At 49.1% G+C, this 47,178-nt stretch carries 41 protein-coding genes and 1 tRNA gene; 13 read left to right on the top strand and 29 right to left on the bottom strand.

Annotated elements, in window-relative coordinates:
* From AEST_RS04960 to AEST_RS04940, 5 genes are all read right to left on the bottom strand, one after another.
* A partial coding sequence (locus AEST_RS04960; protein WP_083840389.1) for a VPA1267 family protein occupies positions 1-450 on the bottom strand: 450 nt, incomplete at its 3' end.
* Positions 450-1,058, bottom strand: a complete 609-nt coding sequence (locus tag AEST_RS04955; RefSeq protein WP_008607478.1) for a hypothetical protein — start codon at positions 1,056-1,058, stop codon at positions 450-452. The genes AEST_RS04960 and AEST_RS04955, both read right to left, overlap by 1 nt.
* A gap of 2 nt (positions 1,059-1,060) precedes the next feature.
* The gene (locus AEST_RS04950; RefSeq protein WP_008607477.1) at positions 1,061-4,378 is read right to left on the bottom strand and encodes a hypothetical protein; all 3,318 of its coding nucleotides are present in this window, start codon (positions 4,376-4,378) and stop codon (positions 1,061-1,063) included.
* A gap of 1 nt (position 4,379) precedes the next feature.
* Positions 4,380-5,771 (bottom strand): tyrosine-type recombinase/integrase, encoded by a 1,392-nt coding sequence (locus AEST_RS04945; RefSeq protein ID WP_169313970.1) that lies wholly within the window; start codon positions 5,769-5,771, stop codon positions 4,380-4,382.
* Between the two features lie 702 nt (positions 5,772-6,473).
* Positions 6,474-6,550, bottom strand: a tRNA-Pro gene (locus AEST_RS04940).
* A 198-nt stretch (positions 6,551-6,748) separates the two neighbouring features.
* Here AEST_RS04940 and folD point away from each other — a divergent pair.
* Positions 6,749-7,609, top strand: a complete 861-nt coding sequence (gene folD, locus AEST_RS04935; RefSeq protein WP_008951449.1) for a bifunctional methylenetetrahydrofolate dehydrogenase/methenyltetrahydrofolate cyclohydrolase FolD — start codon at positions 6,749-6,751, stop codon at positions 7,607-7,609.
* 116 nt (positions 7,610-7,725) lie between these two features.
* Here folD and cysS read toward each other — a convergent pair whose 3' ends face one another.
* Positions 7,726-9,105: a cysteine--tRNA ligase gene (gene cysS, locus AEST_RS04930; protein WP_008607474.1), complete on the bottom strand. Its 1,380-nt coding sequence runs from the start codon at positions 9,103-9,105 to the stop codon at positions 7,726-7,728.
* 135 nt (positions 9,106-9,240) lie between these two features.
* Here cysS and AEST_RS04925 point away from each other — a divergent pair, with 135 nt between their 5' ends.
* Complete coding sequence (locus tag AEST_RS04925; protein WP_008607473.1) at positions 9,241-9,738, top strand: peptidylprolyl isomerase; 498 nt, start codon at positions 9,241-9,243, stop codon at positions 9,736-9,738.
* A 15-nt stretch (positions 9,739-9,753) separates the two neighbouring features.
* On the top strand, positions 9,754-10,500 hold the full coding sequence (locus tag AEST_RS04920) for a UDP-2,3-diacylglucosamine diphosphatase (RefSeq protein WP_008607472.1): 747 nt from the start codon (positions 9,754-9,756) through the stop codon (positions 10,498-10,500).
* 6 nt (positions 10,501-10,506) lie between these two features.
* Here the strand turns inward: AEST_RS04920 and miaE are convergent, their stop codons facing one another.
* Positions 10,507-11,292, bottom strand: a complete 786-nt coding sequence (gene miaE / locus AEST_RS04915; RefSeq protein ID WP_008607471.1) for a tRNA isopentenyl-2-thiomethyl-A-37 hydroxylase MiaE — start codon at positions 11,290-11,292, stop codon at positions 10,507-10,509.
* Between the two features lie 204 nt (positions 11,293-11,496).
* Between miaE and AEST_RS04910 the strand changes: the two genes are divergently transcribed.
* Entirely contained in the window at positions 11,497-12,096 is a 600-nt protein-coding gene (locus AEST_RS04910; RefSeq protein ID WP_008607470.1) for a Yip1 family protein, read from the top strand.
* 75 nt (positions 12,097-12,171) lie between these two features.
* Here the strand turns inward: AEST_RS04910 and purF are convergent, their stop codons facing one another.
* The 10 genes from purF to fabB form a co-directional block, all read right to left on the bottom strand.
* Positions 12,172-13,683 (bottom strand): amidophosphoribosyltransferase, encoded by a 1,512-nt coding sequence (gene purF, locus AEST_RS04905; protein WP_008607469.1) that lies wholly within the window; start codon positions 13,681-13,683, stop codon positions 12,172-12,174.
* A gap of 17 nt (positions 13,684-13,700) precedes the next feature.
* Positions 13,701-14,189 carry a CvpA family protein gene (locus tag AEST_RS04900; RefSeq protein WP_008607468.1) on the bottom strand — a complete coding sequence of 163 codons (489 nt, stop codon included), beginning with the start codon at positions 14,187-14,189 and terminating at the stop codon, positions 13,701-13,703.
* 59 nt (positions 14,190-14,248) lie between these two features.
* A complete protein-coding gene (locus AEST_RS04895) occupies positions 14,249-14,911 on the bottom strand; it encodes an SPOR domain-containing protein (protein WP_008607466.1) in 663 nt (220 codons plus the stop codon).
* Positions 14,908-16,188 (bottom strand): bifunctional tetrahydrofolate synthase/dihydrofolate synthase, encoded by a 1,281-nt coding sequence (gene folC / locus AEST_RS04890; protein WP_008607464.1) that lies wholly within the window; start codon positions 16,186-16,188, stop codon positions 14,908-14,910. Before folC ends, AEST_RS04895 begins: the two co-directional genes overlap by 4 nt.
* A 16-nt stretch (positions 16,189-16,204) precedes the next feature.
* On the bottom strand, positions 16,205-17,065 hold the full coding sequence (gene accD, locus AEST_RS04885) for an acetyl-CoA carboxylase, carboxyltransferase subunit beta (protein ID WP_008607463.1): 861 nt from the start codon (positions 17,063-17,065) through the stop codon (positions 16,205-16,207).
* Between the two features lie 150 nt (positions 17,066-17,215).
* The gene (truA, locus tag AEST_RS04880) at positions 17,216-18,004 is read right to left on the bottom strand and encodes a tRNA pseudouridine(38-40) synthase TruA (RefSeq protein ID WP_008607462.1); all 789 of its coding nucleotides are present in this window, start codon (positions 18,002-18,004) and stop codon (positions 17,216-17,218) included.
* Positions 18,005-18,056: 52 nt separating this feature from the next.
* Entirely contained in the window at positions 18,057-20,681 is a 2,625-nt protein-coding gene (locus tag AEST_RS04875) for a FimV/HubP family polar landmark protein (RefSeq protein ID WP_008607461.1), read from the bottom strand.
* 235 nt (positions 20,682-20,916) lie between these two features.
* On the bottom strand, positions 20,917-21,936 hold the full coding sequence (locus AEST_RS04870) for an aspartate-semialdehyde dehydrogenase (protein ID WP_008607460.1): 1,020 nt from the start codon (positions 21,934-21,936) through the stop codon (positions 20,917-20,919).
* Between the two features lie 16 nt (positions 21,937-21,952).
* Positions 21,953-23,065, bottom strand: coding sequence for a 4-phosphoerythronate dehydrogenase (locus AEST_RS04865; RefSeq protein WP_008607459.1), 1,113 nt, complete (start codon positions 23,063-23,065; stop codon positions 21,953-21,955).
* 176 nt (positions 23,066-23,241) lie between these two features.
* Positions 23,242-24,456 carry a beta-ketoacyl-ACP synthase I gene (gene fabB / locus AEST_RS04860; protein WP_008607458.1) on the bottom strand — a complete coding sequence of 405 codons (1,215 nt, stop codon included), beginning with the start codon at positions 24,454-24,456 and terminating at the stop codon, positions 23,242-23,244.
* A gap of 34 nt (positions 24,457-24,490) precedes the next feature.
* Between fabB and AEST_RS04855 the strand changes: the two genes are divergently transcribed.
* Genes AEST_RS04855 through AEST_RS04845 form a run of 3 tightly spaced genes read left to right on the top strand, consistent with a single transcriptional unit; the run spans position 24,491 to position 26,970 of the window.
* Positions 24,491-24,700 (top strand): hypothetical protein, encoded by a 210-nt coding sequence (locus AEST_RS04855; protein ID WP_008607457.1) that lies wholly within the window; start codon positions 24,491-24,493, stop codon positions 24,698-24,700.
* Positions 24,666-26,573, top strand: coding sequence for a bifunctional tRNA (5-methylaminomethyl-2-thiouridine)(34)-methyltransferase MnmC2/FAD-dependent 5-carboxymethylaminomethyl-2-thiouridine(34) oxidoreductase MnmC1 (gene mnmC, locus AEST_RS04850; protein WP_008607456.1), 1,908 nt, complete (start codon positions 24,666-24,668; stop codon positions 26,571-26,573). Before AEST_RS04855 ends, mnmC begins: the two co-directional genes overlap by 35 nt.
* 52 nt (positions 26,574-26,625) lie before the next feature.
* Positions 26,626-26,970 carry a hypothetical protein gene (locus AEST_RS04845; RefSeq protein ID WP_008607455.1) on the top strand — a complete coding sequence of 115 codons (345 nt, stop codon included), beginning with the start codon at positions 26,626-26,628 and terminating at the stop codon, positions 26,968-26,970.
* 77 nt (positions 26,971-27,047) lie between these two features.
* Here AEST_RS04845 and AEST_RS04840 read toward each other — a convergent pair whose 3' ends face one another.
* Positions 27,048-27,929 carry a flagellar protein MotY gene (locus AEST_RS04840; RefSeq protein ID WP_008607454.1) on the bottom strand — a complete coding sequence of 294 codons (882 nt, stop codon included), beginning with the start codon at positions 27,927-27,929 and terminating at the stop codon, positions 27,048-27,050.
* A gap of 125 nt (positions 27,930-28,054) precedes the next feature.
* Between AEST_RS04840 and rnt the strand changes: the two genes are divergently transcribed.
* The gene (rnt, locus tag AEST_RS04835) at positions 28,055-28,777 is read left to right on the top strand and encodes a ribonuclease T (RefSeq protein WP_008607453.1); all 723 of its coding nucleotides are present in this window, start codon (positions 28,055-28,057) and stop codon (positions 28,775-28,777) included.
* Between the two features lie 26 nt (positions 28,778-28,803).
* Here the strand turns inward: rnt and AEST_RS04830 are convergent, their stop codons facing one another.
* A complete protein-coding gene (locus AEST_RS04830; protein ID WP_008607452.1) occupies positions 28,804-29,148 on the bottom strand; it encodes a Grx4 family monothiol glutaredoxin in 345 nt (114 codons plus the stop codon).
* 227 nt (positions 29,149-29,375) lie between these two features.
* On the opposite strand from AEST_RS04830, the gene AEST_RS04825 reads away from it, so the two are divergent.
* From AEST_RS04825 to AEST_RS04810, 4 genes are all read left to right on the top strand, one after another.
* Positions 29,376-29,960 carry a Fe-Mn family superoxide dismutase gene (locus tag AEST_RS04825; protein ID WP_008607450.1) on the top strand — a complete coding sequence of 195 codons (585 nt, stop codon included), beginning with the start codon at positions 29,376-29,378 and terminating at the stop codon, positions 29,958-29,960.
* Between the two features lie 300 nt (positions 29,961-30,260).
* Entirely contained in the window at positions 30,261-32,183 is a 1,923-nt protein-coding gene (locus AEST_RS04820) for a PrkA family serine protein kinase (RefSeq protein WP_008951430.1), read from the top strand.
* A 13-nt stretch (positions 32,184-32,196) separates the two neighbouring features.
* The gene (locus tag AEST_RS04815; protein WP_008607446.1) at positions 32,197-33,462 is read left to right on the top strand and encodes a YeaH/YhbH family protein; all 1,266 of its coding nucleotides are present in this window, start codon (positions 32,197-32,199) and stop codon (positions 33,460-33,462) included.
* Positions 33,463-33,476: 14 nt separating this feature from the next.
* Positions 33,477-34,994 (top strand): SpoVR family protein, encoded by a 1,518-nt coding sequence (locus tag AEST_RS04810; protein WP_008607445.1) that lies wholly within the window; start codon positions 33,477-33,479, stop codon positions 34,992-34,994.
* Between the two features lie 19 nt (positions 34,995-35,013).
* On the opposite strand, the gene AEST_RS04805 is transcribed toward AEST_RS04810, so the two are convergent.
* Together AEST_RS04805 and AEST_RS04800 are read right to left on the bottom strand one after the other, a co-directional pair.
* Entirely contained in the window at positions 35,014-35,982 is a 969-nt protein-coding gene (locus AEST_RS04805; protein WP_008607444.1) for a sensor domain-containing diguanylate cyclase, read from the bottom strand.
* Positions 35,979-36,995 (bottom strand): response regulator, encoded by a 1,017-nt coding sequence (locus tag AEST_RS04800; protein ID WP_008607443.1) that lies wholly within the window; start codon positions 36,993-36,995, stop codon positions 35,979-35,981. Before AEST_RS04800 ends, AEST_RS04805 begins: the two co-directional genes overlap by 4 nt.
* Positions 36,996-37,058: 63 nt before the next feature.
* On the opposite strand from AEST_RS04800, the gene tpx reads away from it, so the two are divergent.
* A complete protein-coding gene (gene tpx / locus AEST_RS04795) occupies positions 37,059-37,676 on the top strand; it encodes a thiol peroxidase (RefSeq protein ID WP_008607442.1) in 618 nt (205 codons plus the stop codon).
* Positions 37,677-37,723: 47 nt separating this feature from the next.
* On the opposite strand, the gene adk is transcribed toward tpx, so the two are convergent.
* The 8 genes from adk to AEST_RS04755 all read right to left on the bottom strand — a co-directional run.
* Positions 37,724-38,368 (bottom strand): adenylate kinase, encoded by a 645-nt coding sequence (gene adk, locus AEST_RS04790; RefSeq protein ID WP_008607441.1) that lies wholly within the window; start codon positions 38,366-38,368, stop codon positions 37,724-37,726.
* A gap of 224 nt (positions 38,369-38,592) precedes the next feature.
* The gene (locus AEST_RS04785; RefSeq protein ID WP_008607440.1) at positions 38,593-40,521 is read right to left on the bottom strand and encodes a methyl-accepting chemotaxis protein; all 1,929 of its coding nucleotides are present in this window, start codon (positions 40,519-40,521) and stop codon (positions 38,593-38,595) included.
* A gap of 147 nt (positions 40,522-40,668) precedes the next feature.
* On the bottom strand, positions 40,669-42,600 hold the full coding sequence (htpG, locus tag AEST_RS04780) for a molecular chaperone HtpG (RefSeq protein WP_008607439.1): 1,932 nt from the start codon (positions 42,598-42,600) through the stop codon (positions 40,669-40,671).
* Positions 42,601-42,711: 111 nt separating this feature from the next.
* A complete protein-coding gene (recR, locus tag AEST_RS04775) occupies positions 42,712-43,314 on the bottom strand; it encodes a recombination mediator RecR (RefSeq protein ID WP_008607437.1) in 603 nt (200 codons plus the stop codon).
* 5 nt (positions 43,315-43,319) lie between these two features.
* Positions 43,320-43,646, bottom strand: a complete 327-nt coding sequence (locus AEST_RS04770; protein ID WP_008607436.1) for a YbaB/EbfC family nucleoid-associated protein — start codon at positions 43,644-43,646, stop codon at positions 43,320-43,322.
* 70 nt (positions 43,647-43,716) lie between these two features.
* A complete protein-coding gene (gene dnaX / locus AEST_RS04765) occupies positions 43,717-45,942 on the bottom strand; it encodes a DNA polymerase III subunit gamma/tau (RefSeq protein WP_008607435.1) in 2,226 nt (741 codons plus the stop codon).
* 41 nt (positions 45,943-45,983) lie between these two features.
* Entirely contained in the window at positions 45,984-46,532 is a 549-nt protein-coding gene (gene apt / locus AEST_RS04760) for an adenine phosphoribosyltransferase (RefSeq protein WP_008607434.1), read from the bottom strand.
* Between the two features lie 326 nt (positions 46,533-46,858).
* A partial coding sequence (locus tag AEST_RS04755) for a transposase (RefSeq protein WP_039925118.1) occupies positions 46,859-47,178 on the bottom strand: 320 nt, incomplete at its 5' end.

Raw genomic sequence — 47,178 nt, 5'->3', positions numbered from 1 at the left:
ATGTGTTCGCCGGACGCTTACTAAAAACCCCATTTCAGATAAGGTTTCTGACAATTCAGAAAAACGTTTTAGCCTAGACTCAAGCTCTTTAACTTTAGCTTTTAGCTCTACATTCTCTACTTCTAGCAGGGACAAACGCTTCAAATCAAGCGATCTATGATTGCCAGTATTATCGTAGGGCTTAGCTTTATCTAAATCGTTTTTAGCGCTTTCCGATAAGGGTGGAAGCACGCCTTTATCACGTAAGTTATTTTCCAAGCACAATAAATCATTACGTAATTCAGGATTTTGACTCAGAGCAGACTTACCACATCCGATCGCTTTAGCAATTTCTGTACGACTTAACTGCCCCCTAAACACGATTTGTTTAAAGTCGTCGTCCTGTTGCGTTGCCACCCATACTCTAAAAGCGTTGAGATTATGCTGTGCTTTCTGCTGCCCGCTTGACATTAGAATTTAAAGTCCTGTTTTACATAAAGGAAAAAATGAGGAAACTTATCTCGATTCATGATCTCCTTTTTATCGAGATCACTTACAACCTTTCCATTTTTTAAGTCAGATGAGAAACCGTGCGCCATTTTCATAAGGTCTATAATTAAATCTGCAGAACAACAAAGCTCATCTCTTAATTTATGGCTTGAGAAAGATTCGTAAGACTCAATTTTCGCTGATGGGGCAGAACTTACTTTGAACATTTCTTCGCTCATCATTAGATACTCTCGGTTAACTGCATCTAATTCAATTTCAAGTTGTTTTATTTTTTTCTTTGCTTGCCGCAACTCAATCGATGCATTCACTGAGTCTTGAAGTTCGATTTGCTTTGACTTACCTGAAGTAAAGAATTTTTCAAGTAAAAAGCGATATTCTTTATTCCTTCTCATTGTCCCAGGATGAATTTTTTCATTATTATTTGATTCTATATATTCACTTAGATATTCACTTAACTTAGTGATATTACCAAAAACCTTATTTTGACTTTGAAAAGTCTTTAATGCAGATTTAATAAATTCAATACGAGCTTCAACTGCTTTTGCTTGAATCTCAATTTGCCCTGCCATGACTACTGGACTCCTATTTTTTGAACTATCATATTTTGCATCGAGAATTTACTTTCTATAGTCTTGAGTGTGTTTTTCACATCTAAAGAGCTAACTTTACACAGTGTCTGAAAATGATTATAAGCTGCATCAATATCGCTATATTCAGGAACTGAATTCCAATCGACTTTGTCAATATTTATCTCAGCAAGACGCATAAATCGCGCACTTTGAATTTTCAAACTTTCAGTTTGAAGTAGATCGGAACCATTAACTTCATCTAATCTTCTTAAAAATGCTTGCAAAGAACTTGTATCTGTCGTGATTGGTGTGTCATGAGTAAGCCGCTTTTTCCCATCGGCTGACATAATAAAAAGGCCATCGGGATTGTTGCTGATTACTTTTAATCTTATATACCAATTAGTAACTTCACGAAGTAAGCTATTACGATTTCTTTCTAAGTTCGACCTATCTATATCATTTAAATTTCCTAGATCAAGCTTGTATTTAATTTCTTTTAGACGTTCTGATTTAGATCTTATCTCAGCCGCAATTGACGGGATGTGATTGGTAGTTGTAATTGTAAAAGGACACTCGGAGCATGAATGTTCACCAATCTCAGAAATAATAGATCTTGGACAATCATTATTAAAAGGACAAATATGGGTTCTATTGAACGCCAATGCGCTTGCAGCTGCGACCCTTAGCGCATCTAAACCAGATGATGGTAGTGTCTCGTCATCCAAAGTAGCATCAGGTGAAAAATTCATTGAGCTGGCTTGATAATCAAGCTCTACAGTACCTTCAATTAGCCTTCTTCTAAAATCTACCTCATCAATACTTGCTTCAGACACGATTTTTTTGCCACTGAGATTCATCAATGACGAAAGATGAGCTATCAAATCTGAAGAGGTGCTGTCTAATTCAGTAGTATAATACCCAACTGTCGCCTCAGTTTGTCCAGTCATCAACTTTGAAACAACATCTTCACCAAGAGCAGGTGAATACACACTACTAACCATAACCCTTAATGAGTGAGGTGTAATTAACGTCCCACTCTTTATCGGCGTAAATGGAACAGCCTCTTCATCGAAGTATTTTACAGATGCATTGATTTCATCGATATGTTTCTTGAAATGTGAAACACAGTATACGTGTTCTGTCGGCGATACATGCTTTGCTGGCATATAAAAAATCTGGCTCTCTTCTATTTTAATGCCAGAAGCCGTCAAGCAATTTTCATACTGAGCAAGAATTGATGCCATTGGTAAGGATGAGGAAGAGTGTTGTTCAGTTGTGCGAAAAAGAGGCGTTATTTTACCCCACTTTGAACCTTCCTCAGCTTGATAATCAATTTCACTCAGACTCCATTCATACTTATTAAGCCTTAACAAATTTTCAACTTTTTTCAACATATTGAATGTGAAAAGAGGTATGAAGATTGGAAACTCTTTAGTTAACGCTTTATCGGTATTTATTAAAACTTTAACAAGATCATGATCTAATCCATCCTCATATTCTCTATCATCGCTTTCCAGAATTTTATAGGTATTCACATCAAGCCAAAAAGTATTACTCAGGCGTTGACCGCTATAAGCCATAAAACTTAACATTGCAATAGGATTAGCATTTGGCAGTCTAATATTTTGACCTGATTGCAGGCGATGCCAATATGTTCCAACGTCTGTTAGATCAATCATACCAATCTCAACATCAGTACCAAAAAAACTGAATTTTGAATTGATAGGATAATTTGCTAAGTCTTTTGCTGTTTTATAGCTCGAAGTAATTATTGATAAGTTGTCATCAAGCAACTTATTAGCAACCACTTTTAAGAATACTCGCAAACCTGACCAATAAGTTAAACTCATAACTTCTTTTCGGCTTTTGATGTATTTTGTACCCTTTACTTTACTCTGGGCCAGCCTAAGAGGATTACTTTTGATATAGAACTCTGAACTGCTATCTGTTGAACAAATTGAGACGAGGTGATCGAAAAATAGTGAAATATCTCGCATTACCCCTTTTGCTGTATTCTCGTTACTAGTACCAACTTTTGCTCTGGTCTGCTCATAGGCATGAACAAAATCTTCAAGCGAAACAGGAAATTGAAAGTCATCAGGAAGCTTAGATTCATATTCGAAAATTGAGCTGCGCTGAACAAAAATGGTAGAAATAAAGTCTCTTGGCCTTTCAGGGTATTTAATGCTACCAGTTTTACAGTTCAAAAAATAAGCTGGCAAATAGCTGAACAAATAAATGTTTAACACACTCAAGCGTAGCTCGGCATTTTTTCTTGTACCAGCTTCTCTCTTAGTATTACAGTAATCGATTTGAGCTACTTTCCACACTTGAGATATTTTGGCGTCCAAATTACTGGGCATAAAATCACTTCGTTTTACATCACTGCTATCCCAGTAACCGTATGAAATAACTTTACGATTGTAAGATTTGAAATATTCAACGCGCTCAGAGACATTGTAACGGACACCATTTTTTAAATAGTTAACTTCACCTAATAGAGCTATTGCTTGTGCTCTAGACCCTGATACAAAATCTATCTCACTGTTGTTCTGGGTGTCATATTTTTTTGACTTATTAGAGTGAAATTCATTAGAAAATTGAGGGTCATTTTTATACTTACTAAGAACTCCTATTAAAGCAGAAATCGAAATTGCAGGACGCTCAGGAACGCTGATGTAGTCAGTATAAAAAGCGTTCCAATCGGAATACTTAAAATCAGATAAAGTCTCAACACCTTGGCAAAGACATGCTCTTGCAAGAGCTAGGCTTGCACCTGCGCGACTTTTATATGCTATTGACGATTCCTCTATAGCAATTATTAGTTGTCGGGGGAGTTCATTGCCATGTTTAATTGCTCTTTCAGGTGTGCCAATAGCCAGAGCTTCAAATACTGATGTTGGATATAATTTTCTGTAAGTCTGGACTGTCTTAAATTGATTCTGCGATTGGACTGTAATTTTAAATGAAGAATTAAGTTTTATAACCTTAATGCAAGCTAGCCGAATCAAAAGCAGTCTTACATAGTTCCCTATTAAAATTGATTTGTTAACTGTTAGTTGATCAGGCATTAATCTAGAATATAGATTTATAACTTCTCGACCTATATCGGAAGAAGATGCTTCCTCATCACATAAACCCTGCTCAATTAACTCAAGATGATCACGTAGTTTATTTCTTATATGTGCTTGGTAGATTGGCTCGAAGATAATAGAGGCCTTTACCGAGTTCTTAGCACCTGCCTGATATCGGGGCATACTATCAATGATAGATTGGCAATGCTTAAATAGATTATCTTCATTTTCCTCAATAAAAATCATTCTATTCTCCCAACAAATTTAACATTAATTTGCTAAGAGACTGCTGCTTTACATTTTTAAGATTAACAGGCGTGCTTTCCAATAGCTTATTTGCAATTTGTATATCATTTTTATGTTTTTCTACATCAGGCACAGCATACTTCTCAGTATTTGTGATTGAAGTATGCCGCATAAAATACCGTACTTTTTCAAGTGGATACCCATATGAAATTTCACCATCTGAATTGGCAACAGGACAGAAGTTCAACATATAAAAGCCAAAAAAGTGTCTGGTTGAGTGGGGTGTCAAATGCAGCAAATGATCAAGATTCAGTCTTTTCAGATTTTCTCTAAAAGCATCAACGAGTGATTGATGACTCATATTGAACATTGGTCTAGCACCAAACCTAGGTGCAGTCAAAAAAAAGAACTCACTTGTAGACTCTGGTCGTTCACTTTTCCAATACGCTTCTGCTGCGTCAAAAAAAAATGACTTAAATGGTTCTATCAGGAATATCTTGTAGTGGTCAACACCCTTATGTCGCATGCTTGTGTAATTTTTAATGAATTCTTGCGCTTCAGGGCATGATAAAGCTACTGTCTCATTGGAAAAGTTTATATCTGTAACTTTGATTTGAAGAGCTTCATGCATCCGCAACCCTCCCCCAAACAATAGTGCATATAAGCACTTGTCCCTTAGAGAATTTAATCCTTGGCAAAAATCTATAACGTGTTTGATGGGGAATGACTTCGGAGCTAGCTCAGAGTCGGATATTTTTTTAATTATACTAGGAACAGAAAACAGACGTGAACTAGTCATGCTAGCCCCGCCGCTAATACATCCTGCTAGAAAAGATTTTGATAGCAGGCGCTTTTTTTCGTGTTCAGACATTTTTGCTCTTGATAATAATTCCGAGCTAAAAGCACTGGTTGAACTGACGTTAAGCAAGTTATCAGAAGCATAACTATGAAGGCTTTCCTCTAAACGCGCCGACTCTAGTGTGAACTGCTTAACTGTGGACAATATTCGTCTGATACTTGTGGGTTTTAAGCAAGGACTGTTTAAAAGCTTTGCAACTCTTGATGCCAATTCATCAGGCGCATCCTCTCCAAACGCAAGGAAAATTGGAAATGAATTAAAAACACGAACTAAAGGTGAGTAAAGAGAGCTATTATCGTTTAGATCTACAATTACTTGACTAGCAGTATTAAAATAATCATAAAAACGCGATAAATCTTGTGCTTTTGCAGAAACGGTTTGATAAGGCACGCCCAGCCTAACAAGGCCATTGACATAATGGTCGTACTCTAGAACATATTCTTCCGTCAGTATATTAAATAACCTAAAACGAATATTGTTATCGCTAAGTTTTACCTCAGACTTTCTTACTGTAACTGATGCATACTTATTCACTATATCAAGCTTCCTTGTTTGGCTTATCGCCATACCTGCGATGCACCAAAACAATAGCCTTTATATAGTGTTATTGCAAATTAAGTTAGTGCACCGCTGGCAAAAAAAAACCACCTTGAAGGTGGGATATATATATGGCGCGCTCGGCAGGATTCGAACCTGCGACCATCCGCTTCGTCACACTACAGCTTTCACTGCCACCAATATAGGCTTCGTGCGCTGGACTATACCTTTGCCATAACTAAGTAAAATATGCTTAGCGTTAGGCAGATGCCGTCTAGTCTCTGCACCTTCCTCATGAGAGAGGCTTGGCTCAGGATTGCCATCAGCTTTACCTGGAAGGTTTCCCTGAATTTGACATCTTACAACTCAAAAGTTTCCAAATGAGTGCCCAAATTTTGACTTTAGAAGGCGGATGCTCTATCCAACTGAGCTACGAGCGCATTTGTAAATACAATAAAACATACAACAGTGATGCACTAAACTAAAAACAATGTACTTTTTTACGATGAACTAAAATCTAACCTGAAATAAGAACCTATGACCCACGGCTTAGAAGGCCGTTGCTCTATCCAACTGAGCTACGGGCGCATAATGTACGCCTATCTGGGATAGAGATAGTAGTTGCTTATGTGGGATTTGAACCTTCGACCCGTTAGATCGAGAGCACCCAAACCAAGTGCGCTTCCTACTATCTCAAAATGGTCGGTGATGCAGGATTTGAACCTGCGACCCCTTGGACCCAAACCAAGTGCGCTACCAAGCTGCGCCAATCACCGACTATGCTGCACTGCTGCAACGGGGCGGAATATTAACGCCCGCGACCTGTAGCGTCAAACTATTTTTTGCTAATTTCAGCCGATTGGCGATTATTTGAACCTAAAGCGAGAAAAAGCGGCGGTTGCCGATCAAGGATGGCAGAAAACTGGCTGCTGTGCGAAAATACTGCTTTCAAAACTGGCGGGAATTCAGCAGGCATGACAGCACAAATTATTGATGGTAAAGCCGTTGCCCAGGCAACAAAAGATAAGGTCGCAGCACAGGTTCGGGCACGGGTTGCCGCCGGTAAGCGTGCACCAGGTCTGGCAGTGGTGTTAGTCGGTCTGGATCCGGCGTCGCAGGTATACGTCGGCAGCAAGCGTAAAGCCTGCGAAGAAGTGGGTTTTCACTCGGTGTCCTATGATTTGCCGGCAGATACCAGCCAACAGCAATTATTCGATTTAATTGATCAGTTAAATCACGACCAAAGCGTCGATGGTATCTTGGTTCAGCTGCCCCTGCCCGCCGGTTTAGATGCCTCAGCCATTTTAGAGCGGATTGACCCCAGAAAAGATGTTGATGGTTTTCATCCTTACAATATCGGCCGCCTGGCACAGCGGATGCCGGCACTGCGTCCCTGCACGCCGAAAGGCATTATGACCCTGCTGCACAGCACCGGGGTCAATATCAAAGGTATGGATGCGGTGGTTGTTGGTGCCTCTAATATCGTGGGCCGGCCGATGGCGCTGGAGCTGTTACTGGCAGGCTGTACCACTACCGTATGCCATAAATTTACTAAAAATCTGGAGCAGCAGGTGCGGCGCGCCGATTTACTGGTGGTGGCGGTCGGCCGGCCGGAGTTTATTCCGGGTGACTGGGTTAAACCTGGTGCTTTAGTAGTCGACGTCGGTATCAACCGTCTGGATAGTGGTAAACTGGTCGGTGATGTCGACTATGCCAATGCGGTTAAGCATGCCCGCTATATCACGCCAGTACCGGGTGGTGTCGGCCCAATGACCGTCGCCAGCCTGATTGAAAATACCCTGGAAGCCTGCGAACTGTATCATGACGCCAGCTAAATCTGGCTCATTCGGGCTCTAAACCCAAGCAATAAAAAACCGCAATTAAGCGGTTTTTTTATTGCTTACTGTGCTTTGTATTTCGCACTTGGCATTTCGAACTTAAAACTTAGCGCTTAAGCTTTACGCCAACTGGTGACACCGTTTTTATCTTCCAGCACTATCCCCAGTGCTGTCAGCTCGGCGCGGGCCGCATCGGCTGCCGCCCAATCTTTCGCAGCACGGGCGGCGTTACGTTTCGCTATTAAGGCTTCAATTTGTCCCACTTCATCATCCGAAGCACCGGATTTTAAGAAGGCTTCGGCATCGCCCTGTAAAATCCCCAGCACGCCCGCCAAAGTTTGTAACACCGCAGCTAACTCAGCGGCTTTGGCCGGCTCAGTGGTTTTAAAACGGTTTACTTCGCGCGCCAGTTCAAATAACACCGGTAAGGCTTCCGGGGTATTAAAATCATCATCCATCGCCGCTTTAAAGCGCGCGACATAGTCATTATTTAAATCGACCTGTGTTGCCGGCGTAATATCCCGCAGCGCATTATATAACCGTCCCAACGCCGCATGTGCCTGCTCTAAATTCTCTTTTGAGTAATTCAGCTGACTACGGTACTGGCTGGATAATAAGAAGTAACGTACGGCTTCCGCATTGTACTGCGCCAGAACTTCTTTGACGGTAAAGAAATTACCCAAGGATTTGGACATCTTCTCTTTATCAACCTGCACCATACCAGTATGGATCCAGGTATTAACGTACTTATGGCCATGGGCACAGGTCGACTGGGCAATTTCATTTTCGTGATGCGGGAACTGTAAGTCTGAACCGCCGCCATGAATATCAAAATGCGCGCCTAAATGTTTGGCACTCATGGCCGAACATTCGATATGCCAGCCCGGCCGGCCATTGCCCCACGGTGATTGCCAGTAAGGCTCACCCGGCTTGGCCGTTTTCCACAGCACAAAGTCCAGTGGATCATCTTTGCTATCCGAGACTTCTACCCGGGCACCGGCTTGCAGCATCTCCAGGTTTTGCTGGCTCAGTGCGCCATAAGCTTGATACTTGCTGACATCAAACAGCACATCACCGTCTTTAGCGATATAGGCATAGCCTTTATCCAGCAGCTGCTGCACCATCAGGATAATCTCCTGCATATGGCCAGTTACCGTCGGTTCAATATCTGCCGGCAGCAAGCCCAGCGCCTTGAAATCGGCATGCATAGCCTGGGTAAAACGGGCTGTTAAGGCATCACAGCTTTCGCCATTTTCCGCCGCACGTTTAATGATTTTATCGTCAACATCAGTGATGTTGCGCACATAGGTCACATCATAGCCGCAAAACCTTAGATAACGGTTAATCACATCGAAAGCGACATAGGTACGGGCATGGCCAACATGACAGTAATCGTAGATGGTAATACCGCAGACATATAAGCCCACTTTGCCCGGCGTAATAGGGGTAAAGACTTCTTTTTGACGGCTTAAGGTGTTGTAAATCTGCAGCATGCTGTCCTCGTAATTGCTGGCCCGATAAAAAGGGAGCTAGTGTAACATTGCCGGACAAGGCCCGCTATCCTTGCTTTGTTTATCACGGCGGCTGCGCTAGAATAGACGCACTTTAACCTGACAGGACCCTATACTATGGTTAGCTTACATACCAATTTTGGCGTAATTAAACTGCAGCTGTTCGCCGACAAGGCCCCCGCTACTGTTGAGAACTTTTTAAGCTATGTAAAAGATGGCTTCTTCGACGGTACCATTTTTCACCGGGTCATTGACGGCTTTATGATCCAGGGCGGCGGCTTTACTCCGGATATGGATCAGAAAGACACCAAGAAACCCATTAAAAACGAAGCCAATAACAAGGTTTCGAATAAAAAAGGCACTATTGCGATGGCTCGCACCAGCGATCCGCACTCAGCCACCTGCCAGTTTTTTATCAACGTTGCCGATAACAACTTCCTGGATTTCAGCTCAGAGAGCATGCAAGGCTGGGGTTACTGTGTATTTGGTGAGGTGATCGAAGGCATGGACGTGATTGATAAGATCCGTAAAGTACGCACCGGTCGCTTTGCCGGCCATGCCGATGTACCAGTCGAGCCGGTCGTAATCGAGCGCGCTGAGCTGCATAGCGCCTAAGCGGTATTGGCGCAGATGGCGTATACGCTTTTTATTGCCGATCTTCATCTGGCAGCAGACAGGCCTGATATTACTCAGGCCTTTTTGCACTTCCTCGCTACTGAAACGCAGCAAGCCGATGCGCTCTATATTCTCGGTGATTTATTTGAAGTCTGGATTGGTGATGACAATCCGGAGCCATTACTGGCAAAAGTTGCAGCGGCACTGCAAGCGGTCAGTAAACAGCTGCCAATATTCTTTATTCACGGCAACCGTGATTTTCTGTTAAAAGCGCGTTACGCCAAACAAGCCGGCATCACCTTATTGCCGCAGCAGCAGGTGATTGATCTCTACGGCACTCCTACGCTGATAATGCATGGCGATAGCCTCTGTACGCTGGATCTGGCCTATCAGAAATTCCGCCGCTGGTGGGATCAGCCTTGGTGGCAGACACTGATGTTGTCTTTACCACTTAGCATACGACAGCGGATTGCCCGTAAAGCCCGCGAAAAAAGTGCTAAAGCGAAAGCGCAATATATGCGACAAGATGCCGCCAGTATTATGGACGTGACACCAGAAGAAGTGCCAAAAGTGATGGCGCAATTTGGTGTGCAGAAACTGATCCATGGCCATACCCACAGACCGGCAGTACATCAGCTACAAGTTAATGGTCAGGCAGCAGAGCGTTATGTGCTGGGTGACTGGTATACGCAAAGCAGCTATCTGAAAGTCACTGCCGAACAGTGGCAACTGGTATTTGATCCGCTGCCAGCGACATCCTGATTAGTATCAGGCCATCGCCTGCAGGCTCGCGGCCGGTACCCCGCTATGAAACTTAAAATCAGCATCCGGGCCTAAAATCAGCTCGGCTTCAACGCCGGAAAAAAACGCCACCCGCGCACTGATATCGCTACCGGCAATCTGCTGTGCCAAGCTCAGGTAATCCTGATAATGGCGCGCTTCCGAGCGCAGCAGTGAAATATAAAAATCACCAATTGCAGCTGGCAATAAAGGTGCCAGGCGGGCGAAACGCTCACAGGAGCGCGCTTCGATAAAGGCACCACAAATCAGTTTGTCGACCAGCGCGTTCGGCTCAAAAGTACTGACGTGCCTTAGCAAACCTTTGGCGTAACGGCTGGAGGTAATCTTGTCGTAAGGTACGCCGAACTGCTGCATTATTTCCAATACTTGATAAAAGTGGTGCAGCTCTTCTTTAATTAACAACACCATTTTGTCGATCAAATCCTGCCCATAGGCCGAGCTGGCTTTGGGTAGCATCGATTTTTTCAGCTTGTGCTCGGCCAGTTGCTGCCAATCGCCAAGCTGGCGGTAGGTAAAATCCTCGTATGGCTTTAACCATTGCAACAAAGCTTCAGCGCTTTGCTCATCTACCGCATAGCGACGAATTAAAAACATCGCAGATTGCGCCGCCTTTAACTCACAGATCAGGTGATCCGTCAGCAATACCGGCAAAGACTCAGGCTTCGCCGCTTGCGCTAACCAGGCATCAGGAGTAACACAGCCAAGAAACTGCTGGATCGGTGCCAACAGCTGTTGATATTCGCAACTTTGCATCAGATAACCGCTCTAAAAATCAGCGCTAAAGTATACCGAATCGGCTACAGCGCCGCCAGCAGCTTCCAATAGCTTACTTTGCTAGTGTTTAAAAATTCAACGCCAAGCTTGACGAAGTTCTGACCATCAGTCATAACTTAACTACGGGCAACTGCGTTATTGCCCGGACAAGGGTGCAGTTTTGCAGTAATAAGGATAATAATTATGATACTAAACCATTTATGGGGCTTGTATGCCCACCCGAAAGAAGAGTGGCATACCATTGATGCCAGACACGAAAGCTTCCGCTACAGCATGATTCACATTTTATTGATCGCGCTGATCCCCTCTTTGTGTGCCTATTATTCAGCGGTGCATCTGGGTTGGAGCATCGGTGTGGGTGAAAGAATCTTTTTAACCGCCGAAAGCGCACGCTTGATGGCGGTGGCAATGTATATCGCCCTGATTGCCGGTGTCTTTGCACTGGGCTTATTAGCACATTGGATGGCCCATACCTTTGGCGCTGAACCCACTTATACCCAAACGCTGGAGCTGGCATCCTATACCTCAACGCCACTGTTTATGGTGGGTTTAGCCGCGCTGTATCCTGAGCTGTGGTTTGTAATGATGGTTGGTCTGGCCGGGCTAGCCTACTCGGTGTATTTGCTCTATGTCGGGGTACCGATCCTGATGCATATCCCGGAAGAACGTGGTTTTATTTATGCCAGTTCAGTAGTAACTTGCGGTCTGGTGCTGCTAGTGGTGGTGCTGGCTGCCACAGCGATTCTATGGAGTTCGGGTTTTGGCCCGGCCTTTACCCACTAACCAATAAAGACACTTTAGCTAAATCAAACAAAACGGCTGCCACTGGCAGCCGTTTTTGTATGCTTAGAGCTGGACTCAACCTTCGTTATAGGTCTCCAGATGTGAGGCCATTGACATGACTGAAGCCGCTTTGGCATCGTCACTACGCATCTGATCCAGCCGGTTCAGGTAATCCTGATCAATATCGTTGGTGACGTAATGACCATCAAACACTGAGGTTTCAAAACGCTTGATTTCAGGGTTTTCACTACGCACCGCAGCAATAAGATCCGGCAGCGATTGGAAAATCAGGCCATCGGCACCGATGATCTGACAGATGCTTTCGACATCATGGCCATGCGCAATCAACTCATTAGCCGATGGCATATCAATACCATAGACGTTCGGAAAACGAATTTCCGGCGCGGCAGAGGCAAAGTATACTTTTTTGGCACCGGCTTCCCGCGCCATTTCGATGATCTGGCCAGAGGTAGTACCGCGGACGATCGAATCGTCAACCAATAATACATTCTTACCTTTAAACTCCTGCCAGATCGCATTCAGCTTGCGCTTTACCGATTTCTTGCGCTGCGTTTGTCCTGGCATAATAAAGGTACGGCCGATATAGCGATTTTTCACAAAGCCCTGGCGATACGGTAAACCGAGGACACTGGCAATTTCCAGCGCTGCGTCATTACTGGTTTCAGGGATAGGGATCACCACATCGATATCCAGATGCGACCACTCGCGTTTAATTTTCTCACCCAGATATTTCCCCATCGCCACGCGCGAGGCATACACCGAGATATTGTCCATCGTCGAGTCTGGCCGCGCAAAATACACATATTCAAAGATACAGGGGGTATAGCTTGGGTTTTCTGAACATTGCTGGCTGTGCAGCTCGCCCTGCTCGGTAATATACACCGCTTCACCCGGCGAAATATCACGCAGCACGGAGAAGCCATCCGCATCCAGCGCCACACTCTCTGATGCCACCATATATTCAGTGCCAGCCGGTGTTTCACGCTTACCCATTACCAGTGGCCGGATGCCGTTCGGGTCGCGGAAGGCAATAAGGCCATGACCGATCACCAGAGCGACTGCTGCATAGCCACCGCGTACCTTGCGGTGCACATTGGCAATGGCTTTAAAAATTTGCTCTGGCTCCAGCTGCATACTACTTTGCACTGCCAGTTCATGCGCCAGCACATTCAATAATACCTCGGAGTCAGAGGTGGTATTTACATGGCGGCGCGCCAGCCGGAAGATCTCGTCTTTCAGTTCATGCGCATTGGTCAGGTTGCCATTGTGCGCCAGAGCGATACCAAAAGGGCTATTGACGTAAAATGGCTGTGCTTCTGCGGTGCTGGAAGAGCCCGCGGTAGGATAGCGAACATGACCAATACCTATTTTACCGGCCAGGCGCTGCATATGGCGGGTTTCAAAAACATCTTTAACCAGGCCATTCGCCTTGCGTAAGCGCAAGGTATTATTATCCACCGTAACAATACCGGCCGCATCCTGCCCACGGTGCTGTAACACTGTCAGACCATCATATAAGGCCTGATTGACCGGATACTTACCTACGATACCAACAATACCACACATTGAAATTTCCTCGCCGGCTAGGGCTTTTGCATAAAACTGGAATGGCTTTGCAAATACTCGAAAAACCATTCAATGATAAAACCAAATTCGGGGATCAATACCGATTGTCGCCACCAGTCACTGCTGGCAGCCGGGGTAAAGGCATCAGCAAAAAACAACACCGCACTAACTACCAGCACGCCACGCAGCGCACCGAAAATCAGCCCGAGCAGCCGATCGGTGCCAGACAGTCCCGTCGATTGCACCAGCTTGCTAATCAGATAGTTAATTAAAGCACCAACAATCAGTGCGCTGATAAACAAAATGGCGATCGCTACAGCGTTTCTGATGGTGTCGTCGGTAAGGTTAGTGAAAAAGCTGGCAAGATGCGGATGGTAAGAGCTGGCAATAAAGAAGGCGGCGATCCAGACGGTCAACGAGATAGCCTCTTTTACGAAGCCCCGGACCAGACTTATCACGGCGGATAAGGCAATGATCGCCAGAATGGTGAAATCAATCCAACTCATTTGCTACCAAAGGATGCTTATTGACGGCGCGCATTCTACCAAATTGCGCCGTGCAATAGCTAATTATTTTCCGCTGGCTGGTAATTGCTAATCACCAACCGCTCTACGCCGGTAAGCTGGCGTAGCTTAGGTAATCCCTGCTCCAGCTTTTCACGGCGAATTTCCGGGCCAACGAAGACACTGGTTAACTGCTGGCCACTAGCATTGGTAATGTCGCGGGTAAAGGTGGTAAAACCTTCCTGGCGCAACTTGGTCACCAAAGCATTGGCGTTTTGACGGTTACTAAAGCTGCCTACTCTGACAACCCAGGCAGCCTGATTCAGCGCTGGCATGGAAGCTGATGGCGGGTTAGCCGCCGCCGGCTGACTTACCGTAGTAGGTGCCGGAGTTGTTGCAGTCTGGGTTTGCGCTTGCCCTGCAGCATCAACAGTCACAGTCGCAAATTGCTGTGATGGCAACTCCGGCCGACTGGCCGTTTGTTCGTCCAGCGGCACCTCACCCTGCTCTGGCTGTTGCTCGGAGACGACTTGCGCTTGCGTCAAGGCACTGTCATCAAAGGGTGCAACCTGCTGCACGCCTGCAAACTCCGGGCGCTCCGGAATGACCTGGAAATCGTCCTTCACCACCTGCTTTTGACCGTCCAGCAGATCCGGCAAAAATATAATCGCCAGCATCAGTAAAATACTGGTACCGAGCAAGCGATGTTTAAATTTTGCACTCATTCTTCCTCCCGCGACAGCGCCAATACGCCGGCAACAGTAACAAAAGATCCAAAAACAACCAGCAAATCCGTCGCGGCCATAGCATCACGAAGCTGGGTAAAGGCCTGGGCCACATCCTGATGTTGCGTCGCCTGCACGGTCGGTAATACCGTGTCTAGCGCCGCAGCAAGTTGCTCACTACTGGCTCCCCGATTACCGGGTAGGCTGACAAGATGCCACTCATCGATACAGGTCGTCAAGGGCAGTAGCGCCTGTGGCAAATCCTTATCTTTCAGCATACCCACCAGGCCAATCAGCCGCGGATAGCGTTGGCGCAGTTGTTGGAGTTGGCTCGCCAAATAAGCCACCGACTGCGGATTATGCGCCACATCAAGCAGTATTGCCGGTTGTCGTTGCAGCCACTGCATACGTCCGGGCAGGCTAAGCCTGGGTAACGCCTTTGCTAATAGTGCTGAATCAGGTAATACGCCCAGTTGCTCCAGTACCGTTAGCGCCGTCGCAACATTTTGTAGCGGCACCGCCGGTATCGGTAAACCACCACGCTGCTGTTGTCCCTGCCAGCTCCAGCTATCAGCCTGTTGTTGATAATAATAATCGCGATTGATCAGCAGCAACTTAGCCTGTGTCTGCAGTGCTACGGCACTGACGCTTTGCGGTAGCTGCGGGTCACCACAAACAGCAACTGTATCAGCGCGGAAAACACCGGCTTTTTCACGCCCGATACTTTCGCGGTCCGGCCCCAGAAATGCCTGATGATCCAAGTCGATGGTCGTAATAACACTGATATCAGGATTAACGATATTAGTGGCATCCAGGCGGCCGCCTAAGCCAACCTCAATCAAACAAAAATCCGGCTGCGTAGTACGCAGGATGGCAAAGGCCACTAAGGTGGTAAATTCAAAATAAGTTAACGGAATATCCTGGCGTAAGCTTTCAACCTGCTGAAAGGCACTCAGCCAGGCATCATCTGCCACATCCTGGCCATCGATACGTAAACGCTCATTAAAGCGCAGTAAATGCGGTGAGCTGTATACGCCTACCCGATAGCCCTGCGCCAGCAGCAATTGCTCCAGGGTGCGCGCTGTGGTGCCTTTGCCGTTGGTGCCGGCAATCAGGATAACCTTGCCAGGCAAAGCAGCTAAGTTACCGCGGCTGGCAACTTCGGTTACCCGCTGCAGACCCAGTTCAATTTTATCAATAGGATGGCTTTGTTCAATATAACAAAGCCAATCGGCCAGGCTATGGCACGATTGGCTGGTCAACGGCTGGACAGACATAACTCTCCGGAATGCATTACTCCGACTGTGGAGCAGGTAATTGCATAAACTTCGCTAAAAGTCGGGCAATTGTATCGCGCATTTTCCGCCGGTCAACGATCATATCAATAGCACCGTGCTCCAACAGGAATTCGCTGCGCTGGAAACCCTCCGGTAGTTTCTCGCGTACGGTTTGTTCGATCACGCGCGGACCGGCGAAGCCAATCAGTGCCTTGGGCTCACCGATATTGATATCACCCAGCATCGCCAGACTGGCCGAAACACCACCCATGGTAGGGTCAGTTAATACCGAAATATAAGGCAGCCCCTGCTCGCTCATCCGGGCCAGCGCAGCACTGGTTTTCGCCATTTGCATCAATGAGAACAAGGCCTCCTGCATCCGGGCACCACCACTGGCAGAAAAGCAGACAAAGGGGATTTTATGTTTTAGCGCATATTCAACGCCTGCGACAAACTTAGCACCGACGACAGAAGCCATCGAACCGCCCATAAATTCAAATTCAAAAGACGCCGCCACCACAGGCATACCGTGCAGGGTGCCGTGCATCACTACCATCGCATCTTTTTCATTGGTTTCTTTTTGGGCAGCGACAATCCTGTCTTTGTACTTCTTACTGTCTTTAAACTTTAATAAGTCTTGCGGCTCTAACTCAGCTGCCAGCTCGGTAGTTGAGTGCGTGTCAAAAAAATGCTGTAAACGGCTGCGGGCAGAGATCCGCATATGATGATCGCACTTTGGGCAAACCCCAAGATTACGATCCAGATCGGCTTTATACAGTACCGCATCGCAAGACGTGCACTTGGTCCACACCCCTTCCGGAATATTACGGCGATCTGACGATGACGTTCTGGGCAGAATCTTTTCTAACCAACTCATAACCTTTTCCTAATTTGGTAATTGCCGGCGGAAGCGGGCAAAAAATACGCTAAAACCATCGAAATGGCGAAAATGCGGCTATTAAAACACAAATCAAGCAGGGCAGAATACAGAAAACTGGTCTTAGTAGTGCGCGACGCTACCCTGCCCTCAGGTCGGTGGCAAAAATAACGGCCCCAGCTCAACCTGCGGTATCGCATAGTGCGCGGGATAATCGACCTCCACCAGATACAAGCCCCCTGCTTTCGCCGTTGCTGCCGCCTGGGTACGATCCCGGCTGGCCAGCAGTTGCGCCAACCACGCCGGTGGCTGCCGCCGCATGCCGATTTCTAATAAGCTACCGGTAATATTCCGTACCATATGATGTAAAAAGGCATTGGCCTTGATATCAAGGACAATATAGTCACCAAAGCGTTCAATGCGCAGATGATGCACATTGCGAAACGGCGTTTTTGATTGGCACTGGATGGCACGGAAAGCACTGAAATCCTGCTCCCCCAACAAGGCCGGCGCTGCTTGTTGCATCAGTGCAATATCCAGCTGCTGATGATAATGACTTAGCCCGGCGCGCAGAATAGCCGGACGATGTTTATGATTGTAAATTACGTAACGGTAACGGCGCGCTGTCGCGCTGAAGCGGGCGTGGAAATCGTCCGGTACAACCTTGGCCCAACGCACGGCAATTTGATCCGGCAGCTGGGCATTGGTGCCCATGACCCAGGCTTTTTCATCCCGCACTGCGTCGGTATCAAAGTGCACTACCTGACCGGTGGCATGCACACCCGCATCGGTTCTGCCGGCACAAAAGAGTTCTACTGGCTGATTGGCCACTTTGGCCAGTGCTGTTTCCAGTTCCTGCTGCACGCTATTAACTTCGCGCTGACGTTGCCAGCCATAAAAGCTGCTGCCGTCATATTCGATTCCTAAGGCTATCCGCATCTTGGCCCCTACTAAATTTCGGGGCTAGTATAACCCAGCGAGCGTCAGTTACCTACTCTGGCCGCAGCTGACGTGCTTCGTCTTTAACATGCTCAGGTGCCGCTGAGGTTAGGATTTCATCAATCAGCAGGGTCGCACTTTCAGGTTCATCCATCTCGATATAAGCCCGTACCAAATCTAACTTGGCGGCGAAGCCGTTATCTTCCTGATCAACATCCATCTTGGTATGCTCACCGATAATATCGGCAAATTCATCCAAGCCAACATCCACATTCAGCTGCTCAAAACGGCTTTCGTCGTTATCAGGTTGTTCCAGCGCCGATAATAAATTATCAATTTCAACAAAATCGGTATCAGCCAAAGCAATATCAGATGTCGACTCAATTTCCTCCTGCTGCTTATCCTGTTCAGCGCTAGCAAGATCGGATTGCAGTTCTGGCTCATCCTGCTCAGCCGCTGGCGGCGTTATGTGCTCCAGTTCATCCAATAATTGCTCAAACTGACTATCTTCCAAATCGGTCAGATTCAGCTCTTCTGGTGTTAGCTCATTTACCGCTGTATCAAGCTGCTCAGCGTCCGGATCCGTCGTCAGATTTTCCAACTGCTGCGATAACAAAGCCAGCTGTTGCTCATCTTCCGGATCAAAATCAGACAAATCCAGTTCCGGATAGGTATCCAGTACCGCGCTGGGATTCTCAACGGCCAGCATCGCTTCTGAAGGTTGTTGTACCGACAAATCTTCGGCTTCAGTCAAATCAACGCTTGGCACCTCTTCAGCGTCAGACTCGATCTCCGGCGCAGCCATGGTATCCAGTAAATCGGCTTCTGCTTCGCTGGTTGTGACGAGCGGTAATTCTTGCTCTGCTTCCTGTTCCGCCAGCCATTCCTCATCTAAGATAGCGGCGTCTGACAACTCGGTGCTGTGATCTTCCTCATCTGATGCACTATGCTGCCCGGCAATGGCAGTTTGCTCTGCAGCCTGAATCAGTATATCGTCCAGCTCGCTCTGCAACCGCTCTTCGTCTTCGGTTAACAACTCATCCAGACTTGTCGTGTCCTGTTGTGCACCTTCGGCGGCGAGTTGCTCGGCAAAGGCTTCTAACTCTGAGCTATCAAAGCGGGGCTCAGCACCGGCAATTTCCTCAATACTCTCCGACGCTAGGAGGTCAGCTTGCTGCAGACTGTCTTCTTCCAGCCCAGCATCAAACTCGTCTGGCGTGATCTCCGGTTCTGCGACAACGGCAAGCTCTGCTGCTTGCGTATCGGGATCTTGTGGCCAGTCCAGCTCAATTTCCTCAAGCAAATTATCAATATCATCCTGATCTGTGAACTCAGTTTGCTCTCGCTCCACCTGAGCCGGGGTAAGTTCCGGTGCGGCCGCCGCTTCCGGTTCGGCAAACTCGATGATTTCCTCTGCTTCTGGTTCGTCCTCGGCCGCTAACAGCGAGGCCAGGTCAGTATCAGATAAGATATTGTTGGCATCAAAATTAAAATCTGCGCTCTCCGGTAAAGTTGAATCATCACTGCTTGGCGTGACTTCGGCATCGGAGACATCGTCCAGTGAAAAATCTAATTGATCGTCCTGCGGCACATCTAAGACATCTGTCGATAACACATCGACATCCAAATCGTCCAGCAAGATATCGTCGCTAAAATCACTCAGTCCATCCTCTACGGCGGCACTGGTGCTGGCTTTTGCTACCGGGGTAGGCTCAAAGGCGTCGTCCAGTAAACTATCGTCTAGTGTAAAGAGGCTATCGTCAAAGTCCTGACTGCTATCCAGTGGCGGTACCGGTGATTGATAACCGGCTGGCGCAACCGGCTCTTTCGTCGCAGCACTGATCACTTCTTCGGTCTTCTGACTACGACGTTTAAACCAGAACAACAAACCGACTAATGCCAGAATTGCCGGGAAAGAGGCCGCCAAAGCCCAAATCAGCGGGTTATTCAGCCAGGAACCACTGGCTGCCTGTTGCTGCGCCTGGGCTGCTGCCAGCACTGCCAGACGACGGGCTTCCTGTTCAGCCAGTATTGCCTGCTGTTGCTCCAGTAACTGGTTCAGTTGCTGCTGTAACAGGCTATCTTCCGCCAACTGAGCCTTTAACCCCTCTAACTCTTGCTGCAGTCGACCAAGAGAACCACGTAACTGCTCATTTTCGCGGGCAATGCCTTCAATCAATAGCATTGAGCTTTGATAGTTATCTTTTAGCGTATTTAACTCGGTCAGTGCTTGTTGTTGCACCTGATTAGGTTTAGCGGCTTGCTCGCGCGCCCGGGCTCTGGCCTCTGCTTCACGGCGGGTACGCTCCGCCCAGGCCTGATCATCCAGTTCGGCTTTACGTCTGGCTTGCTCGGCATCGACACTGCGAATTTCCCGCAAATCTGGCAGGATTAAGATCGCGCCCGGCCGTAAATGATTAAAGTTAGCGTCATTAAAGGCACCAGGGTTTTTCAGAAACAGCGCGTACATCACCTGATAGGTGGTCACGCTATCGTTGGGCTTAACCTGCTCGGCAATCCGCCATAGGGTATCGCTGGCCGTCAGCGGGCCAAACTGTTGCTGGATAAAGGCATTATCGCTGCTTTTCGGGCCACGGATCTGCGTTGGCGTACTTTGCGAGAACGCAAACGTCGAAAAATTGACAAGCAACAATACTAATAAAATACGAACGGGCATCAGTTTTCCTTAGCCGAGCAACCAGACTCACGTCATTAAGCCAAACTTTATTTCAGAGCTATGCAAACAGCGTTCCATCATTCTCAAAGTCTGCCCGACAACTATAATGCAGATGCAGGAAACTGACCAGAGGCGAGCCTCTGTTACCAAGCACCGTTGCCGTTATCACCGCCAAAACAAAAACAGGCCGCAAATGCGGCCTGTAACAGTAATATACTACTTTACGATTATCTGACTACAGATAGTCACGGATCAGCACTTCGGCGATCTGAATACTGTTGGTGGCAGCACCTTTACGAATGTTATCGGCCACAACCCACATATTTATACCATTTTCATGTGATAAATCCTGACGGATGCGGCCAACAAAGACGTCATCCTTACCGGTAGCACTGCAAACCTGGGTTGGGAAGTCGGCATTGTTTTCCAGTAATACCACACCCGGCGCATTGGCCAGCAAGGCTTTCACCTGCTCTGGCGAAATCGGCATCCGCGTTTCGATATGCACCGCTTCGGCGTGACCATAGAATACCGGTACCCGCACTGCAGTGGCATTAACGGCGATGCTGCTGTCGCCCAGAATTTTCTGGGTTTCCCAGTGCATCTTCATTTCTTCTTTGGTGTAACCATTTTCCAGAAACACATCAATCTGCGGAATAGCATTAAAGGCAATTTGCCGGGCAAACTGCCCCTTCTCATCCAGTGGCCGGCCGTTCATCAGCTGTGCGGTTTCGCTGGCCAGGGCTTCTACTGCTGATTGTCCGGCACCACTGACCGACTGATAAGTTGCCACATTGACCCGACTGATACCAACGGCATCATGAATTGGCTTTAACGCCACCAACATCTGAATCGTCGAACAGTTGGGGTTGGCAATAATATTCCGGTTACGGTAATCGGCAATGGCCTCTGGGTTCACTTCCGGCACCACTAATGGAATATCCGCCTCGTAACGAAAATGCGAGGTGTTATCAATCACCACACAGCCAGCTTCCGCGGCTTTAGGGGCATAAATCGCCGAGACACTGCCGCCGGCGGAGAATAAACCAATCTGTGCCTGGCTCCAGTCAAAGGTTTCAGCATCCAGCACCGTCAGCTTTTTACCCTTAAAGGTCACAGTACCACCGGCCGAGCGGCTGCTAGCCAGCGGGAACAGTTGCGCAACCGGAAAATCACGCTGCTCCAGAATTTCGATTAAATGTTGGCCGACCAGACCGGTCGCGCCCAAGACTGCGACATTGTATTGCGACGCCATGCGGTGCATCCTCTTATTACTGACGACTAAAGCCTAAGGAGTCAAGCCAGGCCGGTAAGGCCGGGCCACTCAGTTGTAGCGCACTGTACTCGCGCCTCGCAGGATAAGACTTTCTGAGCCAGTCAAACCCGTTACCTGTTATATGATACCGGAACAAGGCATCATCCCGCCGCACATCATATAACATCCTGGCGAGATTTTGGACATCTGGAAGCCCAAAATTAGCGGAAAGTTGTAGTTTTTCCATTGCTGGCACCGGCAAGAGCGCGGCCAGACTCATCCGGGGCGGTTGTTGCAGCAGTTCACAGCAACGCCGATACAGCATTTCAGTACCTCGCGCCTTGCCTTCGACACTATGACCGGCAATATGCGCCGTGGCCAGATCGCAATAAGGCAGTAGCGGCAACAAGATATCCGGCTCCTGTTCCCACACATCCAGCACCAGCGGCCGACGCTGCTGTTGTTGCGCCGTTAGCAGCGCCTGATTATCGATCACGGCGCCACGCGAGGCGTTGATAATAGCGCAGTCTGGTTTTAACAGCGCCAGGTGCTCGGCATCCAATAAATGGTAGCTGGGATAAGGCCCGGTTTTTTCAAGCGGGGTATGAAAACTAATAATATCGGCCTGCTGGCACAAGGTCGTAAAATCAGTGTGCGGAAAATCCGGCTCTTGCGCAGCACGCAGCGGATCACAGAGCAGCAGCGGGATCCCCAGCGCCTTTGCCGCGGTTGCTAAACGCTGGCCGATACTACCGACCCCGACAATACCCAGCACTTTATGCGGCAATGACCACTGATAACGCTCAGCCAGAAACCATAAACTGCTAAGTACATATTCCAGCACCGACTGGGCATTGCAGCCGGGCGCCGAACTAAAGCTAATCTGCCGGGAAGCTAAATAGTCAGTATCAACATGTTCAGTACCGATAGTGGCCGTGCCGACAAAACGTAAGCGGTTGTTCTGTGACAGCAAACTGGCATTGACTGGCGTCACCGAACGCACCAGCAGGATATCGGCCTCGCGTAATGTTTCAGCCGTTACATTACGGCCATCAAAGGTCGTTACCTCGCCAAGGTCGGCGAAAAACTCGCGCACCAGCGGCATATTTTCATCAGCGTAAATGTTCATTATCGGCCCCGTTGTTCGGATGCGTGCATTCTAGCAAGAAAAGTCGTGTCGCAAGAACTGAACTTGAGCAAGAAAAAAGGCGCTGATGTAAGCGCCTTGAGTAATAACAGCTGCAGTTAGCCGTTATGGCATTGCATTGCGCTTAATAGCGCTGCATTACCCTTTGTGACGTTGCATTACCCTTTGTAGCGTTGCATGACTAAAGTGGCATTGGTGCCGCCAAAGCCAAAGCTGTTTGACATCACGGTATTTAAGACTGCGTCGCGGGTTTGGGTCACGATATCCAGACCTTTGGCCGCCTCATCCAGCTCACCGATATTGATCGACGGCGCAATAAAGTTATGCTTTAGCATCAGCAGCGAGTAAATGGCCTCATGCACACCGGCCGCGCCCAGCGCATGACCGGTCATCGCCTTAGTCGCACTGATGGCCGGGGTTTTTCCGGCAAAGACTTCCTGGATCGCGCCCAGCTCCTTGACATCACCCACCGGGGTACTGGTGCCGTGAGTATTCAGATAATCAATAGGTGCGTCAACGCCTTGCATCGCCATTTGCATACAACGTACGGCGCCTTCGCCGCTTGGTGCCACCATGTCATAACCATCTGAGGTCGCGCCATAGCCGACAATTTCAGCATAGATGGTCGCACCGCGCGCCAGCGCGTGCTCTAACTCTTCGACCACGACGATACCGCCACCGCCGCTGATCACAAAACCATCGCGATTGGCGTCATAGGTACGCGAGGCCAGCTCAGGGGTGTCGTTGTAACGGCTGGATAAGGCACCCATTGCGTCAAACTCCATCGCCAGTGTCCAGTGCACTTCTTCACCACCACCGGCAAACACGATATCCTGCTTACCCAGTTGGATCAGTTCCATCGCATGGCCGATACAGTGTGCGCTGGTGGCACAGGCTGAACTGATGGAATAGTTTACGCCTTTAATTTTAAATGGCGTGGCCAGACAGGCCGAGCAGGTGCTGGACATGGTCTTTGGCACTGCATAGGGGCCAACCCGTTTTACGCCTTTTTCACGCAGAATATCGGCCGCCTCAACCTGAGTTTTGGACGAAGCGCCGCCCGAGCCAACCACCAAGCCAACGCGCGGATGCGAAATCTGCTCATCGCTTAAACCGGCATCCTGCATCGCTTCCTGCATCGCCAGATAAGCATAGGCAGCAGCATCGCCCATAAAGCGCATCGCTTTACGATCAATCAGTTCGCTGGGGTCCAGTTTAATATTGCCCCATACCTGAGATCTTAAACCCAGCTCTGCGAATTCCTCGGCACGGCTAATACCGGACTTACCCGCTTTTAACGAGGCCAATACCTCAGCCTGATTATTACCGATACTAGATACAATGCCTAAACCGGTGATCACGGCTCTTTTCATGCTAACTCCCCATGCCTGTCGTTACAGGTGCTCAATGTTAAAAATTATCTTTGTCATGCTGCCGCCCAGTCAGGCCGCAGAATTAATACCGCAATTCTACGGACTTTCGCCGCAAAACTGGTCTGCTTTCAGCGCACAGCTGTACTCTGTTTTCAATTTTGCTTCAGGCTGCGGTAAACTACAAGATGAAATTTTGCCAAAGGTTTGTTATGTCTGTCCTATCGCACGCCCGGATCCACTTTAATGCTCAGGGTACACCTATTGCTACCGATTTTGATGACATCTATTTTTCCAATGACGGCGGTCTGGCTGAAACTGACTACGTGTTTTTGCAGCAAAACGGTTTACCAGAACGCTGGTACACCCACCCTCGCCCCTGGTTTCATGTGTTGGAAACCGGCTTTGGTACCGGTGCCAATTTCTTACTTTGCTGGCAACGCTTTCGGGAATATCGTCGGCAGTATCCGGATGCCCGCTGTCAGCGGCTATATTTTAGTAGCTTTGAAAAATACCCGTTAAGCCGCGCCGATCTGACGCAGGCATTAAGTGTGCATACTGAGTTAGCCCCACTTTGCCAACAGCTATTGGCCGCCTATCCGCCGGCCACCGCGGGCTGTCAGCGATTATTGCTGGATGGGGGCCAGGTGATGCTGGATCTGTGGCTGGGTGATGTTAATGCGCTCTTACCCACAGTTCCGGAGCAGAATCGGGTCGATGCGATCTTTCTTGATGGTTTTGCGCCAGCGAAAAACCCTGATATGTGGCAGCCGGGATTATTTCAGCAGCTATTTCGCTTAAGTTATCCCGGCACCCGCCTTGCCACCTTTACCTGTGCCGGCGTGGTAAAACGCGGCCTAAGCGCAGCGGGCTTTCAGCTTGCCAAGGTAAAAGGCTTTGGTAAAAAGCGCGAAATGCTGATTGCCTGGCATCCACAGCCGGCTGAGTCGTTATCCCCCGACAGGCAGCACAGCGATCCTGTTAGTGCTCCTGTCACCATTATCGGTGGTGGTCTGGCAGCCTTAACCACCGCCTGCGCCCTGCTGCGTCGGGGTATTGCTGTAACGCTACTCTGCGCCGATGCCGAAGTTGCTCAGGGTGCTTCACATAATCGCCAGGGTGCGCTTTATCCAAATCTGCCAGTTAAGCTAACGCCACAAGGGTTATTTCACTGTCAGGCCTTTTGGCAAGCGCGGCAGTTTTATCAGCACTGTCAGCAACTGGGCTTAGACTTTCCGCTGGATTACTGTGGTGTGCTGCATCTGGCCAGCACAGAGCAACTGGCTGAGCGGCAACAAAAAATGGCAGAGGCTGCGGTCTGGCCAGCTGAGTTACTACAGTTTGTCGATGCGGCAGCTGCCACTGAGCTCGCTGGTGTGAGTTTGCAGCAGGGCGGCATCTTTTTGCCGCTGGCCGGTTGGCTGGCACCGCAAGCCTTTTGCCACGCATTGTGGCGCTACCTTAGCACCCAGCCGGGCTTTAGCAGCCAGTTTAATTGCCGCGTAGAACAGTTAAGTGCCCATGCAGATGGCTGGCGACTGCATACCGCGACAACGACACTCACCGCACAACAGCTGCTGGTCGCTAACGGTGCCGATCTAACCCGCTTAGCCCCCTTTGCCGCTCTGCCGGTAAATCGGGTACGCGGTCAGGTTAGCCATGTCGAAGCGCCGGATCTGGCGCCATTGCGCACTGTAATTTGTCATAAAGGTTATCTGACGCCTGCCTGGCAAGGACTGCACTGTATTGGCGCCACCTTTGACCGGACAGCAGATACGGCACAGTTAATGGATACAGACGATACCCAAAATATTGCCGAGCTGCGGCAACAGTTACAGGCACCTGACTGGAGTCAGCGTTTAATGGTTAACTCGGCGAAAGCCGCTTTTCGGGCGACAGTACCGGATCATCTGCCACTCTGTGGGCGCTACCACCCGGAAAACACTGGCGAGCCGGCACCACTTTGGCTAAATGTCGGTCTGGGTGCCCGCGGCTTGTTATTTGCACCGTTATTGGCTGAGTACTTAGCCGCTGTAATCAGTGGTGAACCGCGGCCACTTAGCCAGAGCACAGCGAACTTACTGAGCCCGGCACGCTTTAATAAAAAAGCGGCGACTTAACCCCAATTATTTGCTAGAGTTTTTATTACAGGAAACTAATCAAGGAATTGCTATGTCTGGTCGTAAGTTAGGTTTAGCCGTGCTGGTATTGGCAAGCAGCCTGCTCAATATCGGAATGACGCAGGCAGCTGAGTTTCAGCGTATCCCACTACCAGCGGATGCCCGTGAACAGCTGAGACTGGAACAAAAGCTGCCGGCCGTGCTGCACTTTTACAGCCGCGCCAGTCAGCAAGAATTACTCAGCTTTTACCTGCAACATCTCGGGCAACCAAGCCAGCAAAAAGTCGTGGCGGGTCAGCTACAGCTAAATTTTCCGCGTAACGGTGAGCAAATCCGGGTGATTATCGCCGAGCGCAATGGCTGGCGCGATGTATCCTTGATGGTGGAGCGACGTTAAACAGACGGTAAGGTCTAAGCCTGCATCAGGGCTTATTGACGCTTGCAGCTTAATATTGTTGCCAAGGTTAACACGCCTTAGGGCTTTGCCATTTGCAATACTAAACGGCGGTTAACTGCCCGCCCCAGAGCACTGTCGTTCGGCGCGGCATGACGACGCTCGCCAAAGCCTTCAATCTGCACTTTTTCTGGCGCGACGCCGGCAGCAACTAAGAAATCTTTAATTTTCTGCGCCCGCTGTACCGATAACTGCTCGTTCATCCAACGTCCGCCAAAGCTGTCGGTATAGCCCTGCAGATCAATCGACTCAATTTCCTGATCGTACTTCAGATACTCCGCGATCTGGCTTAAACGACGACGTGATTCTCGGGTTAGTTGATCACCACCGCTCTCATAACTTAATACCGTAAACGCAATATCTTCAAAGTTATAGGGTAACAAACCGGCGATACAGTGGCTAAAGGCCTGATACTGAGTTGGAAATTGCACCGGATTCAGAGCCGCCACCACCTTATCATAGGGGCTGTACCAATCACTATAATAAAAGGTCGGACTAAAACCCTGCTCCAGTTCGGTCAGCAAGGTCCAGGCGGTTTTCTTCGGTAAATCACCATTAAACTGCTTTAACAGTCGCATACTGGCCAGGGTTTTGGTTTTTTCGCCGGCACGCCACTGCGGGGGTACTGACAGTACCTCCGCTAAGCCATAACTATCAGGCCGGCGCAGCATTTGTAATTCAAAGTCCATATTCAGACTTTTACCGGCAGCACTGCGAAACACCGCCTTACCAAAATTCGGGATCTCATGCTCCAACTGGCATTGCAGAGGCGTATTACTACTTAGTTGCCAACGCGATTGCTCAATAGTGGCAGAATATTGACGCCACTGGCTGGGAGTTGCTGCCAGCTGGCCTGCCGTCAAAACTGCACTGATACTAAAGATTAGCGTTATCGCCCGCATGTACTGCCCCATTGTTTGCAAAAAAACTCCAGCGTCCTAACGACCATAGCAAGCATTATGCCCAAAACAAGACCTGTCGCATTTTTTTTGGCATAATGCCGGCCTCTGACTGCTACGGTGACTCTATGACCTCAACACCTTCTGCTGCAACAAAGGCTACGGCTGCAGGCGCAACTAAAAGCGCTTCCCTGTTAGCCCGGCGTTTTCGCGGCTACTACCCTGTTGTTATCGACGTCGAAACGGCAGGCTTTAATCCAAAAACCGATGCCTTGCTCGAAATTGCGGTAAATCTGCTGGAAATGGACGCCGAGGGCCAGTTAAAGCCCGGCAAAACCCTGCATTTTCATGTTGACCCTTTTGCCGGCGCCAATCTGGACGCCAGCTCACTGGCATTTAACGGCATCGATCCCTTTAACCCGCTGCGCGGTGCCGTGCCTGAGCGCGAGGCCATTACTGAAATTTGTAAGGCCGTGCGCAAAGCCCAAAAAGACGCCGGCTGTCAGCGCTCTGTGCTGGTCGCGCATAATTCGGCTTTTGACCAAGGCTTTTTTAATGCCGCCATCAGCCGCTTAAATTATAAACGCTCGCCGTTTCATGCTTTTGTTTCGTTTGATACCACCAGCCTGGCGGCGCTGGCGCTGGGGCAAACGGTCCTGGCCAAAGCCTGCCAACAGGCGGGAATTGCCTTTAATGCCAAAGAAGCCCATAGCGCTCTGTATGACACCGAGCGTACCGCGGAGCTGTTCTGTTACATCGTGAATAAATGGCAGCAACTGGGAGGCTGGCCACTAAGCAATGCGCTACCGGCCGATGAGGAACAGGACGAAGAGACTGAAGACACGGCATAAAGGATCTGCCGTGTCTTACTGAAGGTTTATTCCGCCGCTGGCTGTTCGGTTTTAAACTTTTCAGCCGTGGCTTTGATCAGCGGTTGTAACTCACCGCGCTGAAACATTTCCAGCACGATATCACAACCACCAATCAGCTCGCCTTCTACCCACAGCTGCGGGAAAGTCGGCCAATTGGCGTATTTTGGCAGCTCGGCCCGGATATCCGGATGCTGCAGAATGTCGACAAAGGCAAACTGCTCACCACAGGCAATCAGCGCTTGTGACGCCTGAGCCGAAAAGCCACAACTGGGGAATTTTGGCGAACCCTTCATATACAACAGGATCGGGTTGTCGGCGATTTGTTGTTTGATTTTGTCTAACGTTTCCATTACTACCTCTCGGATTAAGATGAAAGTTGGCCTATTTTACTCCTTCTGCCCCTCGCCCGCACTTGAGATTTGCAGAAAGTGCCCAATATTGTCTGAACCAACAACAGCGCCTGCGGCTATAATGATTGCAGGCAAACGCAGGCCGGCAGGTATAAAACTTGAGTATTTTAGTCAGGTTTTGTAGTCTACGCCATGCAGACACTTTAAACAACGAACGGAGAGCTACAATGGCCTTTGAATTACCCGCCTTACCATACGCAAAAGATGCTTTAGTGCCGCATATTTCTGCTGAAACCCTGGAATATCACCACGGTAAGCACCACAACACCTACGTCGTTAAGCTGAATGGTCTGATTGAAGGCACGCCTTTTGCCAGCCAGTCATTAGAAGAAATTATCCGTAACAGCGAAGGTGGCGTATTTAACAACGCAGCTCAGGTGTGGAACCATACGTTCTATTGGCACTGCTTATCACCAAATGGTGGCGGACAACCAACTGGCGCCCTGGCCGATGCCATCAACGCCAAGTGGGGCTCTTTCGATGCCTTTAAAGCTGCCTTTAATGACAAAGCGGTCAATAACTTCGGTTCCAGCTGGACCTGGTTAGTGAAAAAGGCTGATGGCAGCCTGGATATTGTCAATACCAGCAACGCCGGCACACCAATTCAGGACGCTGCAGTAACGCCAATTATCACAGTTGACCTGTGGGAACACGCTTACTACATCGACTACCGCAATGCCCGCCCAACTTACCTGGATGCATTCTGGGCCCTGGCGAACTGGGAATTTGCTGCAGCGAACTTCGCTAAGTAACGCTGCAATTCCTGCCTCTGATACCCGGCCACTGCCGGGTATTTTTTTATCTGCGCTCCTGCCCCGTTCGGGCTGAACCTTTTACCAACACTTTAGCTCAAAAAAGCAACTGAACCCTTTATCGAGACAAAGCGTACCATTACCCAGTAACGATTTTTTACTGAAACATTGGGCAAAACAGCGCTTTAGTGTCTACCTTTAAAGTGAGTAGCTTGGGCGTTAGCTGCCAATACGGGTAACTAATACGGCTGCCCAACTAGCGTAAAAGTTGTCATGCCGGACGATGGGCTGGAGGTATTTATGGGGATCTTTGAGCATTTCAGAACCAGGTACGAAACCACCAAAGAAGAGGAAATGAGCCTGCAGGAGTTTCTGCAGCTGTGTAAAAAAGACAAAAGCTGCTACAGCAGTGCCGCTGAACGTCTGCTGCAGGCGATTGGCGAACCCGAGCTGATTGATACTTCGCAGGACTCTAAGCTCAGCCGCCTGTTTTCAAACCGCCTGATCGCCCGCTACCCTGCCTTCCATGAATTTTACGGTATGGAAGAGGCCATCGAACAAATCGTTTCCTATCTCAAGCATGCGGCGCAAGGACTGGAAGAGCGCAAACAAATCCTCTATTTACTGGGGCCTGTGGGTGGCGGTAAATCGTCGCTGGCCGAAAAGCTGAAAGCCCTGATGCAGCAAGTCCCGATTTATTACCTGAAGGGCTCGCCGGTACAGGACCACCCGCTGTGTCTGTTCGATGCAGCGGAGGATGGCGCCCTGCTGGAGCAGGAATATGGCATCCCCAAACGCTATCTGCGCGCCATTATGTCACCCTGGGCCAGTAAAAGATTGCATGAATTCAATGGCGATATCAGTCAATTCCGGGTGGTGAAACGCAACCCCTCTATTCTGGATCAACTCGCCATCGCCAAAACTGAACCGGGAGATGAAAACAATCAGGATATTGCCGCCCTGGTGGGTAAGGTCGATATCCGTAAGCTGGAGCACTTTGCCCAAAACGATCCCGATGCCTACAGCTATTCCGGTGCGCTTTGCCGTGCCAATCAGGGCCTGATGGAATTTGTGGAGATGTTCAAAGCGCCAATTAAGGTGCTGCATCCACTGCTGACCGCGACCCAGGAAGGTAACTACAATGGCACCGAAGGGCTGGCAGCCCTGCCGTTTGATGGCATTATTCTGGCACACAGTAACGAATCCGAATGGCAGACCTTCCGCAACAATAAGAACAACGAAGCCTTCCTGGACCGGGTCTATATTGTCAAAGTGCCTTATTGTTTGCGCGCCAGTGAAGAAATGAAAATTTACCAGAAACTGCTGGAGCATAGCGAACTCAGTCAGGCGCCTTGTGCCCCCGGTACCCTGAGCTCGCTGGCGCAGTTTGCGGTATTATCCAGACTGAAAACGCCGGAAAACTCCAGTATCTACTCCAAAATGCGGGTGTATGACGGCGAAAGCTTGAAAGATACCGATCCTAAAGCCAAGTCCTATCAGGAGTACCGCGACTTTGCCGGTGTCGATGAGGGTATGACCGGTTTATCGACCCGCTTCGCCTTTAAGATCCTGTCACGGGTTTTTAATTTTGACTCGACCGAAGTTGCCGCCAACCCGGTACACCTGTTTTATGTGTTGGAACAGCAAATTGAACGGGAGCAATTTCCGGCAGACACCGCAGAACGCTATCTGGAGCACCTGAAAGGCTATCTGATCCCGAAATATGTCGAATTTATTGGTAAAGAAATTCAAACCGCTTATCTGGAATCCTATTCGGAGTATGGGCAAAACATCTTTGATCGCTATGTTATCTATGCCGATTTCTGGATCCAGGATCAGGAATACCGGGATCCGGAAACCGGTCAACTGTTTGACCGTGCCGCGCTGAATGCCGAACTGGAGAAAATTGAAAAGCCAGCCGGCATCAGCAATCCAAAAGATTTCCGCAACGAAATAGTCAATTTTGTGCTGCGGGCCAAGGCCAAAAACAATGGCAAGAATCCGCTGTGGACCAGTTACGAAAAACTACGCACGGTGATAGAGAAAAAAATGTTTTCCAGCACCGAAGAACTGTTACCTGTCATTTCCTTTAATGCCAAAACCAGTACCGAGGATCAGAAAAAACACGACGACTTTGTTAACCGGATGATGGAGAAAGGCTATACCCGTAAACAAGTCCGGCTGCTGTCGGAATGGTATTTACGGGTACGTAAATCACAGTAGCTCCGGAGGGTGTATGGCGCATTTTATCGATCGCCGTTTAAATGGTAAGAATAAAAGCGCGGTAAATCGCCAGCGCTTTATCCGGCGCTATAAACAGCAGATTAAACAGGCCGTATCGGACGCCATCAGTAAGCGCAGCGTAACGGACTTGAGCAGCGGCGAGAGCATCAGTATTCCGGCACGTGATATTACTGAGCCGTTTTTTCATCAGGGCCAGGGCGGTGTAAAGCAACGGGTGCATCCGGGCAACGACCAGTTTAGCCCCGGCGATCGCATTCCAAGACCACAAGGCGGTGCGGGTGGCAGTGGCAAAGGTGATGCCAGCGCCGATGGTGAAGGTAGCGATGACTTTGTGTTTGCCATTTCCAAGGACGAATATCTCGACCTGTTGTTTGAAGATCTGGCACTACCGGATTTAAAACATAATCAACTGGATAAACTGGTGCAGTATAAAACGGTTCGCGCAGGTTACCGGGCCGAGGGGGTACCCGCCAATATTGATATCGTGCGCTCGTTACGTGGTTCGCTAGCGCGCCGCATCGCCATGTCAGCGGATAAAAAGCAACAGTTAAGGCAAGCCGAGGCTGAATTGGCCGAGCTGGAACTGGCCGCAGTGCCAGATGAACTGGCACGACGCGCGCTATTGGAGCGGATCAGTGAACTAAAACAGCGACTTGCGGCAGTACCTTTTATTGATAGCTTTGACCTGCGCTTTCGTAACTATCAGAAAAAACCAGAGCCAACCAGTAAGGCGGTGATGTTTTGTCTGATGGATGTCTCTGGCTCAATGGACCAGGCTACCAAAGAGATGGCTAAACGCTTTTATATTCTGCTGTACCTGTTCTTAAGCCGCAGCTATAAAAATGTTGAAGTGGTCTATATCCGTCACCACACGCAAGCTAAGGAAGTGGATGAGCAGGAGTTTTTTTACTCCCAGGAAACCGGCGGTACCATTGTTTCCTCGGCCTTAAAATTGATGCAGGAAATCATTGCCAAGCGCTTTAATCCGCAAGAGTGGAATATTTACGCCGCCCAGGCTTCAGATGGCGATAACTGGGCAGAAGACAGTCCGCTTTGTGCCGAATTGCTAAGTAAACAGATCCTGCCAGCGGTACGTTATTACGCCTATATCGAAATTACACCACGGGCACATCAGTCACTGTGGGAGCAATATGAACGCCTGCGGGCAAGTCAGCCCAAGCTGGCGCTGCAGCATATCCGTGAGGTGAGCGATATCTACCCGGTATTCCGGGAGCTATTTAAAAAACAGGCAGCCTGATCAAGGGAGGCAAAATGCGTAGTGTCGCCTTAAGCAAAGGGCCTTGTCTGCCAGACGGGCCAGACTGGAGTTTCGAACTGTTAACCCAGTATCAGCAGGAGATTGCCCGGGTCGCGGCCTATTATCAGCTGGACACCTACCCCAATCAAATCGAGGTAATCAGCGCCGAGCAGATGCTGGATGCCTATTCCAGTATCGGCATGCCGATTGGTTATCATCACTGGTCTTTTGGTAAGAAATTTATCCAAAGTGAGCAACAATACAAAAGAGGCTATATGGGGCTGGCCTATGAAATCGTTATTAACTCCGATCCCTGCATTGCCTACCTGATGGAAGAAAACACCTTGCCAATGCAGGCACTGGTGATGGCCCATGCCTGTTATGGTCATAATTCGTTTTTCAAAAACAACTATTTATTCCGCACCTGGACCGATGCCAGCTCCATTATCGATTATCTGGTGTTCGCGAAAAACTATGTCAGCCAGTGTGAGGAAAAATATGGTATTGGCGAGGTAGAGGATTTTCTCGACTCCTGCCATGCGCTGATGAACTATGGTGTAGATCGCTACAAAAGACCACAGAAGATCTCGATGGCCGAAGAGCAGCGCCGACAGCAGGAACGGGAAGCTTTTTTGCAATCCCAGGTCAATGAACTCTGGCGCACGCTACCGGCAAAGGCCAACAGTAATCCGACCGAAGCGCGTTTTCCAGCCGAACCACAGGAAAATATCCTGTACTTTATCGAAAAGAACGCCCCGCTATTAAAACCCTGGCAGCGTGAACTGGTGCGTATCGTACGCAAGATTTCGCAGTACTTTTACCCGCAAAAACAAACCCAGGTGATGAACGAAGGCTGGGCAACGTTTTGGCATTATACCTTGCTGCAACATTTGTATGATGAAGGCCGGGTCAGTGATCGCTTTATGCTGGAAGTGTTACACAGCCACACCAGCGTAGTATTGCAACCGCCTTACAACAGTAAACACTATTCCGGCATTAACCCCTATGCACTGGGTTTTGCTATCTTTACTGATCTGCGGCGCATCTGTGAACAGCCCACAGCCGAGGATCGTGAATGGTTTCCGCAACTGGCCGGCAGCGACTGGCTGGAAAGCCTGCATTTTGCAATGCAAAACTTTAAAGATGAGAGCTTTATCAGCCAGTATCTGTCACCTAAGGTGATCCGGGATTTTCATCTGTTTGCCATTACTGACGATAGCCAGGACAGCAGCCTGGAAGTCAGTGCGATCCATAATGCCGAAGGTTATCAACAGATCCGGCAAATGCTGTCGGCGCAATATAATCTGAGCCAGCTGGAGCCAAATATTCAGGTGCAGCAAGTGAATATCAGCAGTGATCGGGCTTTAACGCTGCGCTATACCCCGCACAATAAGATCCCATTGGGCGGTGCTATTGAACAGTTGATGCGGCATTTACACCGGCTGTGGGGCTTTGAAGTCGTACTTGAGCAACTCGATCATAATAACCAACTCAGTGTGCTGGCACGCTGTCCGACACCACATCACCCCTGACGGAACAGTGCGTTTTCGGCTATAAGATGTCATGGAAGCGAGTAACCTGATTCCGACCTGCTGCTTTTGAGTGGTACAGCGCTTTATCCGCAGCATCTAGCCACTGCAAATAATCCTGCATAGTTATCGCGCGCTCCGCTAAACCAAAACTCATTGTTAATTTGATCGTGTGAGATTGAAAACTGAGTTCTAATTGCTCCACTTTGCGTCTAATTCGTTCAGCCAAGTAGCTTGCTTGATCCGCTGTGGTATCCAGCAATAGAAGCGCAAACTCTTCACCACCATAACGACCAGGTAAATCAGTGCTGCGTAAACTCTTGCGAATCACTTCGGCTACAGCTTTGATTACTATATCGCCTGCAGCATGGCCATAGGTATCATTAATCCGCTTAAAGTGATCAATATCACACATGATCAGGCTACTGGTGTGCTGCGAATAGCGCTGCAAACGGTTAAATTCTAATTTCAAACTTTCTTCCCAATTTCCACGATTTCGCATCTGGGTCAGATAGTCCGTCGTCGACAACTGGCGCAATTGGCCATTCATTGACTGTAATTCCAGTTTACTCACGGCGGCATCGGTCACATCATAGATAATGAAACATAGGTGACTGACCTGACCACGACTATCTGTTAATGGAAAGATGGTGCTGTTTTGATACATATAGTCCGCGTGCCCGGTGATTGAGCGATAGTTCTTAAAGCGGAAAATATAGGGTCGTTGCTCCCAAATGGTAAAAGCACGGTTCTTCAGCAGAAAAACTGGCTCACATTTGCGGCGCAGCCAGTCTTCATCAATTTCAGAGAATAAATCAAACAACTGTCTGTTGCGGACTTGCCGTGGAAGTAAACCACTGTGGTTTTCCATAAAACCATTCCAGAGTTGGATCCGATATGAGGTATCTACCACGACCAGACCGACGTCGACGGTTTGCAACATATCCATTAGCCAATGAAGTTCGGAAGCGCCAAGCTCTTCTATGGTCATTCTGCATCATCCATTAAAAATGCCAGTTTATAACGAAAAGTTTTTAAACTGTCTTCGGTAAACAACAAGAGCAAATCACAATGAATATGAAAACCTTCAATCCCATAACTTAACTCTATCGTTAGAGTCCGCCGCCAGCGTTTAGCATTAGCTTTAATCAGTTCGGTAACGGGTGCATGTTGCCCTAATACCACAGGGTGTCCCTGGCTGAAGCTTATATCCAGTTGTTCCGCTATACCTTTTAACACTGCACCAATCAAAATATTAGCGACATCCATCAGCAATTCTAATTCAGCTGCAGTATCCAGCTCACCCTGATAATTTAACAAACGTGCTATATCGGCAAAACTGGAGTCTGTCAAAATCAATAATGCTTCGCCAGCAATACCGCTACCGATAAAGCCCTGACAAATCCCCGACGTTTGACTATCGGGTGCAACTGAAGCCAATGCCATCGTCAATTCACTAACTTCGATTAAATTGACATTCGGGATCGGTAATTTGACAAACACATTCAACAAACGCGCTAATAAATCTCCGGCTTGACCCATGGCAACGTTAGCAACTTCCTGAAAGACATCGCGTAATTCTGCATCCAGTTGCGTTAACTCTTCGATAACAGGCGGAGTCGGTACTGCAACTTTTGGGTTGACAGCGACCGTTGTCTGCAATAATGCTGCAAGCTGTGCACTATCTACTGGCTTTTTTAGAAACGCCTTAGCACCCAGAGCCATCACCCTGTCATAAGCCTCAGGCTGGATATCGCCTGAAACCACAACAATTTGTAGCGGTAACTTGAGTTTTTGCAGCTCAGCCAGCACCTGATAACCGTCCATTACGGGCATATTCAAATCAAGAAATAACCAGTCAAATGCGTACTTCTTCAGTGTTGCCAAGGCCTCCGCACCATGTCCGGCGAAGCGAATGGTGCTCTGCCAATCATGTGGTAAAATCCGGGCCAGTTGTTTTCTGGCCAGGTTGGAGTCATCGCAAATTAATACAGCAGGGATCATAACTTTCTTGCCTTAATGCGGTCTGACCCTATCATAACGTTGATTGACTTTTGGAGCAGCAAAATGTTTAAAAAAAGAAAAAATAATACCAAGATACTATTTACGCTGATACTGGCAGCTGCGGCCTTTACCTCGCAAGCTATTGATATTACAGCAAACCTACCAGCGAGGATCAGTGATGTTAAAGCGGGTGGCCAACAAATTGTCTTGCTTGGCGATGAATTGAAAGTGGGTCAACAGGCCCCAGATTTCAAAGTTGTGGACAATAGTTTTAAGCCAGTCCGCTTATCTGACTTTCAGGGTAAAACCTTAATGCTTAGCATAGTGCCAAGTATTGATACTGGCATTTGCTCATTACAGACAAAACGTTTTAATGAAGAAGTCGCTAAGTTACCCGACTCCGTCCAGTTGTTGACCATCAGTACGGATTTACCCTTTGCACAGAAGCGCTTCTGCGAGCAAGAGCAGGTAAATAACATGGCAGTCCTGTCGGACGCAGTGTGGCGAGACTTTGGCAGCAGTTATGGTTTGTTAATTAAAGATATGGGCCTATTAACCCGGGCAATCATTATCATTAATCAGCAAGGTAAGGTCGCTTACCTGCAGCTGGTACCAGAACTGGCGCAAGAACCGGATTACGACACCGCATTACAGGTCTTACGCCAGACTATTGGCAGTTAAACGAAAAAACCCGGTCAGAACCGGGTTTTTTCATCGCATACCGTCACTTAGCCCAGTAATGAGATAAGCTGCTGACTGACACGCTCAACCGGCTGGGTACCATCCAGGTGATGGTAACGGGTTTCACCCCGCTCAGCCGCCTTACGATAGTAACCAACCAATAATTCGGTTTGTTCATGGTAAATGGCCAGCCGTTTGCGTACCGTTTCTTCGACATCGTCCGCCCGGATCACTAAGTCTTCACCGGTTTCGTCGTCTTTACCGGCTACCTTTGGCGGGTTATAAACCAGGTGATACACCCGACCCGATGCCGGATGCACCCGACGACCACTCATCCGCTCTACAATCACATCATCCGGTACATCAAACTCAATCACATGATCAACCTTGATCCCAGCTTCCTGCATCGCATCAGCCTGCGGAATAGTGCGTGGGAATCCGTCTAATAAGAAACCTTTGGCACAATCGGCTTTGGCTACACGTTCTTTTACCAGACCAATAATAAGCTCATCCGATACCAACTGGCCGGCATCCATAATCTTTTTCGCGGCAACCCCCAGCTCCGAGCCTTCTTTAATCGCGGCCCGTAACATATCACCAGTGGAAATTTGTGGGATACCGTATTTGTTCATCAAAAACTGTGCCTGAGTTCCCTTACCGGCACCCGGGGCGCCCAACAAAATTATGCGCATAGCCTCTACCCTCTTATCCTGGGATTAATCTGTAAATTTTACCGGGTCTAATCTTTGCATAATGCGCGGGGTGAAACAAGAAATTTGTCAACTGGTGCTACCTGACACTGCGCCAATCCTCGCCTTTAGTCGATAGCCTTGGCGCAGCAGCCAACTCGGACCTGAAACGGCGGCAAAGGGGAAAAAGCAGCTATTTTCCTCCGGAAACCGCCGTCTTACTGCGACTAAAGTCTGAACCGGCGTACCAGCTCCTGCAGTTGTTCCGCCAGGGTAGACAGTGAATCACTGGCTTGAGCGGATTGACTGACATTATCATTGGTTTGATAAGCCACATCACTGATTCGATGGAAGTTTTGATTAATATCTCTTGATACTACCGTTTGCTGTTCGGTTGCAGTGGCAATCTGGTGAGTAGTACTACTAATCAGTTCCACCGCTTCATAAATGGCTGCCAAAGCCTGATCAGCTGCCGCGGCACGCTCGGCGGTCGATTTCGCCGCTTGTTCGCTATTATCAGTGGCTTTTACTGCATTATCAGTACCGTGCTGCAACTTATCGATCATCTGCTTAATTTCAGTGGTTGAATCTTTAGTGCGACTGGCCAGCGTCCTTACTTCATCTGCCACCACCGCAAAACCACGGCCACTCTCACCGGCACGCGCCGCTTCAATAGCAGCATTGAGCGCCAGCAAGTTGGTTTGCTCAGCGATACCCTCAATCACTTGTAAAATATTGCCAATTTGATCGCTGTCTTTTTTCAGCAGCCGGATAATCGTGGCGGCAGAGCTGACTTCTTTCGATAAATTGGCTAGTTCACGAATTGTTGTGCTGACAATTTGCCGGCCATTTTTGCTTTCCTGCTCGGCCTGGGCTGCCGCTTCTGCGGCCTGCTGGGTATTGCGCGACACTTCCTCCAGAGTGCTGGTCATCTCATTCATCGCTACAGCGGCACTGCTGATTTCGGTATTTTGTTGCTGCATCCCGGCACTGGTTTGCTGGTTAATCTGCGATAACTCAGTCGATGCGGCAGCGACCTGATCAGAATAATTACTGACCTCCCCCAACATCTGCCGCAAGCGCTGCTGCATCTGAGCAATGGCGGCTAATAAACTACTGCTGTCGTCTGGACGTAGATTAATACTGCCACTCAGATCACCCTCGGCAACGCGTTGTACTACCGCAGCGGCATATTCCGGCTCGCCGCCCAGGGTACGGGTAACCTTTTTCACCAACAGCAAACAGACGACTGTCGCCAGCACTAGCACCACCACCGCTGCGATCAGTAAGGTCCAGAACATTTCCCGTACTTCGGCCAACGCCTCCTGTTGCCGGCTTTCCAGCACCAGGCTCCAGCCTAACATCGGCATAAACTGATAACTGCCAATCACCGGCGTCGCTGCAGCGTTTTGATAGAGCCCAACGCCGCTTTGTTGTTGTTTAATGGCTTCTGCCGCCTGAGTCGTCAGCTTAGCATCCTTAGCGACAGACGGCGCTGTGGTAATGGCTTTACCTTCGGTGTCCAGCAAATAAATTTCGGTATAGTCATTACGGCTTAATTCATTCACTTTGCGAAAAATCGTCTCCAGCTGCACGGCACCACGCATCACCGCCACTATCTGATTATTTTGCCGGATCGGGATCGCTACTGTACTGACAGTTTGGCCGGTAGCGCGGGAAACCACCGGCTGCGAAAAGGTATCCTGACCAGCGATTGCCTGCTTAAACCAGGCGCGGTCTGCCACATTAAAGACGTTGGCTTCCGCTTCACTCAGCACTTTGGCCTGGCCATTAACGAAGCTGACACCGGCCATACCTAAGCCGTCGGGGCCGACGACAAAAATCGTGTCATAAAAACCACTATTCTGTGCCAACTGCTGCATCAGCTCGGACGCCAGCGGTAAATTCAGTTGCTGTACTGAGGGTAAGGTTGCCAGAAGCCGCATTTCATCCTGCCGCACCAGTAACCAATCGGTGAACGCATCGGCATTCAGCTCGGCGGCACTGCGTAACGAACTGACCACGCCATCAGTTTGCGAGTCCTGATAGCGAACAAAGAGTAGGCTGGTCAACAGTAGAATCGCTGCCAGAAACAAAGAAATCATACTAAGGGTTAAACGACCGCCAAAACCTAGGCGTTGCCAGAACTGCTGCATAGCTCACCTGTCTGTTATTGTTATCGCCGTCATAACAAGTATAGTGAGAATTTGCAGTAATTGGATGATACAGAATAATTTTTTGGCTGAAAGATCAAAAAAAAGAGGCTGGTAATACCAGCCCCTCTATCAATAGCCAGTTTATGGTTACTTTGCCAGTGACAGTAACAGGCTATTTAAGCGGGTCACAAAGCTGGCCGGATTTTTCAGGCTGCCGCGTTCAGCCAGTAGCGCCTGCTCAAATAACACCTCTGCCCACTGCTGGAAGCGATTTTCATCCGGCTCATCTGCCACATGTTTAACTAGCTGATGCTCCGGGTTAAGTTCGAAAATTGGCTTCACGTCCGGCACCTTCTGCCCAACTGACTCCATCAGTTTGATCATTTGCGTGCTCATATCAAACTCATCGGTCACCACACAGGCCGGACTGTCGGTTAAACGATGGCTAACCTTAACATCTTTAACCTGCTCACCCAGCGCCTTTTTAAAGCGCTCTAACACTGAGGCAAAGGCTTCTTCGGTTTTCTTCTGCTCTTCTTTGGTTTGCTCGTCATCCAGTTTCGACAAGTCCAAACCACCTTTGGCAACAGAGCGGAACTTCTTACCGTCGAATTCCGGCAGATGCTGCATCAGCCACTCGTCGATGCGATCGGATAACAGTAACACTTCCAGCCCCTTCTTGCGGAACACCTCCAGATGCGGGCTGTGTTTCGCCGCTTCATGGCTATCCGCGACCAGGAAATAAATCTCGTCCTGGCCTTCTTTCATCCGGCTGACATAGTCGGCCAGTGCTACGTTTTGCGCACTGCTGTCATTATGGGTAGAGGCGAAACGCAGCAAGGCGGCAATTTGCTCTTTATTGGCGAAATCTTCTGCCGGGCCCTCTTTTAGCACCTGACCAAACTCATTCCAGAACAGCTGATACTGCTCGCTGTCTTTCGCCAGCTTCTCCAGCATTTTCAGCGCGCGGCTGCTACAGCCTTTGCGCAGGCTCTGGCTGACTTTGGTATCCTGCAGAATTTCACGCGATACGTTCAGCGGCAGATCGCTGGAATCCAACACCCCCTTGATAAAGCGCAGGTAGCTTGGCATAAACTGCTCGGCATCATCCATAATAAAGACGCGCTGAACATAGAGCTTCAAGCCATGCTTGGCTTCACGGTTCCACATATCAAAGGGCGCTTTCTTCGGCACATACAACAGGCTGGTGTAGTTGTTGTTCCCCTCAACCTTGTTATGGCTCCAGCTTAACGGCTCGCTCCAGTCGTGGGAAATATGCTTATAGAACTCTTTGTATTCGTCATCAGTGATTTCTGACTTATCACGGGTCCACAGTGCTGTGGCCTTATTCACTGCCTGCCAGTGACCTTCGGTCGCCGGGATTTTTTCGCCGTCTTCTTCACGCTCCGGCGTGCCTTCCTGCCACATTTCCACCGGAATCGAGATATGATCTGAATACTTAGTGACGATACTTTCGACTTTCCAGCGACTTAAGAACTCATCCTCGCCATCACGCAGGTGCAGCACGATCTCGGTACCGCGACTGGCTTTATTGATCTTGCTAATGGTGTAATCACCCTCACCTGCCGACTCCCACTCTACTGCGCTGTCTGCTGGCAGACCGGCTTTGCGGGTACGTACCGTGACTTTATCGGCCACGATAAAAGCAGAATAGAAGCCAACACCAAACTGACCGATTAATTTGGAGTCTTTGCTTTGATCGCCGGACAATTGTGAAAAGAACTCTTTAGTACCAGACTTGGCGATAGTACCCAGGTGTGCAATAACATCGGCTTCATCCATACCAATACCGTTATCGCTGATAGTCAGGGTACGCGCCTGCTCATCCAGGCTGATCCTTACCCGCAACTCGCCATCATCACCGTATAAGCTACTGTCTGATAACGCTAAAAAGCGCAGTTTGTCGGCAGCATCCGAGGCATTGGATACCAATTCACGCAGGAAGATTTCTTTGTTGGAATACAGCGAATGGATCATCAGCTGCAAAAGTTGTTTTACTTCTGCCTGAAAGCCATGAGTTTGCTTCTGGCCAGCAGCGTTGGCAGTGGTCTCACTCATCTTGGGGTCCTCTATAGGTATAACGAGACAAAAAGACGGCGCGGCGCGCCGATAACAGCACCAGATATGGGGGTATTCAGGATGATTTCAAGAGTGGATTAAAAGCGCTGATTAAAAACGTTTACGCCCGGATAAGGCATGCGCCAGGGTCGAACCGTCGATATATTCCAGCTCACCGCCGACCGGCAAGCCTTGCGCCAGGCGGGTGACGGTACACTGATATTGCTGACACAGCTCAGCAATATAAAATGCCGTGGCTTCCCCTTCGACCGTCGGATTGGTGGCTAGAATCACCTCAGTGATGCCGCCACTGGCCAGTTGCTTGGCCAGTAAATCAAGGCCGAGTTGCTCCGGGCCTATGCCATCGAGCGGCGATAAATAGCCCATTAGCACAAAGTAGCGCCCCTGAAACTGGCCGGTTTGCTCGATGGCCAATTGGTCGGCTGCTGACCCGACAATACACAGGGTTTCTGCCTCAGCACGGCGCGGATCGCTGCAAATAGCACACAGCGCCTGTTCACTAAAGGTGCGGCATTGCTGACATTGACCAATGCCGTTCATCGCAGCGGTTAAAGCCGCCCCAAGCCTGGCCCCGCCACTGCGATTGCGCTCCAGCAGTTGTAATGCCATGCGTTGGGCCGATTTCGGGCCCACCCCCGGCAACACGCGTAGTGCATCAATCAACTGCTGTAACAGCGGCGGGAGCTTAGCCATAATGCTTAGAAAGGTAACTTCATACCTGGCGGCAATTGTAACCCACCGGTGATTTTTGCCATTTGTTCTTTATTGTTTTCTTCAACCCGACGCACCGCATCATTTAATGCCGCGGCTATCAGATCTTCCAGCATTTCTTTGTCATCACTCATCAGACTGTCATCAATGCTCACCCGGCGAACATTGTGATTACCGGTCATGGTGACTTTAACCAGGCCGGCGCCGGCTTCACCGGTCACTTCCATATTGGCAATTTCGGCCTGCATCTTTTGCATCTTTTCCTGCATGGCCTGTGCTTGTTTGAGCATATTGCCCATACCGCCTTTAAACATAATTTTCTCTCTCTGTTAGGAACTGACAAAGCTGGCGACAAGATAATGATTCAGCGCCAAAATTACAAGGTTAATTCACCTGCAGCGTGTCCAGCTGCAACTCGGCGGCAAAGCGCTGTTGGATCTCTTGCAGTTTGGGATCCTGCTGCAGCAACCGGCTAACGTAATCCTTACGCTCCTGCTCAATCTGCTGTTGGATCGCCAGTGGTGTGTTTAGCACCTGCTCCTGATACTGAATCGCCAGCTCGAAACCCGCCGGAAATACCGGCGCAATCGCCTGGTACAATTTAGTACGAAAAGCCGGGTTATCCAGATGTTGCTGATGCCGTGCGACGGTGAGCAATACCTGCTGCCCTTGCTGGCTGAGCGCACTATTTAACAGATACAGACGTAATAAACCACCCAGCTCTAATTGCTCAATCAATCTGGCCCAGGCGTCCACCTGCGCCGCAAACCGAATCGAAAAGCGTTGCTCATCCGGCAACTCGGTATCCGCTGCTGGCAGAGGTTCGAAGCTTTGCTGTTGCCACCAGGCTTCTGACAGCTGCGCTTGCTCACTCAGCTCGTCGTTGCTGAGCTCAGCGAGCTGCTCGTTAAACGCCTCGCTAACATCAACTTCGGCCTGGCTGGCGGTATAACCAGCATATTCCGCTGCGGCGACAGCGTCTGTTGCGATCACGACGGGAGGCGAAGCAAGCTCTGCCGATTCAGGCTTTACCGCGGCGGCTGTCGGCACCGCAACAGTCGTGGCTTCCAATCTCACCGGCGCAGAGGAGGCTGCAACTGAGGCTGAGAGTGATGGGACTGTCTGCTGCGGCGCCGGTTGGCGCTCAAACTTTTTTGTTGCCGTTTCCTGCGCTGCATTGGTTGTTGGCAGTGCCAAACCACGTCGGGCCATAATCCGCGCCGTTACGGCATCAATCTGCGTCGCCGGCTCTGCTGTAATGTTGGCCTGAACATTGCCAGTATGCCCGGCTGGCGGCGTCTCAGGCGTTATTGCTGTTGCTGCTGCAGATGTCGCTGTGGTCCCGGCTGCAGGCTGCGGCAGCGCCCCGGCAGCCTGTGCCAAGGTCGGGCCTTCCTGAGGCATGGCAGCTGTTACAGCAACGGCTGGCGCTACTGCTGCCGGACCCGGCGTTGATACTACCGGTTGATTTGCTGGTAGTACCGCGCCTGACTTGGCAGCTGGCATCTTTTGCGGTGGCGTGGTCTGTGTCGCCGGCACAAAGGCTAAAGCACGAAGCAGCGCCATCTCCAGGCCAATAGCGGGCTCTGGTGCATAGGGTAAATCTCTTTTCCCACTCACCAACAGCTGATAATACAGCTGCAGCGCTTCCGGGGTCTGACTGGCCGCAAACTGGCGAATGGCGTCGGCATAGTCACTATGTTCGGCAGCAGCAGGTTCAAATTGCGTTAAGGCCGTTAGATGCAGCAGCGCCAGTAGATCATCCAGCACCTGCAGATAGTCAGCTTGCTGGCTTACTAACTGTTGCAGGCTATGCTGTAATGCTGCCAGATCAGCAGCGAATAAACTCTGTAATAACTGCAGTGCCCAACTGGTATCCAGTAAACCGAGCATCTCCCGCACCGACTGTAACTTCACCTCACCATTGCCAAGGGCAATCGCCTGATCGGTCAGGCTGAGGGAGTCCCGCAAACTGCCTTTGGCCGCTTTGGCAAGCAGGGCTAAAGCGGCATCATCGAATGGCAGTTGCTCGGCCTGCAGTACTGTGGCCAGATGCTGCTGAATTTGTGCTACCGTTAAGGCCTTTAAACTAAACTGCAAACAACGTGACAGTACAGTAACCGGCAGCTTTTGTGGATCGGTGGTCGCCAGTAAGAACTTCACATGCGGTGGCGGCTCTTCCAGCGTCTTTAACAAGGCGTTAAAGCTGTGCCGCGACAGCATATGCACTTCGTCTATCAGGTATACCTTGTAACGGCCCCGGCTTGGTGCATATTGCACATTGTCCAGCAAGTCGCGGGTATCTTCGACCTTAGTCCGCGATGCGGCGTCGATTTCCATTAAATCAACATAGTTACCGCCATCTATCTCTAAGCAGGTGCTACATTGACCACAGGGCGTTGCGGTAATACCGGTCTCACAGTTCAGACTTTTGGCGAAAATGCGGGCGATGGTGGTTTTACCGACACCTCGGGTGCCGGTAAATAAATAGGCATGATGTAAACGGGCGCTATTGAGTGCATTGGCCAGCGCTGTTTTCACATGCTGCTGTCCCACCAGTTCACTAAATTGGCGTGGCCGCCATTTCCTGGCCAGAACCTGATAACTCATGCCGGCATCCTGTCTTGTTGCGAAGTAACGCTAGCCTAACCCTATTCGCCGTGATACTCAACCAGACTACACAGGGTTAAACCAAGCTTTTCTAAGCGTGCAACGCCACCCAGTTCTGGTAAGGCGATCACAAAGGCGGCATCAGCTACAGTGCCACCTAAGCGACGTACCAGTTTTACCGTGGCGTCAATGGTGCCGCCGGTGGCCAGTAAATCGTCGACCAATAGCACTTTATCGCCGGCAACGATAGCATCAGCGTGTAATTCCAGCGCATCTTCGCCATATTCCAAAGAATAGGCCTGTGAAATACGCTCGCGTGGTAACTTGCCCGGTTTACGTACCGGTACAAAGGCTACTCCCAACGCATAAGCTAAAGGGGCACCAAAAATAAAGCCGCGCGATTCAGTACCAATAATTTTGGTAATGCCGGCATCCTGATAACGGGCGACAAAGGCATCAATCACTTTTTTAAAGCTGGGGCCATCCTGCATCAGACTGGTCACATCGCGAAAAGTAATGCCCGGCTTTGGATAATTCTCAACCGTTTTAATGACCTGCTGCAATTCGATAGCAAGCTGTTGGTAGTCCATCTCTATACCCTTAAATCAATACCGACAAAAAAGCCGCCCCGGTGGCGGCTCATACCCGATGTAACCTTACTTTCAGGAAAGTAACTGGATCCAGCGGAGGATCGGGGCCAGACATAACAGGCCAGCGAAACAAATAACGAATAATATTAACTGCTTCAGGTCGAAGCTGTCTTTAAAGTTTTCATCAGCCATACTGCTTTACCGCCTAAATGTTGATCTACATCAAAACCGGCGCCTATGGTAATGAATTTTGGCAGCATTGAAAAGCCTAGTAGCATACATAAGCTTTCTACTTGACAACATAGCATGCAACTAAATAGCTGATCCTAATTGTGATACACCCGTTTTAATCCATGTTTGCCGCCCGGAAACGGTGCGGCAGTGTCCATAAAGTAGTAAACCTGCTCCAGTAAATCATCCATGTTTTTGCACTGATGATTCCGGGTTATCGTCTCGTGCAGTGCATGCCACAGTTTTTCAATTTTGTTATGCCATGGGCTATAAACCGGCAAGAACAGTAACTTGAACTTTGGGTTGTCACTCAGCCACTTCTGCGTTTTTTTGCTCTTGTGGATGATGTAATTATCCACGATTAACCGAATGCTCTTAGCCCGACGATACTGACCTTTAAGCTTTTCCAGCAATT

Origin of the sequence: Alishewanella aestuarii B11 (assembly GCF_000280055.1) — a bacterium.
In the GTDB taxonomy this organism is placed as follows: Bacteria; Pseudomonadota; Gammaproteobacteria; order Enterobacterales; family Alteromonadaceae; genus Alishewanella; species Alishewanella aestuarii.
Note: the sequence above shows the minus strand (reverse complement) of the source record. Positions and strands in the feature narration are given on the sequence as shown.

Bases quoted from the DNA above. Each gene is read 5' to 3' on its own strand.
- folD (WP_008951449.1), top strand. From the start codon at position 6,749: ATGACAGCACAAATTATTGATGGTAAAGCCGTTGCCCAGGCAACAAAA.
- AEST_RS04845 (WP_008607455.1), top strand. From the start codon at position 26,626: ATGTCTGGTCGTAAGTTAGGTTTAGCCGTGCTGGTATTGGCAAGCAGC.
- AEST_RS04785 (WP_008607440.1), bottom strand. From the start codon at position 40,521: ATGCAGCAGTTCTGGCAACGCCTAGGTTTTGGCGGTCGTTTAACCCTT.
- AEST_RS04830 (WP_008607452.1), bottom strand. From the start codon at position 29,148: ATGGAAACGTTAGACAAAATCAAACAACAAATCGCCGACAACCCGATC.
- fabB (WP_008607458.1), bottom strand. From the start codon at position 24,456: ATGAAAAGAGCCGTGATCACCGGTTTAGGCATTGTATCTAGTATCGGT.
- AEST_RS04820 (WP_008951430.1), top strand. From the start codon at position 30,261: ATGGGGATCTTTGAGCATTTCAGAACCAGGTACGAAACCACCAAAGAA.
- AEST_RS04770 (WP_008607436.1), bottom strand. From the start codon at position 43,646: ATGTTTAAAGGCGGTATGGGCAATATGCTCAAACAAGCACAGGCCATG.
- AEST_RS04840 (WP_008607454.1), bottom strand. From the start codon at position 27,929: ATGCGGGCGATAACGCTAATCTTTAGTATCAGTGCAGTTTTGACGGCA.
- AEST_RS04855 (WP_008607457.1), top strand. From the start codon at position 24,491: ATGTTAAAAATTATCTTTGTCATGCTGCCGCCCAGTCAGGCCGCAGAA.
- htpG (WP_008607439.1), bottom strand. From the start codon at position 42,600: ATGAGTGAGACCACTGCCAACGCTGCTGGCCAGAAGCAAACTCATGGC.
- AEST_RS04875 (WP_008607461.1), bottom strand. From the start codon at position 20,681: ATGCCCGTTCGTATTTTATTAGTATTGTTGCTTGTCAATTTTTCGACG.
- purF (WP_008607469.1), bottom strand. From the start codon at position 13,683: ATGTGTGGTATTGTTGGTATCGTAGGTAAGTATCCGGTCAATCAGGCC.
- AEST_RS04900 (WP_008607468.1), bottom strand. From the start codon at position 14,189: ATGAGTTGGATTGATTTCACCATTCTGGCGATCATTGCCTTATCCGCC.
- recR (WP_008607437.1), bottom strand. From the start codon at position 43,314: ATGGCTAAGCTCCCGCCGCTGTTACAGCAGTTGATTGATGCACTACGC.
- folC (WP_008607464.1), bottom strand. From the start codon at position 16,188: ATGTCTGTCCAGCCGTTGACCAGCCAATCGTGCCATAGCCTGGCCGAT.
- apt (WP_008607434.1), bottom strand. From the start codon at position 46,532: ATGGACTACCAACAGCTTGCTATCGAATTGCAGCAGGTCATTAAAACG.
- AEST_RS04910 (WP_008607470.1), top strand. From the start codon at position 11,497: ATGATACTAAACCATTTATGGGGCTTGTATGCCCACCCGAAAGAAGAG.
- dnaX (WP_008607435.1), bottom strand. From the start codon at position 45,942: ATGAGTTATCAGGTTCTGGCCAGGAAATGGCGGCCACGCCAATTTAGT.
- cysS (WP_008607474.1), bottom strand. From the start codon at position 9,105: ATGCTGCAGATTTACAACACCTTAAGCCGTCAAAAAGAAGTCTTTACC.
- AEST_RS04925 (WP_008607473.1), top strand. From the start codon at position 9,241: ATGGTTAGCTTACATACCAATTTTGGCGTAATTAAACTGCAGCTGTTC.
- AEST_RS04805 (WP_008607444.1), bottom strand. From the start codon at position 35,982: ATGACCATAGAAGAGCTTGGCGCTTCCGAACTTCATTGGCTAATGGAT.
- accD (WP_008607463.1), bottom strand. From the start codon at position 17,065: ATGAGTTGGTTAGAAAAGATTCTGCCCAGAACGTCATCGTCAGATCGC.
- AEST_RS04825 (WP_008607450.1), top strand. From the start codon at position 29,376: ATGGCCTTTGAATTACCCGCCTTACCATACGCAAAAGATGCTTTAGTG.
- AEST_RS04865 (WP_008607459.1), bottom strand. From the start codon at position 23,065: ATGAACATTTACGCTGATGAAAATATGCCGCTGGTGCGCGAGTTTTTC.
- rnt (WP_008607453.1), top strand. From the start codon at position 28,055: ATGACCTCAACACCTTCTGCTGCAACAAAGGCTACGGCTGCAGGCGCA.
- AEST_RS04800 (WP_008607443.1), bottom strand. From the start codon at position 36,995: ATGATCCCTGCTGTATTAATTTGCGATGACTCCAACCTGGCCAGAAAA.
- AEST_RS04920 (WP_008607472.1), top strand. From the start codon at position 9,754: ATGGCGTATACGCTTTTTATTGCCGATCTTCATCTGGCAGCAGACAGG.
- AEST_RS04810 (WP_008607445.1), top strand. From the start codon at position 33,477: ATGCGTAGTGTCGCCTTAAGCAAAGGGCCTTGTCTGCCAGACGGGCCA.
- miaE (WP_008607471.1), bottom strand. From the start codon at position 11,292: ATGCAAAGTTGCGAATATCAACAGCTGTTGGCACCGATCCAGCAGTTT.
- adk (WP_008607441.1), bottom strand. From the start codon at position 38,368: ATGCGCATAATTTTGTTGGGCGCCCCGGGTGCCGGTAAGGGAACTCAG.
- truA (WP_008607462.1), bottom strand. From the start codon at position 18,004: ATGCGGATAGCCTTAGGAATCGAATATGACGGCAGCAGCTTTTATGGC.
- tpx (WP_008607442.1), top strand. From the start codon at position 37,059: ATGTTTAAAAAAAGAAAAAATAATACCAAGATACTATTTACGCTGATA.
- mnmC (WP_008607456.1), top strand. From the start codon at position 24,666: ATGTCTGTCCTATCGCACGCCCGGATCCACTTTAATGCTCAGGGTACA.
- AEST_RS04955 (WP_008607478.1), bottom strand. From the start codon at position 1,058: ATGGCAGGGCAAATTGAGATTCAAGCAAAAGCAGTTGAAGCTCGTATT.
- AEST_RS04815 (WP_008607446.1), top strand. From the start codon at position 32,197: ATGGCGCATTTTATCGATCGCCGTTTAAATGGTAAGAATAAAAGCGCG.
- AEST_RS04950 (WP_008607477.1), bottom strand. From the start codon at position 4,378: ATGATTTTTATTGAGGAAAATGAAGATAATCTATTTAAGCATTGCCAA.
- AEST_RS04870 (WP_008607460.1), bottom strand. From the start codon at position 21,936: ATGGCGTCGCAATACAATGTCGCAGTCTTGGGCGCGACCGGTCTGGTC.
- AEST_RS04895 (WP_008607466.1), bottom strand. From the start codon at position 14,911: ATGAGTGCAAAATTTAAACATCGCTTGCTCGGTACCAGTATTTTACTG.